A 54,054-nucleotide genomic window follows, 5' to 3' on the forward strand; every position below is an offset into this window, starting at 1 on the left:
ACCCTACCCTACCGCCTCGAGGACCAAGGGGCTGGGGCTTGCCGCCTCACCCAGGACGAAGGCCTCCCGCAGGTGCGCCAAGGCCTCCTCCACCCCCCGGCCTCGGTGGTGGAGGAGGGCCAGGGCCTCGCTCCGCTCCACCCGGTCCCCGGGCTTCTTGAGGAGGTAGACCCCCACCCCGTGGTCAATGGGCTCGCCCTTCTTGCGCCGCCCACCCCCTAAGGCCAGCACCGCCAGGCCCACCCGGTAGGCGTCCACCTCCCGCACCACCCCGGCCTCCTCGCTCCTTAGGGGAAGCTCCTCCCCCAGGGGAAGGAGGGAGAAGTCCTCCACCACCTTGGGGTCGCCTCCTTGGGCCTCGAGGAAGGCGCGGAACTTCTCCAAGGCGGCCCCGCTTTCCAAGGACTTCCGGGCAAGGCCTGGGTCTAAGCCCTCCAGAAGAAGCGCCTCCTCGGCAAGCCGCAAGGCTACCTCCACGAGGTCCTTCGGGCCTTCCCCCTTAAGGGCCAAGATGGCCTCCCGTACTTCTATGGCGTTCCCCACCGCCCGGCCCAAGGGGGCCTCCATGCTGGTGAGGAGGGCCTTCACCCGCCTTTTTGCCCCTTGGCCGATCTCCACCATGGTCCTCGCCAGGAGCCGGGCCTCCTCCAGGGTCTTCATGAAGGCCCCCTTGCCCACCTTCACGTCCAAGACGATGCTCCGCGCGCCGGCGGCGAGCTTTTTGCTCATGATGGAGCTGGCGATGAGGGGAATGCTCTCCACGGTGGCGGTGGCGTCCCTTAGAGCGTAAAGCTTCCCGTCCAGGGGGGCGAGGTCGGAGCTTTGCGCGGCGATGACCAGGCCAACCCTCCTGGCCCTTTCCAAAAACTCCGCCTCTGTCATCTCCCCCCGCCAGCCGGGCACGGACTCCAGTTTGTCAATGGTCCCCCCGGTGTGGGCCAGGCCCCGGCCGGACATCTTGGCGAAGGTGCACCCGCTGGCCGCCAGGATGGGCCCCACCACCAGGCTCACCTTGTCCCCCACCCCGCCCGAGGAGTGCTTGTCCACGGGGTGGGGCAGGCCCGAGAGGTCCAGGACCTTGCCCGAGTAGGCCATGGTTTCGGTGAGCCAAAGGGTCTCCTCCCGGTCCAGACCCCGGAGAAAAGCGGCCATGAGCCAGGCGGCCACCTGGTAGTCCGGGACCTCCTCCCTTAGGGAGCCGAGGAGGAAGGCCTTTAGGTCCTCTTTCCGGTGCTTGCCTCCTTCCCGCTTCTCGCGGATGAAGTGCACGGGGTTCATGGGCCCATGCTACGCCAAAGGCCCGGGCCTTTAGGCCTTGCCCACGGAGCCGAAGAGCTCCATGCGGCTTTTCACCACCTCCTTCACCGCCTCCCGGGCCGGGCCCAGGTACTTCCTGGGGTCAAACTCCTTGGGGCTTTTGCCCAGGCTTTCCCGGATGAGGGCGGTGAAGGCCAGGCGCAGGTCGGTGTCGGTGTTGATCTTGGCCACGCCCAGGGCGATGGCCTTCTTGATGTCCTCGGGGTGGATGCCCGCCGCCTCCCCGATCTCCCCCCCGGCGGCGCGGAAGCGCTCCACGAGCTCGGGCGGCACGGCGCTCGCCCCGTGGAGGACCAGGGGGGCGGGAACGAGCCCTGCGATGCGCTCCAGGCGGGGGTGGTCAATGAAGGGGCGGCCCTTCCCCTTGTAGGCCCCGTGGCTGGTGCCGATGGCCACCGCCAGGTAGTCGGCCCCGGTGCGCTCCATGAAGATCCGGGCCTCCTCGGGGTTGGTGAGGAGGGCGTCCTTCTCGTCCACCGCCACGTGCTCCTCAATCCCCGCCAGGCGGCCCAGTTCCGCCTCCACCGTGACCCCCACGGCGTGGGCCGCCTCCACCACCCGCTTGGTCTCCCGGACGTTGGTTTCAAAGTCCTCGTGGGACTTGTCAATCATGACGCTGGTGAAGCCTTCCCGGAGGGCCTTGAGGACGCTCTCGTAGCTGGAGCCGTGGTCCAGGTGGATGGCCACGGGCACCCGCGCCTCCTTGGCCAGGGCCACCGCCATCTGGGTGAGGGCCCGGCCCCCGTACTTCATGGCCCCCTCGGAAAGGGCCAGGATCACTGGGCTTTTGAGCTCCTCGGCGGCCTCGAGGATGGCCTGGGTGAACTCCATGTTATTGGTGTTGAAGGCCCCCACCCCGTAGCCCTCGGCCCGCGCCTTTTTGAGGATTTCCAGTCCCGTCACCAGCATAAACGCCTCCGCCCGGGATTATACCCCGGGCGTGGAAGCGTGGAAACCAAGTCTAGTAGGCCTGCCCCGTGGCCTTGGTGAGGAGGAGGCGGAACTCGTGGGGGCTGGTGGCGGCGGAAAGGGCGTCCTCCAGGGAGATGAGCCCCTGGGTGTAGAGCTCCACCAGGTGCTGGTCAAAGGTGCGCATGCCGTGGATGCCCCCCTCCATCATGGCCTCCTTGATCTGCGGGGTCTTGTCCTCGTCCTTGATGAGCTCCCGCACGTACGGGGTGGCGATGAGGACCTCCAGGGCCAACACCCGCCCCTGCCCGTCCGCCCGGGGCAGGAGGCGCTGGGAAAGGATGCCGAGGAGGGACTCCGCCAGGAGGATGCGCACCTGCTGGTGCTCGTGCAGGGGGAAGAACTCAATGATGCGGTTGATGGTGCGCCAGGCGTCTAAGGTGTGCAGGGTGGAAAGCACCAGGTGCCCGGTCTGGGCCGCCATGAGGGCGGCCTCCACCGTTTCCTTGTCCCGCATCTCCCCAATGAGGATCACGTCGGGGTCCTGGCGCATGGCGTACTTGACCCCGGAGTAGAAGCTATCGGTGTCCAGCCCCACCTCCCGCTGCACCACCAGGCTCTTTTTGTGCTTGTGCAAAAACTCTATGGGGTCCTCAATGGTGATGATGTTCTTGGCGTAGTGCAGGTTGATGTGGTCAATAAGGGCCGCCAGGGTGGTGCTTTTGCCGCTTCCCGTGGGCCCGGTGACCAGGATGAGGCCCCGTTCCTTGGCCGCCAAGCCCTCCAACACCTCCCGGGGCAGGCCCAAGGCCTCAAAGCTGGGGATGACCTCCGCCACCACCCGCATCACCAGGCCAAAGCTTCCCCGTTGCCGGAGGAGGTTGCAGCGGAAGCGGGCCACCCCGGGGATGGTGTAGGCGAAGTCCATCTCCTTGCGGTACTCCAGCTCCTCCTGCTGCTCGGGGGTGAGGAGGGCCCGCACGATGGCCTCGGTGTCCTTCGGGGTCAGGGGCCGGTTGCCAAAAGGCCTAAGCTTCCCGTCCACCCGCACCACCGGAGGGGCCCCCGCCTGCAGGTGGATATCCGAGGCCCGGGCCTGGACCATGGCCTTGAGCATCTCCAGGAGGCTTTGCTTTCCCTCTTGCAGGGCCTCGCTCATGGGTAGACCTCCAGGTTGTCAATGAGCCTGGCTTCGGGAAAGCGCCCGGCCACGATGCCCCTGGCCCCCTCCACCCAGTCGGAAAGGGGCAGGAGGGTTTCCGGGTGCACCAGGGCCAAGTAGTCCTTCCTAAACTCGGGGACCTCCGCCAACACCGCTTCCCCCGCCCTCAGGGCCTCCGCCACGCTGCCCCCTTTCCCCGCCACCTCCCGCATGGCCGCAAGGGCCCGGTAGAGCACGTTGGCCTTCTTCCGCGTTTCGGGGGAGAGGTACACGTTGCGGCTGGAAAGGGCTAAGCCGTCCTCCTCCCGCACCGTGGGCACCCCCACCACCTCCAGGGGAAAGCCCAGGTCCCGCACCATCTTGCGGATCAAGAGAAGCTGCTGGTAGTCCTTCTCGCCGAAGTAGGCCCGGCTAGGCCCCACCAGGAGGAAAAGCCGGGCCACCACCGTGGCCACCCCTTGGAAGTGGCCGGGGCGCACCGCTCCTTCCCAAAGGGCGGTGAGGGGGCCTTCCACCGACACCCGGGTAGCGAAGCCTGGGGGGTACATCTCCTCCACGCTGGGGGCGAAGAGGAGGTCCACCCCCGCTTCCTCCAGAAGCGCCCGGTCCCGCTCCAGGTCCCGGGGGTAGCGGTGGTAGTCCTCCCCCGGCCCGAACTGCAAGGGGTTGACGAAGATGGAGACCACCGTAAAGGGATTTTCCGCCCGGGCCCTTCGCACCAAGGCCAGATGGCCGGCGTGGAGGTAGCCCATGGTGGGCACGAAGCCCACCCCCTCCCGGGGCAAGGCCGCCCGGAGTTCCGCCACGGTGCGAACCACGTTCACGGGGCCCAGTATACTTTGCCCGTGGGCAGGAAAAAACGGGAAGAGAAGCTCAAGAAAAAGGTCCTGAAGGAGTGGGAGGCGCGCCGGCCCAAGACCTTCCGCGAAGCCCTAAAGTATTTCCCCGGGATCTTCCTCCGCACCACCCTGGTGATGCTGGGGGCGGTGGCCTTGATCCTCTTGGCCGCGGCCTTGGGGCTCAAGGTGGCGGAGAGCTTCTGGTTCCAGCTCCTGGTTTACCTGGGCTTCTACGTGGCCTTTCAGCGGTTCATCATGGGGCCCTTGGCCCCGCCCAGGATCAAGTAGCTAGAGCCGCTCAGCGTCGGCCCAGAAGCCCTCGAGGTCGTAGTACTCCCGGGCCTCGGGGGTCATGAGGTGGACCACCACCTCCCCGTAGTCCAGCACCACCCAGCGGGGGCTCTGCCCCTCCGTGGGCCGGGGGAACAGGCCCTCCTCCTCCAGCTTCTCCTGCACGTGCCGCCCCAAGGCCTCCAGGTGGGGGGCGCTGGTGGCGCTGGCCACCACAAAGTAGTCCAGGCTCTCAGAAACGGCCCTGAGGTCCAGGGCCACCACGTTCTCCGCCTTCTTTTCCCAAAGGAGATCCTTGATGCGTCCGACGAGCTCCACCGCCTCCTTGGTCTTCACCATCTAGCCTCATTGTAGCAGGTCCTTCCCCAGCTCCACCAGCACGCCCGCCAGGGGCCGATGGGGGGCGAGGAGGGGCAGGTGGAAGAGCTCGGCGTAGTAGAGCCCGGCCAGGGGGTCTTGGGTGTAAACGGCGCTTTTGGCCACCTCCGCCTCCTCCAACACCGGCCTCACCCCCTCCTTTTCCAAAAGGGCCTGCCCCCAGCGCAAAAGCGCCCCCTCCCCCCGCAGGACCACCGGGGCCTCTGGGGGTGCCGCGGGAGGGCTTGCGCCGAAGAAGGCGGCGAGGAAGCGGGCCCGGGCCTCCTCGTCCACGTAGAGGAAGGTGCCTGGGCCTTCCCGGGTGGGCAGGGTGGCCAGGGAAACCTTTAGCCCCCGAAGGGCGGGCAGGTAGCCCAGGACCTCCTCCAAGGAGAGGTCGGTGTCCAGCTCCGCCCAAGCCTCCCGCAAGGCCAGGACCAGGGCGGGCCAGGTGCGGGGGTCTTGCGCCTTGCGCAGGACCTGGACCACCACCTCCTTGATGCGGTCCAGCCGGGCGTAGTCCCCCAGGGCGTCGTGCCGGAAGCGCATGTACTTCACCGCCTCTTCCCCGTTTAGATGGAGGCGGCCTGCGGGGAAGTCTATGAAGAGCTTGGCCGCCCGGTCGGTGTAGCGCATGGGCCTTTCCAAATAGACCTCCACCCCCCCCACCGCGTCCACCACCCGGGCCACGCTCTCCAGGGTGAGGATAAGGTGCCTTTCCGCCACCATCCCCGTGGCCTCGGCCACCGCCCGCTTCAAGAGCTCCGCCCCGCCCCGGCCGTAGGCGGCGTTCACCTTGCCCCCCACCACGGGGCTATAGAGGTCGCGGGGGATGGCCACCCCCTTGGCCTCCTGCCCCTTTAGGCGCAGGTAGAAGATGGTGTCGGTGCGGGAGCCGGGGCCGCAAGGGGTGTGGTAACCGCAGTAGTCAATGTCCCGGGCCGCCACCACCACCCCCATCTCCGGCAAGGCCCCCGCCCGCACGGGGCGCACCGCCTCCTCCTTCCCCGGCCGCGGCAGGGAAAGCACCGCCCCTAGGGCAAAGAGGGAGAGGGCCAAGAGGAGGAAGGAAACCCTAGGGCGCATACTGGAGCCGCTCGTACACCGCTAGGGTCTTGGGGTGGACGGGGATGCCCTTGCTCTGGAGGTAGTTCACCTTGTTCACCACCGCCTTCCGGTAGGCCTCCAGAAGCTTCCCCGAAAGGGCGAGCTCCCGGATCTCCCCGTTCACCCCCCTCCCCGGCTCGGAAACGTCGGCCACGTAGAGGGCCATGCCCAGGGCGTTTTCAGGGAATACCCCGTACACGTGCCCTTCTATGGCCTCCAGGACCTCGAGGTCCTCCACCCCCCACGCCTCCGCAAGCCTCCGTGCCGCCCGGCCGTGGAGGGCCAAGGGGTGGGCCTTTTCCACCTCGTTCTCCGGGGGGGCCAGGCGCACAAGCTCCTCCAAGGGAAGGTCCCGGGCGGCGTCGTGGAGAAGCCCCGCCAGGTAGGCCCGCTCGGGGTCTAAGCCGTTTCGCTCGGCGATGGCCCGGGCGAGCTCCGCCACCCGCAGGATGTGCGCCCACCGCTCGGGACGCACCAAGGGCTTTACCTTCTCCACCAGCTCAGCGGTAAAGGGCGTGCTTTTCAAGGTACACCTCCACGGCCCGGGGCACCCAGTAGCGCACGGAAAGCCCCTGGCGGATGCGCCGCCGGATCTCGGTGCTGGAGATGCCCACCTCCGGCACCCAAAGGGGCACCACGGGCACGGGCATGGCCTCCAAAGGATACCCCGGGCGGGCCACGGCCACCAGGGTGGCGAGCTCGGGAAGGCGGTGCCCCTCCTTCCAGGTGAGGACGTCCCGGTAGGCGTCGGCCCCGGTGATGAAGAAGAGCTCGTCCTCAGGGAAGAGCCTCCGGGCCTCCTCCAGGGTGTCCACGGTGTAGCTCGGCCCCGGGCGGTCCAGTTCCAGCCTCGAGGCCAAAAACCGCCGGTCCCCCGCCGTGGCCAGGAGGACCATCTCGTAGCGGGCCTCCGGGGGGGCCACCGGGGTCTTGTGGGGAGGACGGGCGGCCACCACGAAGAGGACCTGGTCCAGGCCCAAGGCGCTCGCCGCCTCGCTGGCGGCGATGAGGTGCCCCAGGTGAATGGGGTCAAAGGAGCCGCCGAACAGGCCGATCCGCACCCTAGCCCTCCGGGATGTACTCAAACTCCATCCCCCCAAGGCGGACCACGTCCCCCGCCCGCACCCCCTTGGCCCGGAGGGCCGCCTCCACCCCGTGGCGCCTGAAGACTTCCTGCAGATACCCCGCCGCCTCGGCCAGATCGCCTTTAATCCGCTTCAGGTAGCGCTCCACCTCGGGGGCCCGCACCTCGTAGACCCCCTCGGCCACGGGCACCACCTCCACCCCCGCCCGCACCTCTTGGCGGAAGGCGGGCTTGGGAAGCTCGGGGGCCGGGGTGGCCTGAACCAGGCTCCAAAGGGCTTCCTTTAGGGCGTCCAACCCCTCCCCGGTTAGGGCGCTCACCGGCAGGACGGGAAGGCCCTCGGGAAGGAGCTCCGCCACCTTGGCCTCCACCTCCTTGGGGGTAAGGAGGTCCACCTTGTTCAAGGCGATGAGGGCCGGGCGGAGGAGGAGGGCGGGGTCGTAGGCGCCGACCTCCTGGCGCAAGGTGGCGAGGGTCCGCCTGGGCTCCTCCGTGGCGTCCAAAACGTAGAGGAGGACCCGGGTGCGGCCGATGTGGCGCAGGAACTCCAGGCCCAAGCCCCGGCCTTGGCTCGCCCCCTCAATGATCCCGGGGATGTCCGCCAGGGTGAAGCGGGCCTCCTCGGAAAGCTCCACCACCCCCAGGTTGGGGCTTAAGGTGGTGAAGGGATAGGGGGCGATCTTGGGGTGGGCGTGGGTGGTGACGGCCAGCAGGCTGGACTTTCCGGCGTTGGGATAGCCCACGAGGCCCACGTCGGCGATGAGCATGAGCTCAAGCCGGAGCCGGCGCTTTTCCCCCTCCTCCCCCGCCTCGGCGAAGCGGGGGGCCTGGCGGGTGGGGGTGACGAAGTGGACGTTCCCCCGCCCCCCTTCCCCGCCCCGGGCCACCAGGAGGACCTCCCCTTCCTGGGTTAGGTCGCCCAGAAGCTCCCCGGTGTCGGCGTCGTAGACCCGGGTCCCCCGGGGCACCTCAATGTAAAGGTCCCTGCCGGAGCGGCCGTGCTGGCCGCTTCCCTTGCCGTGCTCCCCGTCTTCGGCCTTGTAGGTGCGCTTGGGGAGCTCGGAAAGGGAGTCCACGCTCCCCCGGGCCCGCAGGTACACGCTCCCCCCCGCCCCCCGTCCCCGCCGTCCGGCCCCCCCTTGGGCACGAACTTTTCCCGGCGGAAGGAAACGGCGCCGTCGCCGCCCCTGCCGGCGGCGACGGTGATGAGGAGAACGTCTTGGAACACCTTACGCCAAGGGGCGCACGTGCACGAAACGGCCCAGACGCCCCTTGTCCTGGAACTCCACCACCCCGTCCACCAGGGCGAAGAGGGTGAAGTCCCGGCCCATGCCCACGTTCTTGCCGGGCTTGAACTTGGTGCCCCGCTGGCGGACCAGGATGTTGCCCGCCCGCACCACCTGGCCGCCGTAACGCTTCACGCCCAAGCGCTTGGCCTGGGAGTCGCGGCCGTTTTTGGTAGAACCTAGACCCTTTTTATGCGCCATGGCTCACCCCTGGATCTCCTTGATGAGGATCTCGGTGTAGGGCTGGCGGTGCCCCTTCTTGCGCCGGTACTGGACCTTGGCCTTGAACTTGGAGATGGTGATCTTCTTGCCCCGGCCGTGGGCCAGCACCTCGGCCACCACCTTGGCCCCCTCCACGAAGGGGGTTCCCACCCGCACCCCCTCGCCCCCCAAGAGCAGGACGGGGAGCTCCACGTGGCTGCCGGGCTCGGCGGCCAGCTTCTCCACCTTGAGCTTAAGCCCGGGCTCCACCCGGTACTGTTTTCCACCCGTCTTGACGATCGCGAACATGGCCTTCCCCTTCCCGAAGCCCCAAAGGGCCCACCGGTCTTCCACTATACCCAAGCCACGGGCTTCCCGCAAGCGGAAGCCCCCCTTGCGGGGGGCTTTCTGGTGGAGCCGAGGGGATTCGAACCCCTGACCTCCTCAATGCCATTGAGGCGCGCTCCCAACTGCGCCACGGCCCCAGGCAACGCCTATGGTACCGGGGGGAGGGGCCACTTGTCAACGGGGCCAGAGGCCGATCAAGAGGGCCAAGGCGGCGAAGACCACCCCCAGGACCACGGTGAGGCGGTAAAGGCCCCCGGTGACGCCGCGGGCGGAGAAGAGGTCGGTGGAAGCGCCCATGAGGTCCCCGGCCCCCTGCTTGGGCTCTGCACCAGGACCAGGTAGACCAAAAGCCCGGCCACGCCCAGGTAAAGGAGGATGACGAGGGTGTAAAGGAAGTCCATACCCCTACCACTTTAGCGCCCTTGGGCGGGGGTGTCCACCCTGGCATGCAGACTTGACCGCTATACCGCATAGAGCCCCAGGAAGCGCAGGGCGGAGAGGGGGTTGAAGGAGAAGGCCTCCAAGGCCGCCTTCTTCTCCCTGACCCCTTGGCGGTGAAGCATGGAGACCAGAAAGGCCCGGAGGGCCGCCAAGACCTGTGCCCCCACCCCCCGCACCTGGCAGGCATCCTCGTGGAGGAGAACGTCCCGTACCCAAAAGGACCGGTTCTCTACCTCCCACCGGTAAAGGAGAAGCTCCCCAAGCCGCCTCGCCTCCGCCACCTCCGGCCCCAAGCTGGTGAGGGCGTAGCTCACCGTCCGCCGCACCTCCCCCGTCCCCTTGTGCCTCACCTCCCGCTCCATCCGCACCACCTGCCTGGCCCCAGGGAAGGCCCGCACCTCTTCCGGCAGGTAGGGGGAAGCCCAAACCCGGTAGGTCCACACCTCCCCATCCCGCACCAGATTCCACACCGCCTCGGTCTCGCCAGGAAGCCGCCTCTCCTCCATGCCCTTGAACACCTCCAAGGCCCACTCCAAAAGTTCCCCCTGGTTAGCCTTCAGGACAAAGAGGTACGCCCCCCTTTTTGCACCACCTTCCCCGCTAACTCCGGGTACAGGTACCCCGCGTCCCCCACCACCACCTTCCCCTTGAGCCCCTCCGCCCCCAGGCGGTCCAGGAGCTCCAAAAGGGCTTGGTCCTCCCTCCCCTCCGCCCGGGCCTGGGCCAGGGTGGTATGGAGGTGCAGGGCCAGGACCTCCACCAGCTTCACCTGGGCGCTTTTCCCCTTGCCGCTTCCCCGCAGGTGCTTCCCGTCTACCACCAGGACTTCCCCAAGGTCGGCTTCGGGGAAGACCTGGAGGAGGGCCGCTTGGAGCTTTTCAGGATCCAGGCGGTGAAGGAGAAGGGTGATGGCGGTGTGGCCTGGGGCCTTGCGCAGGCCCAGGTGGGGCAAGAGGTGGGGGTTGGCGCGGGCGAAGCGTTCCACGCCCCTCAGGGAGTCCACGCGGGAAAGAAAAGCCACCAGGATGAGGGCCAGGAGGCCCCAAAGGGGGTACTGCCGGTTGCGGGCCCGGGGGTCGGGGATCTGGGACAGGGCTTCGCGCAGGGTCATGCCCCCTCTTTACTCCAGGAGCCGCATATAGGTCAAGTCTGCCTGGCATGATGGGGGCATGGACCTCGCCGACCTCTACGCCGCTTTCCGGCGCATCGCCCCCTACACCCACCGCACTCCCCTACTCACCTCTAGCCTCCTGGACGCCATTTTGGGCAAGCGCCTCCTCCTTAAGGCCGAGCACTTGCAAAAGACGGGGAGCTTCAAGGCGCGGGGAGCCCTTTCCAAGGCCCTCGCCCTGGAAAACCCCAAGGGCCTCCTGGCGGTTTCCAGCGGCAACCACGCCCAGGGCGTGGCCTACGCCGCCAGGGTGCTTGGGGTCAAGGCCCTCATCGTCATGCCCGAGGACGCAAGCCCCTTCAAGAAGGAGGCGGCCAAAGCCTACGGGGCCGAGATCGTGGACCGGGGCGTCACGGTGGAAAACCGGGAGGAGGTGGCCCAGGCCCTCCTCCAGGAAACGGGCTACGCCTTCCTCCATCCCTTTGACGACCCCTTGGTGGTGGCGGGGCAGGGGACGGTGGGCCTGGAGCTTTTGGCCCAGGCGGCAAAAAAAGGGCTTTTCCCGGAGGCGGTCCTGGCCCCCGTGGGTGGGGGTGGGCTCCTCGCCGGGGTGGCCACGGCGGTGAAGGCCCTTTCCCCCACCACCCGGGTCTTGGGCGTGGAGCCCCTGGGGGCGGACGACGCCCGGCAAAGCCTCCTCCGCGGGGAGAGGGTGCGCCTGGAAAAGGCCCCCAAGACCCGGGCGGACGGGGTGCGCACCCTAAGCCTGGGGCGGTTCACCTTCCCCATTCTGAAGGAAAAGGCGGACGGGGTCTTGGCCGTGAGCGAGGAGGCCATCCTCGAGGCCGAACGCCTCCTCTTCACCCGCGCCAAGCAGGTGGTGGAGCCCACGGGGGCCTTGCCCCTGGCGGCGGTGCTGGAGCACGGGGCGAGCCTGCCCAAGACCCTGGCCCTGGTGCTTTCCGGGGGAAACCGGGACTTCTCTCCCTAGAGGGAAGGGGTAAGCTTACGCCGTGATCGTCAAGGAAGCGCTCTTACCCATTGAGGAGGTGGCGGCCAAGCTGGGCCTGGGCCGCGAGCGGCTTTACCTCTACGGCCCCCACATGGCCAAGGTCCTGGGCGACCCCCCCAAGGCCAAGGGGCGCCTCATCCTGGTCACCGCCATCACCCCCACCCCGGCGGGGGAAGGCAAAACCACCACGGCCATCGGCCTGGTGGACGGCTTGTGGCGGCTGGGCAAGCGGGCGGCCTTGGCCCTGCGGGAGCCCTCCTTGGGCCCGGTCTTCGGGGTGAAGGGCGGGGCCACGGGGGGCGGGAAGGCCCGCATTGAGCCCCGGCACGAGATCAACCTCCACTTCACCGGGGATTTCCACGCCGTGACCTCGGCGGTAAACCTGCTCAACGCCCTCTTGGACAACCACCTGCACCAAGGGAACGAGCTGGGGATTGACCCGAGGCGCGTGGAGCTCAAGCGGGCCATTGACATGAACGACCGGGCCCTGCGCCACATCGTCTTGGGCCTGGGGGGAAAGGCCCACGGCGTGCCCCGGGAAGGGGGGTTTGAGCTCACCGTGGCCAGCGAGGTCATGGCCCTCATGAGCCTGGCCCGGGACTTCAAGGACCTGAAGCGGCGTCTGGGGGAGATCCGCCTGGGCTTCACCCTCGAGGGCAAGCCGGTCTACGCCAAGGACCTGGGGGCGGTGGGGGCCATGGCCGCCCTCCTGCGCCAGGCCTTCTGGCCCAACCTGGTGCAGACGGCGGAGGGGAACCCCGCCTTCGTCCACATGGGGCCCTTTGGCAACATCGCCCACGGCACCAACTCCGTGCGGGCAAGCCTCTTCGCCCTGGGCCTGGCGGACTACGTGGTCCAGGAGGCGGGCTTCGCCACGGATTTGGGCATGGAGAAGTTCATGAACGTGGTGGCCCGCACCACAGGGCTCGTCCCCGAGGCGGTGGTCCTGGTGGCCACCATCCGGGCCCTGCGCTACCACGGGGGGCAGGACGCCTACGAGATGCCCGACCTCAAAGCGGTGAAGGCGGGCCTGGCCAACCTGGAAAAGCACGTGGAAAACGTGCGGCTTTTCGGCTACACCCCGGTTTTGGCCCTGAACCGCTTCCCCACGGACCTCCCGGAGGAGATCGCCCTGGTGCGGGACTTCGCCCGGGAGCAGGGCCTGCCCTTCGCCTTGAGCGAGGTGTACGCCAAGGGGGGCGAAGGGGGCCTGGAGCTGGCGGAGAAGGTGCTGGAAGCCCTCTCCCTTCCCCACGCCTACCGCCCCCTCTACCCCTTGGAAGCCCCCTTGGAGGAAAAGGTGGCGGCCATCGCCCAAAAGGTCTACGGGGCCCAGGGGGTGGAGTGGAGCGAGGAGGCCAAGCGGGCCCTTAAGGCCGCCAAGAAGGAAGGGTGCGAGGCCTTGCCCGTGGTCATGGCCAAGGCCGCCACCTCCTTGTCCGATAACCCCAAGCTCCGGGGCAGGCCCACGGGCTTCACCGTGCGGGTCACGGACCTAAAGTGCCGCTTCGGGGCGGGCTTCGTGGTGGTCTACATGGGCGGGATTGAAACCCTCCCCGGCCTGCCCAAGGTGCCCCAAGCCCTGCGGATTGACGTGGACGAGGAGGGGAACATCCGGGGCATGGACTACTAGACCCCGTGCCGGTCGGGGCGGCTTTTCTCCACGGGGAGGCCCGTGGCCCCGTGGAAGGCCTCCACCTCCTCCAAGAAGCGGCGGAAGAGGTAGAGGGCGTCGTGGGGCCCGGGGGCGGCCTCGGGGTGGTACTGCACGGAGAAGACGGGGTAGCGGGCGTGGGCCATGCCCTCGAGGGTCCCATCGTTCAGGTTGATGTGGGTGGGGCGGAACTCCTTGAGGGAGTCTATGTCCACGGCGTAGCCGTGGTTTTGGCTGGTGATCTCCACCTTGCCCGTGAGGAGGTTCTTCACCGGGTGGTTGGCCCCCCGGTGGCCGAACTTCATCTTGTAGGTGCGCCCCCCCGCCGCCAAGGCCAGAAGCTGGTGCCCCAGGCAAATGCCAAAGGTGGGCAGAAGCCCCATAAGCTTCCAGATGGTCTCGTGGGCGTAGCGGGGCATGGAGGGGTCGCCGGGGCCATTGCTGATGAGGAGGCCATGGGGCTCCAGGGCCATGATCTGGCTCGCCGGGGTCTTGCCGGGGACCACGATCACCTCAAAGCCCAAGGCGGCCAGGTTCTCCACGATGGCGTGCTTGATGCCAAAGTCCATGACCACGATGCGCCGCCCCGACTTCAAGGTGGGCCAGGCGTAGGGCAGGGGGGTGGAGACCTCAGGGGTCATGTCCCGCCCGTCAATGTCCGTCCAGGCCTTGGCCTCCTGGCGAAGGGCTTCCAGCTCCTCCTCGGTGAAGGCGTGGTCGGGGGTGCCGTAGAGGCTTGCGTGGGCGATCACCCCCTTCAAGACCCCCCCTTCCCGGATCTTGCGCACCAGGGCCCGGGTGTCTATGCCCTCAATCCCCACCACCCCGTAGAACTCCATGAACTCCCCGATGGTCTGCTGGGCCCGGGGGTTGGAGGCCACCCGGCTGAACTCCTTGGCCGCGAAGCCCCGCACCCAGGGGCGGTTGGACTGCATGTCATAGACGTTGACCCCGTAGTTGCCCTGGTGGGGGTAGGTCATGACCACGATCTGCCCGTGGTAGCTGGGGTCGGTCATGATCTCCTGGTAGCCCGTCTGGGCGGTGTTAAAGACCACCTCCCCCACCGTCTTCCCCCGGGCGCCGAAGGCGTAGCCGCGGTAGACGGTGCCGTCTTCCAGGACCAAAACGGCGCGCTCCTTTACTCCCGCCATTCCCCCTCCATCCCAGCCATTCTAGCCCCCGAAGGCTCCGGGAGAAAGGTGCTTGATGACGGCGATCTCCCGGCAGTTCTCGTAAAAGGGGCAGGCGTTGCACTCGCTCCAGACCTTCGGGGGAAGCGCCTCCCGGCTCGTCACCTGGTAGCCCAGGTTGCGGAAGAAGTTCACCTGAAGCGTCCAGGCGAAGACCCGGGGAAGCCCCAGGTCGCGGGCCTCCCGCTCCGCCCCGAGGACGAGCCAGCGCCCAAGCCCCTGGCCTTGCCGGGCCGGGTGGACGGCGAGGCCCCGGATCTCCGCCAGGTCCCGCCAGAGGACGTGGAGGGCCACGGTGCCCACGATGTGGCCGTCCTCGTCCTCCAGGACCTGGAAGTCGCGGATGTTCTCGTAGAGATGGCTGTGGTTGCGCACCAGCATCAGGCCCTTCTCCGCCCAGTAGCGGATGAGCCAGTAGATGGCATCCACATCGCTCAGGCGCGCCTTTCTCAGCTCCACCCCCACCTGCGGGCGCACCTCGGGCAGGGCTGCCGTGGGAAGCTCCAGTTCAAGCAAGACCCACCTCCTTCTTGGCCTCCAGGATCCTTTCCCGCACCGCCTCCGGGGCCGTGCCTCCAAAGGAGCGGCGGCGGTGGATGGCGGTCTCCAGACGCAAAATGGGCAAAACGTCCTCGGCGAAGAGGGGGTGGTGGGCCTTGAGCTCCCCCAGGGTCAGGTCCTTCAGGCTCCGGCCCTCCTCCACAAGCCGCCGCACCAGCCGCCCCACCACGTGGTGGGCCTCCCGGAAGGGTAGGCCCTTTTCCGCCAGGTAGTCGGCGAGCTCCGTGGCCAGGGAAAACCCCTCCTCCGCCGCCCGCCACATCCGCTCCCGGCGCCACCTAAGCCCGGGCAGGAGGGCGGCGAGGAGCTTGAGGCTATCCCGGTAGGTGGCGAGGGCGTCCAATAAGGGCTCTTTGTCCTCCTGCAGGTCCTTGTTGTAGGCCAGGGGAAGCCCCTTCACCACGGCGGAAAGCCCCACCAAAGCCCCCAGGACCCTCCCCGCCTTGGCCCGGATGAGCTCCAGGATGTCCGGGTTCTTCTTCTGGGGCATGATGGAGGAGCCGGTGGCGAAGGCGTCGGGAACCTCCACGAAGCCGAACTCCTCCGCGCTGTAGAGGATGAGCTCCTCCGCCAGGCGGGAGAGGTGGAGCATGCCGATATTTAGGGCGGAGAGGACCTCCAAGACGAAGTCCCGGCTGCCCACGGCGTCCAGGGAGTTGCGCATGGGGCGGGCGAAGCCAAGCTCCTTGGCGGTGAAGTGGCGGTCTATGGGAAACCCCGTCCCCGCCAGGGCGGCGGCCCCCAAAGGGCTTTCGTTGAGGCGCTCCCGGGCGTCCTGAAGCCTGCCCGCATCCCGGGTGAGCATCTCGTAATAGGCCAAAAACCAGTGGGAAAGGAGGATGGGCTGGGCCCGCTGCAGGTGGGTGTAGCCGGGAAGGACGAAGAGGGGTTCCAGGTGCTTTTCCGCCTCCTGGACGAGGACCCGGCGCACCTGCAAAAGGAGGGCCAAAAGCTCGTCTATGGCCGCCCGCAGGAAAAGCCTAAGGTCCGTGGCCACCTGATCGTTGCGGCTGCGGGCGGTGTGGAGCTTGCCCCCCGGGGGGCCGATGAGCTCCATGAGGCGGGCCTCGAGGTTCATGTGGACGTCCTCGAGGTCCTCCCGCCAGGGGAAGGTGCCCGCCTCTATTTCCTCCTCTATTTGGTCAAGTCCCTTCAGGATGGCCTTTAGCTCCGCCTCCGAAAGGAGGCCCACGGCCTGGAGCATGCGGGCGTGGACCCGGTTCTGCCAAAGATCCTCCCGCCAAAGGGCCCGGTCAAAGGCCAAGGAGGCGTTGAACCGGGCGGCCAGGGCGTCGGGCCCCTCTTGGAAGCGCCCTCCCCAGGTCCTATGCCCCACGCCGCCCCTCCACCATGGCCCGCACCCGCAGGCGCAGGGCGTTGATCTTGATGAACCCCTCGGCGTCCTTCTGGTCGTAGCCGCCCAGCTCGTCAAAGGACACCAGGTCCTTCTGGTAGAGACTCTTTTCCGCCTTGCGCCCCACCACGTAGACGTTCCCCTTGTAGAGCTTGAGCCGGGCCACCCCGGTGACGCTCTTGGCCACGTGGTCAAAGTAGGCCTGGAGGGCCTCCCTTTCAGGGGCGTACCAGAAGCCGTAGTAGACGAGCTCGGCGTACTTGGGGGAAAGCTGGTCCCGCTGGTGCAGGACCTCCCGGTCCAGGGTGAGGCTCTCCACCGCCCGCCGGGCGTGGTAGAGGATGGTCCCCCCCGGGGTTTCGTAGACGCCCCGGGACTTCATACCCACAAAGCGGTTTTCCACTAGGTCCACCCGCCCCACCCCGTGCCGGCCGCCCATCTCGTTGAGCCTCTGGAGGAGGGCGGCGGGGGAAAGGCGCTCCCCGTTCACCGCCACCGGGTCGCCTTCAAAGAACTCCACCTCCACGTACTCGGGGGTGTCGGGGGCTTCCTCGGGGTCCACGGTCATGCGGAACATCCCCTTGGGGGGCTCGGCCCAGGGGTCCTCCAGGACCCCCCCCTTCGTAGGAAATATGCAGGAGGTTGGCGTCCATGGAGTAAGGCTTTTCCTGGGTCACGGGCACGGGGATGCCGTGGGCCTGGGCGTAGGCGATCATCTCCTGCCGCCCCTTGAAGCTCCACTCCCGCCCACGGGGCGATCACCTTGATCCCAGGCTTTAGGGCGTAGGCGGTGAGCTCAAAGCGCACCTGGTCGTTGCCCTTGCCCGTGGCCCCGTGGGAGACCGCCTCCGCCCCCTCTTCCTCGGCGATCTTCACCAGGTACTTGGCGATTAAAGGCCGGGCGATGGAGGTGCCCAAGAGGTAGTACCCCTCGTAAAGGGGAAGGGCGCGGAACATGGGGAAGACGAAGTCCCGCACGAACTCCTCTTTGAGGTCCAAGGCGATGGCCTTGGAGGCCCCCGTGGCCAGGGCCTTCCGCCTAGCCTCCTCCACCTCCTCCCCCTGGCCGATGTCCGCCGTGAAGGCGATGACCTCGGCGCCGTAGGTCTCCTTGAGCCACTTGAGGATGATGCTGGTGTCCAGCCCGCCGGAGTATGCCAAGACGATCTTCATGCCAACTCCCAGTCTACCCCCAGGTGGGGGTATGCATAAGTATACAAAACGCCGAGGTGCTCCCCGCACCTCGGCCCGAAAGCCCTCCCTGCCTACAGGTGAATCGGCTTCTCCCACGCCGCCAGGGCCGCCTCCTTGAGGATTTCCGAAAGGGAGGGGTGGGCGTGAGGAGCGCGGCCCAGGTCCTCGGCGCTCGCCTTGAAGAAAATGGCCAAGGCGGCCTCGGCCAGCACGTCCCCCACCCGGGCCCCGATGCCGTGGACCCCCAGGATGCGGTCCGTCTTGGCGTGGGCCAGAACCTTGACAAACCCTTCCGTTTCGCCCATGGCCCGGGCGCGGCCGCTGGCGGAGTAGGGGAACTTCCCCACCTTATAGGGAATGCCCCGTTCCCTTAGCTCCTCCTCCGTGTAGCCCACCCCCGCCACCTCGGGGTGGGTGTAGACCACGCTGGGGATGGCCTGGTAGTCCACGTGGCCAAACCCCGTGGCCATGTGCTCCACGGCGGCGATCCCCTCCTCGCTCGCCTTGTGGGCGAGCATGGGCCCCCTTATGACGTCCCCAATGGCGTAGATGTGGGGCACACGGGTCCTCAAGTGCTCGTCCACAGGTATCCTCCCCCGCTCGTCCGTGGAAAGCCCGGCGTTTTCCAGGGAAAGCCCCTCGGTGTAGGGCCTGCGGCCCACGGCCACGAGGACCCGGTCCGCCTCGAGGACCTCCCCCCCCTCAAGCTCCACCCGGGCCCCCTTGCTCTCGGGCACCACGGCGGTAACCCGCACCCCGGTGCGGATCTTCAGGCCCTCCTTTTTGAAGACCCGCTCCGCCGCCCGGGAAAGCTCGGCGTCCATGGTGGGGAGGATGCGGTCCATGTACTCCAAGACGGTGACCTCCGCCCCCAGGCGGTGCCAGACCACCCCGAGCTCCAGCCCGATCACCCCGCCCCCCACCACGACGAGGCGCCCCGGCACCTCGGGGAAGGAAAGGGCCTCGGTGGAGGTCACCACCCTTTCCCCGTCCACCTGGGCCCACGGGGGGATGAGGGGGGCGGAACCGGTGGCGATGAGGATGTAGCGGGCGGACAACTCCTCCCCCGTTTCCTCCACCAAGACCTTGCGGTCGGAGAGGAAGCGGGCCGTGCCCTGGTGGCGGGCGACGCCGTTTTTCTTGAAGAGGAACTCAATCCCTTGGGTGTTGGCCTGGACCACCTTGTCCTTGTGGGCGAGGAGGGCGGGAAGGTCCAGGGAAAGGCCCTCCACCTTGGCCCCCAGGAGGCCCTTCTTCACCTCGTAAATGCGCTCCGTGGTCTCCAAAAGGGCCTTGGAGGGGATGCACCCCACCCTGAGGCAGGTCCCTCCCAGGGCCTTCTCCTTCTCCACCACCCCCACCGTCAGGCCCAGCTGCGCCGCCCGGATGGCGGCCACGTACCCCCCGGGGCCCGCCCCGATGACCAAGAGATCGTACACGCTACACCTCCAAGAGGAGCCGCACCGGGTTTTCAATGAGCTCCTTCACCCGGCGGAGGAAGGTCACCGCCTCGCGCCCGTCCACGATGCGGTGGTCGTAGGAAAGGGCCAGGTACATCATGGGCCGAATGACCACCTGCCCCTCCCGGGCCACGGGCCTTTCCTGGATGGCGTGCATGCCCAGGATGCCCACCTGGGGCGGGTTCAGGAGGGGAGTGGAGTTCAAGGAGCCGTAGATGCCCCCGTTGGTGATGGTGAAGGTGCCCCCCATGAGCTCCTCGGGCTTGAGCTTCTTGGTGCGGGCGCGCTCGGCGAAGTCGGCGATCTGCCGCTCAATCTCGGCGCAGGAGAGGCGGTCGGCGTCCCGAAGCACCGGCACCACAAGCCCCTCGCCCCCGCCCACGGCGATGCCGATGTCGTAGTAGCGGTGGTAGACGATGGCGTTGTCCCGGATCTCGGCGTTGAGCTCGGGGATCTCCTTGAGGGCCTGGACCACGGCCTTGACGAAGAAGCTCATGAAGCCGAGCTTCACCCCGTGCTTCTTCTGGAAGGCCTCCCCAAGCTCCTTCCTTAGGGCGATGACCGCGGACATGTCCGCCTCGTTGAAGGTGGTGAGCATGGCCGTGGTCTGCCGCGCCAGAAGAAGCCGCTCGGCGATGCGGCGGCGCAAGGGGGTCATGGGCACCGCCTCGCTCACCCGCCAGGGCTTGTCGGCGGGCGCCTGAGCGGGCGGGGGCACCGGCCCGGAAGGCGGAGGAGGCGGCGCGGGCTCGGGGGGCCTGGGGGCTTCCCGCTCCTCCAGGTGGCGCATCACGTCCTCCTTAAGGACGCGCCCGCCCAGGCCCGTGCCCTGCACCGCTTCCGGGGAAACCCCCTTCTCCCGCATGAGGCGCTCGGCGGCGGGCATGGCCAAGGGCTCCGGCGTGGAAGCCTGGGGGGCTTCCTGGGGCGCTTGGGCCTGAGGCTTGGCCTCCGCCGCCCCCGCCTCGAGGAGGGCGATGGCCTCCCCCACCCGGGCGGTCTCCCCGGTGCGCTTGAGGACCTTCTTCAGGGTCCCGGGAAAGGGGGCGGGGAGCTCCAGGGTGGCCTTGTCGGTGATGAGTTCCACCAAAGGCTCGTCCTGGGCAAAGCTTTCCCCCTCTTGCTTCAGCCAAGCGCCGATCTCCACTTCCACGATGCTTTCGCCCACGGAGGGCACCTTGAGCTCTTCCACCTTTTACCTCCTCACTTGAAGGCCTCTTCCAAAAGGGCTTCCTGCTCCAGCCGGTGGACCTTGGACGAGCCCACGGCGGGGCTTGGGGACTCGGGCCGGGCCACCACGCTGAAGGGGTGGCCGAAGATCTCCCCGCAGAAGCGGGCGGAAAGGTACCACCAGGCCCCCTGGTTGACGGGTTCCTCCTGCACGTACACCACGGGGGTCTTCTTGGGGTAAGGAGCGAGGGCTTCCTTAAGCTCCTCCTCCGGGAAGGGGTAAAGAAGTTCCAGGCGAAGGATGGCCACGTCCTCCGCCCCCAGCTCCCGCCTCTTGGCCAAAAGCTCGTAGTAGACCTTGCCCGAGGTGAGGAGGACCTTCCTCGCCCCCTTCACCCGCTCGGGGATCACCTTCTGGAAGCGGCCTTGGGCGAGCTCCTCCAGGCTGGACACCACCTCGGGGTGGCGGAGGAGGCTTTTGGGGGTCATGACCACCAAGGGTTTGCGGATGGGGCGCTTCACCTGGCGGCGCAGGAGGTGGAAGAACTGGGCGGGGGTGGTGGGGTAGGCCACCTGGAGGTTGTCCTTGGCCCCAAGTTGCAAGAAGCGCTCCAGCCGGGCGGAGGAGTGCTCGGGGCCTTGGCCCTCCAGGCCGTGGGGCAGGAGGAGGACGAGGCCGGAAAGCCGCCCCCACTTGGCCTCGGCGCTGGCCAGGAACTGGTCAATGTAGACCTGGGCCACGTTGGCGAAGTCCCCGAACTGGGCCTCCCAGAGGATGAGCCCCTCGGGGTAGTCCAGGCTGTAGCCGTACTCAAAGCCCAAGACCCCGGCCTCGGAGAGGGGGGAGTTGTGGATCTCCACGGGGGCCTGACCCTCCGCCAGGTGCTCCAGGGGGATGTAGCGCTCCCCGGTGCGGTAGTCGTAAAGGGCGGCGTGGCGCTGGGTGAAGGTGCCCCTTAGGGCGTCTTGCCCCGTGAGGCGCACCCGGTGCCCTTCCGCCGCCAGGGTGGCGAAGGCCAGGGCCTCCGCCGCCGCCCAGTCCAGGGGCCGCTTTTCCTCCGCCATCTCCAGGCGGGCCTCGAGGAAGCGCTTAAGCTTGGGGTGCACCTGGAAGCCCTCGGGCAGGGTGGCGAGCCGCACCAGCAGGTTGCGCAAGGCCTCCTTGGCCACCCCGGTCTCCACCTCGGGCACCAGGTGGTCCGGCCCCCCCACGTATCCCTGCCAGAGGCCGGAAAGCCCATGGGGCACCACGGGGCCGGGCTCCGCCTTCACCCGGGCGAACTCGCTTTCCAGCCGCTCCAGGTAGGCCGCCTCCAGGGCCTTGAGCTCCTCCTTCCGCACCACCCCTTCCGCCTCGAGCCTTTCGGCGTAGACCTTCCACGGCTCGGGCCTTTGGGCGATGCGGGCGTACAGGGTGGGCTGGGTGAAGGTGGGCTCGTCCGTCTCGTTGTGCCCCCGGCGGCGGTAGCCCACCAGGTCAATGACCACGTCCTTGCCGAAGCGGCTCCGGTACTCCAGGGCCAGGCGCAGGACGAACCAGAGCTCGTCCACCGCCTCGGCGTTCACGTGGAAGACGGGGGCCCCCACCATCTTGGCGATGTCCGTGGGGTAGCGGCAGGAGGTGTACTCGGAGGGAAGGGTGGTGAAGCCCAGTTGGTTGTTGGCCACCACGTGCAGGGTCCCCCCCACCCGGTAGCCGGGAAGCTGGGAAAGGTTTAGGGTTTCCTGCACGATCCCCTCGCCGATGAAGGCGGAGTCCCCGTGGACCAGGATGGCCAGGCCCCGCCGCCGCTCCCGGTCCCCGAAGCGGTCCTGCTTGGCGCGAAGCCGCCCCAGGGTCACGGGGTTCACGAACTCCAGGTGGCTTGGGTTGAAGTTCAAGGAAACGTGGACCTTGCCGTAAGGGGTTTCCTGGTCGCTGGAGAAGCCCAGGTGGTACTTCACGTCCCCGCTGTAGCCCTCGGGGAAGATCTCCTCAAACTCGCGGAAGATGCGCTCAAAGGGCTTCCCCGCCACGTGGGCCAGGACGTTGAGCCGGCCCCGGTGGGCCATGCCCAAGACCACCTCCTTGACCCCGTGCCGGGCCGCCTCCACCACCGCCTCCTTGAGGAGGGGGATGAGGCTTTCCAAGCCCTCGGCGCTGAAGGTCTTGGCCCCCAGGTACTTCCGCTGCAAGAAGGCCTCAAAGAGGCTCGCCTGCATCAAGGCCCCCAGCATGCGGCGGCGCACCTCGGGGGAGGGGCTTTCCCAAGGAGCCTCAATGCGGGCGAGGAGCCACTCCCTTTCCTCGGGCTCCACGTGGGCCACCTCAAAGCCCACGGGACCCAGGTAAGTGGCCTCTAGCCGCTCCAGGAGGGCCCCCAAGGTGGGGGCGCCAAAAAGGGGGGGAAGGGGCCGGGAAAGGTCTTTTTGGGACAGGCCCTGGGCCTCCAGGGCGAGGGCCTTGGGCCTGGGCCTTTCCCCGCCCAAGGGGTCTATCCGGGCCGCCAGGTGCCCGAGCTCCCGGTAGGCCTGGACCAGGCGCTCCACCTTAAGGAGGAAGCCTAGGTCCACCGCCTCCGCCACGGGGACGTTGGGGGCAGGCGTTCTCGTCGCCCGTCCTCGAGGGTCAGGCGGTGAAGTAGCGCCGCCACTCCTCCGGCAGGGAAAAAGGGTCCTCCAGGTACGCCCGGTAGAGGGCCTCCAGATAGCCTTGGCTTTCCAGCGTGAGCTCCATCCTGCCTCCTCAAGGGGCGGTATACCCCCTTCATCTACGCTACACCAAAAGCCGGTGTAGGTGCGCCATCCCTTACAATGGGACCATGGTCCTGAAGGAGCAAAGCGACGGCGTTCTCCTCCTCACCCTGAACCGGCCCGAGAAACTCAACGCCCTCACCGGCGCCCTCCTGGAGGAGCTTCACCGAACCCTAGCCGAGGCGAACCGGGACCCCGGGGTGCGGGCCGTCCTCCTCACGGGGGCGGGGCGGGCCTTCTCCGCCGGGCAGGACCTCACGGAGTTCGGCGAGGAAAAGCCCGACTACGAGGCCCACCTCCGCCGCTACAACCGCGTGGTGGAGGCCTTGAGCGGCCTGGAAAAGCCCCTGGTGGTGGCGGTGAACGGGCCGGCGGCGGGGGCGGGGATGAGCCTCGCCCTTTGGGGGGACTTACGCCTGGCCGCCGCCGGGGCCACCTTCACCACCGCCTTCGTCCGGATCGGGCTGGTGCCGGACTCGGGGATGAGCTTCCTCCTACCCCGGCTCGTGGGGCTCGCCAAGGCCCAGGAGCTCCTCTTCCTCTCCCCGCGCCTTTCCGCCGAGGACGCCTTGGCCCTGGGCCTCGTCCACCGGGTGGTGCCGGCGGAAAGGCTCATGGAGGAGGCCCTGGCCCTGGCCCGGGAACTGGCCCAAGGCCCCACCCGGGCCTACGTCCTCACGCGGAAGCTCCTCCTGGAAACCTATCGGCTTTCCTTGGAGGAGGCCTTGGGCCTCGAGGCCATACTGCAAGGGGAGGCGGGCCGCACCCTGGACCACGAGGAAGGGGTGAGGGCCTTTAGGGAAAAGCGCCCACCCCGCTTCCAAGGCCGATGATCCGCTACCTCCAGGGGAAGGTCCTCAAGAAGGAGGAGGGGGGCTTCCTCCTCCTGGTGGGCGGGGTTGGGTTTTTCGTCCAAGCCCCAGGCCCCTTCCTGGCAAGCCTGCGGGAGGGCCAGGAGGTGGCGGTCCACACCCACCTCCAGCTCAAGGAGGAGGGCCTCGCCCTCTTCGGCTTCCCCGAGGAGGAAAGCCTCGCCCTCTTTGAACTCCTCCTCTCCGTGAGCGGGGTGGGGCCCAAGGTGGCCCTCTCCCTCCTCTCCGCCCTTACCCCCAAGCTCCTGGCCCGGGCCCTAATGGAAGGGGACCTAAGGCTCCTCACCGCGGCAAGCGGCGTGGGGCGGCGGCTTGCCGAGCGCCTGGCCCTGGAGCTCAAGGGCAAGGTCCCCCCAAGCCTCCTCACCGGGGAAAAGGTGGAAAGCGAGGCGGCGGAGGAAGCGGTGTTGGCCCTGGCCGCCTTGGGCTTCAAGGAGGGGCAGGCGCGGAGCGTGGTCCTGGACCTCCTGGCCCAAAACCCCAAGGCCAAGGCGCAAGAGCTCATCAAGGAGGCCCTAAAGCGCCTGCGCTAAGCCTCGGCCAGGGGCAAGACCAGCCGGGCCACCAGGCCAGAGGGGGCGTTGGGAAGAAGTTCCAACCTCCCCCCGTGGGCCTCCGCCACCTTCTTGGCCACGGACAGGCCAAGCCCCTCCCCGGGAGCCCTCGAGGCCCTAAAGAAGGGGCGGCCCGCCTCCTTCAAGGCTTCTTCCGGCATCCCCGGGCCCTGGTCCAGGACCGATAAGGTGGCCTCCTTCCCCGCCACCTCCAAGACCACCCGCACCCCCTTCCCTTCCCCGTGGAGGAGGGCGTTTTGCAGGAGGTTCCTCAGGGCCTGGGTCAGGAGGAGGGGATCGCCCTGGAAGGGAAGGGTCTGAGGCCCCTGGTAGGGCACGCCGAAGGCCGCCGCCTCCCTTTGGGCCAGTGCGGCCAGGTCCAGGTCCGCCCGCTCCACCCTTCCCTCCCGGGCCAGGAGCAAAAGGGCCTCCACCAGCCGCTTCATGCGGAGAAGCTCCTCCTTGGCGGCGGAAAGGGCCTCCTCCTGGGAGAGGTAGCCCCGCTCCGCCGCCTCCACCTGGGCGAGGGCGGCGGCCACCGGGGTCCTCAGCTCGTGGGCGGCGTCCCGGGTGAAGCGCCGCTCCCTTTCCCAAAAGGCCTCCAAGCGCTCCAGCATGTGGTTGAAGGCCCCGGCCAAGGCCCTAAGCTCCCCCCCGCCCTCCGGAGGCACGCGCAGGGACAGGTCCTGGGAGTCCGCCACCCTTCGCGCCACCTCCGTGAGGCGGGAAAGGGGCCTGAGGGCGGCCCCCGCCAGGCGCCCGGCAAGGAGGGCGAAGAGGAGGGTCAGCACCCCCCCCACCCCGAAAAGGGTCAGGCGGAAGCGGCTTAGGGCGAAGGCGGCCCCGGGGTCGTACCGGGCCACGCTCAAGGTTCCCCCCGGCACCTCCAGGACCAAAACCCGCCACCCCTCCCGCCAGTAGGCCCCCGGGGGTAGATCAGCGAGCTCGGGGAAGTTGGCGCTCTGCTGCCTCGCCTCCCCCTGCACCAAGCGGAAGGCGAACTCGCCCCTAGGGGGCCTCCGCCCCTCGGCCAGGGCCTGAACGTAAAAGAGAAGGGAGCGGTCCAGGTCCGCCTCCACCAGGCGCTTAAGGGCCACGTAGCTCAAGGCCCCCTGGAAGAGGAGGGCAAGCCCGATGGCCAGGGCAAAAAAAGGGCCAGGCGGGTCCTAAGGCTCATCCCCAAGCCGGTACCCCCCGGGCACGGTGCGCACCACCTGGGGGTGGAGCTTCTGCCTGAGGTAGTGCACGTACACCTTCACCGCCCCCACCCTCTCCCCGTCCCCGAAGACCTTCTCCGCCACCTCCTCGGGGGAGAAAACCCGCTCCGGGTGGAGGACGAAAAGCTCCAAAAGGGCAAACTCCCTTAAGGAGAGGTCCACCCGCTTTCCCCCCACATAGACCGCCCGCGCCGCCAGGTCCACCTCCAAAGCCCCAAGGCGCACCCGGCTTTCCTTGACCGCGGAGGCCCGGCGCAAGAGGGCCCGCACCCGGGCCAGGAGCTCCTCCAGGTGGAAGGGCTTCACCAGATAGTCGTCCCCGCCCAGGTCCAGGCCCAAAACGCGGTCCTCCAAGGCGTCCCGGGCGGTGAGGAAGAGGATGGGCCCCTGGTAGCCCGCCTCCCGCACCTCCTGGGCGAAGCGGAAGCCCCCGTCCGGGTCCTCGGGCAGGCGCACGTCCAGGATCATGAGGTCGGGCTCCCCTTCCAAAAAGGCCTCCCGGGCCGCCTCGAGGCCCTGGGCCCAGCGCACCCCGTACCCCTGGGCCGCCAGCGCCCCCGCCACCGCCCGGCCCAGGCGGGGCTCGTCCTCCAAGAGGAACACCTGCACGCTTCCAGTATGCGCCGGGCGGGTTAGCCGGGGGTTATGGCCCGCTAACGCCCGCCTAACCGCCCTACCCTACCCTTTAGGGCATGGGCCGGCACGGGGCCAGGTGGGAAGGCGTCCTGGGAAGCTTCCTGGAGGTGGAGGTGGAAGCGCCCTGGGGCCGGGGGCCAAAGGTCCTCGCGGCCGCTTTAGAAGAGGTGCGCCGCCTGGAGGGCGTCTTCAGTCGCCACCGGGAAAGCGAGCTCACCCACCTGGTGCGCCAAGGCGGGGGAAGGCCGGGCCCGGAGCTTATGGAGGTCCTCCGCCTGGCCCTAAGCCTCCAGGAGGCCACGGGCGGGGCCTTCCACCCCGCCCCCCGCCATGGGGGTGAGGCCTTGCGCTTCCAGGGGGAAGAGGTGGCCATCCTCGCCCCCCTGGACCTGGACGGCCTGGCCAAAGGGCTACATCGCCGACAAGGCGGTGGCGGCCGCCCTAAGGGCGGGGGCCCGGGCCGCCTTGGTGAACCTGGGCGGGACCTGGCCCGGCAGGGCCCAGGGGAGGCGGAGTCCTGGTGGAAGACCCCCTGGGTCCCGATAACGCCCCCCCCGCCTTCCGCCTCCGCCTCGGCCAAGGGGGGGTGGCCACCAGCGGGGTGCGCCACAAGGGGGCCCACCTCCTGGACCCCCGCACCCTAAGGCCCGCTCCCGGGCTCCAGGCCACGGTCCTGGCCCCTTCCGCCTGCCTGGCGGATGGCCTCACCAAGGCCCTTTTCGTCTTGGGACGGGAGGCTTTTCCAGTCCTCGCCCGCTTCCGGGCCCAAGGGGTGCTCTTCACCCCCCAAGGCCCCGTGGCCGGCCCATAGGAGGGGAGAATGCTCAAGCGCTACTACAGCCGGAGGAGCTTTTTCAGGCGGGTTTTGGGCGGGGTTTTGGCCTTAGGGATGGCCCGGGCCCAGGGGAAGCCCTGGCCCCAAGGGATGGAACTCCAGGTGAGCTTCGCCTATGAGGGCGGGGGCTTCCGCTACCGCGCCCCCTACGTGGCGGTGTACGTGGAGGACGAGCGGGGCAACCTGGTGCGCACCCTGGGCCTTTTCCTCATGCCGGGGAAAGGGGAAAGGTGGTGGAACGAGCTGAGGCGCTACTTCGCCCTGGGGGACCTGGCCCGCATGCGGGCCCTCTCCGGCCCCACCCGGCCCCCGGGGCGCTACACCCTGGCCTGGGACGGCAAGGACGAAGGGGGGCGCACCGTGGCCCAAGGGAACTACCACGTGTGCGTGGAGTACGCCCGGGAGCACGGGCCCTACGAGCTCTTCCGCGAGAAGGTGGAAATCGGGGAAAAGCCCTTCCAAAAGACCTACGCCCTGAAGGGGGAACTCCAGGAGGTGCGCCTTGACTACGGCCGGAAGGCCTAGGGGCGGGACGAGCTCCTTGCGGGCCAAGCTTTACGCCTGGGCCCGGACCCTGCACCTTTACCTCTCCCTGGTGGCCTTTCTCTCCATCCTCTTCTTCGCCGTGACAGGCCTCACCCTGAACCACCCCGAGTGGTTCGGGGAAGGGAAGGTGGGGAAGCTCTCCGGCACCCTCCCCCATGCGCCCTACCTAGAGGGGGAAAGCGTGGACTGGCTCGCCTTGGCGGAGGACCTGAGGGCCTTGGGGCTCAGGGGACGGGTGGCAGACCGGGGGCAAAGCGGCGACCAAGCCTGGCTTTCCTTCCGCGCCCCCGGCTACGGGGCCGACGCCCAGGTGGACCTCAAGACGGGGGCCTACACCCTAACCCTCACGGAGGCGGGCCTGGTGGCGGTTCTGAACGACCTGCACAAGGGTCGGGACACCCCTTCGGGGTGGCGGTGGGTCCTGGACCTCTCCGCCCTCTTCCTGGCTCTGGTGAGCCTCACGGGGCTTCTCCTGAGCCTCCTCTTCCGCAAGACGCGGAAGGCGGCCCTCCTCACCCTCCTTTCGGGCCTCCTCCTCTTCGGGGGCCTGGCCCTTTGGGCCGCCTTATAGCTCGTCCAAGACCTCCCTGGGCGCGCGCTGCACGCCCAGGTACCCCCCTTCCTTCAGGATGAGGGGGAAAAGGGCCTCCAAAGGCCCCTCCAGGGCCAAAAGGGTCTCCCCGCGCAAGGCCCTTAGCCCCTCGGGGATGGGGGCCTCGAGGCCATAGGGGAAAAGGGCCAAGGCCCCTTCCCCCGGCGTCCCCTCCCCTCGGTCCAGGTGGAGGGCCACGGGCTCCAAAAAGCCCAGGAAGCGGGTGCGGTTCGCCTCGCGGCGGAAGGCCTGGAGGGCCTTTGGGCTTTCCGCCCCCTGCCAAAGAAGGAGGTCCGCCTCCCCGGAAAACCCCACCAGGCTGTACACGGCCAAGAACCCCTCCCGCCCCTGCCAGCGGGCGAGGAACTGGGCGAAATCCTCCTTCAGGTGCTCCTGCTGCTCCGCCTCGAGGCGGCGGAACTCGGGGAGGAGGCGGAAGAGGGCGAAGCTAAAAATCATCTAGCCCACCCCCAGGAAGCGGGCCAAACCCTCCTCGGAAAGGTACTTCCCCACGTAGAAGGGCCCAAACTCGCCAAAGCGGGCGGAGACCTCGTCAAAGCGCATCTCGTAGACGATCTTCTTGAACTGGATGGGGTCCTCGCTGAAGAGGTCCACCCCCCACTCCCAGTCGTCCAGGCCCTGGGCCCCGCTGATGACCTGCATCACCTTCCCCTGGTACTTCCTCCCCGTCTCCCCGTGGGCCTTCATGAGGAGGGCCCTCTCCTTTGCGGGGAGCAGGTACCAGTTGTCCGGCCCCTGGCGGCGCTTGTTCATGGGGTAGAAGCAGACGTAGCCCCCCTTGGGCACCCGGGGGGTGAGGCGGGGCTTCACGTAGGGGGCCTCGGGGTCCAGGGGGCCCGCCTGGCTTCCCAGCTCCACCACGGAGTAAAAGCCGTAGGCGGGCCGGAGGTGGCGGGCGAAGCGGCTCTTGTTGAGCCGCTCCTCCACGGCCAAAAGGGCGTCCAGGCCTTCCCTGAGGTTGAGGAAAAGGAGGTCGGCCTTCTGGGTCACCACCTGGTAGACGCCAAAGGAGCCCTCTCCCTTGGCCTCCGCCTCCTGCCACTCGGCCAGGATGGCCCGTAGCTCCTCCCAGGCGGCGCGCCGCTCCTCCTCGGGGGCAGCGAGCCAGGCCCCAAAGTCCAGGCGGCGGAAATCGTGGAGGACGTGCCAGCCCTCGAGGGTAAAGGTGGGCTCGGGTGCGTGGCCTTCCATGCTCCTCACTATACCCTTGGGGTATGGTCCTCTACATGAGCCTGGTTCAGACCGCCTTGGTCTTGCTGGTGGTGGTGGTTTTAGGCCGCCTGGGGGGAAGGTTTTTCGCCGCCTTGGCCCAGGCGGTGCCCGGGGAGCGGGACGACGCTTTTTTCCGCCTCTTGGGCTTCCTCTGGTGGGGGTTTTTGGCCGTGGCGGGGGCTTCTTACCTGGTCCACGCCCTGGGGCTCCCCCACGAGCCCTTCCGCACCTGGGGGGAAAGCCTGGTGCGCTGGGCCGGGGCCAAGGGGGTGGCGGCCCTAGGTGCCCTGGCCCTGACCTATTTGGGCTATCGCCTCACCCCTTTCCTCCTCGGCCGGCTCCCCGTGCCGGAAACGGGGGAGCACACCCGGGAGGCGGTCCGGCGGAAAACCCTCAGGGCCGTGGCCGAATCCGCCTTGCGGGTGGGCATCCTGGTCTTGGGAGGGCTCTTCTTTCTCTCCAACCTGGGCCTCAACGTCACCGCCCTCCTGGCGGGGGCCGGGGTGGCGGGGCTTGCGGTGAGCTTCGCGGCGCAGAACCTGATCCGCGACTTCATCAACGGCTTCTTCATCCTCCTGGAGGACCAGTACGGGGTGGGGGATATCGTCCAGATCGGGAATGTTGGCGGGCAGGTGGAGCGCTTCACCCTACGGATCACCGTCTTGAGGGACCTCGAGGGCCGGGTCCACTTCTTCCCCAACTCCGAGGTGCGCCAGGTCACCGTCCTCACCCAGGAGTGGAGCCGGGCGGTGGTGGACGTGGGCGTGGCCTACAAGGAGGACATTGACCGGGTCCTGGAGGTCTTCCGGGACGAGGTGGCGCGCTTCCACCAGGACCCCGAGTGGCGGGAGCGCTTCACCGAGCCCCCCGAGGTCCTGGGAGTCCAGGCCCTGGGGGACTCCTCCGTGGTGATTCGGGTTCTCTTCAACACCAAGCCCGCCCAGCAGTGGGCGGTGGCCCGGGAGTTCCGCCGCCGGATCAAAAAGCGCCTGGACCAGGAGGGCATAGAGATCCCCTTCCCCCACCAGAAGCTCTACTTCGGGGAGCCCTTGCGGCTGGAAAGGGTGTAGGCTAAAGGGGATGCCGGAAGTGTACCAGGAGATCCTAAAGGCGCTCCAACCCCACTTGGGCCCCAGGGCCGAGGTGGTGCTGGACGAAGGCCTTAAGCGCCTGGGCAAGCGCCCGAACGAGCTCACCCCCAAGGACGGGGAGTTCCTCCTAAAGGGCTTGGTCTTCCGCGAGCTGCAAGCTCGGCTGCCCGCGGAACAAGCCCGGCGGGTGGTGGAGGAAACTTTAGAACGCATACAGGACGCTCCTTTAGCCCTGGAGGACCTGGAGCGGGGCCTCAAGCGCTTCGGCCTCTACGTGGACTGGCCGGAGGTGGCCCGGCTCCGGGCCCTGACCAACCGCCTGCGCCAGGGCAAAGAACCCGCCCTCCTCGCCGAGGCCAAGGCCCTTCTGGAGGCCTTGGAGGAGAAGGCGGAGGAGGCCCTTTTGCGCCAGGCTAAGGACCTGGCCCACCTGGAGGAAAGCTTAGAGCGGGTGCGCCACCTGGGCGGCCCCAAGGTGCGACGCCTGGAAGGCCTCCTGGATACCATCCGTCAGGCCCACGGGGAAGGGCTTTTGGCCCAAGCGGAGGTGGAGCGGGCGAGGGCGCTGGCCCTGGAGCTCCGCAAGTTCCTGGAGTCCAGCGCCGTGCGGGCCCCCACCTTGCCCGAGATGGTCTTTGAAACCCAAGAAAGCCCCCCCGAAACGCCCAGGCACCCCACGGACGTCTTCCTCACGGTGGAAGAGGCGGCCGAGCTGGAAGGGGAACTGGTCATTGACCTGGGCCCCCTCTCCGAGGAGGCAAGCCAGCGCATCCAGGCCCTGGAGGTGGAGGAAGAGCGGCGCCGGCTGGAAGCCCTCCTCGCCCGCCACGCCCACCTTCTAGAAAGGGCCACGGTGAGCCCCCTCCTGGCCGAGGTCCAAGCCCTCTTGGAAGCGGGGACGCCCGCCGGGGAAAGGCTCAAAGCCCTGGAAGAAGCCTTGGCCGAGGCGGAGAAAAACTTCCGGGCGGAAAAGCGGGCCCGCCTCATCCAGCTGGAGGAGGCCCTCCGGGCTCTTCCCCTTCCCGAGGAGGCCAAGGCGCCTTTGGAAAGCGCCTTGCGCTTGGCGGAGGAAACCCTCGAGGAGGGAGGCTATCCGGACCTCTCCCCCTTGGAAGAAAGCCTAAGGCGCCTAGAGGAAGAGGCCAAGCGGAAGAAGGAGGAAGAAGTCCGCCTGGAAGAGGAGCGGAAAGGGCTCCTGGCGGAGCTTTCCACCAAAGGCGAGGCCTTCGCCCCCTTGGCCGAGGCGCTTAAAGCCCTTCCCAAGGAGCGCTTAGCGGAGGCCCTCCCCGAGCTTCGCGCCCGCTACGCCGAGCTCCTTAAGGCCAAGGGGGAAGAGGAAGCCCTCAAGGCCAAGCTGGAGGAGGCCAGACGGGCGCTCCTCGCCCTCAAGCCGGAGGCGGAGGCCCTGGGCCTCGGGGAGGAGGTGCAAAGGGTAGAAGAGGCCCTAGCCCAGGGGGAGCTTCCCGACCTCGAGGCCCTCCGCCAAAAGATGGCCCAGGCCCGTGGCGAGGCCCGGGAACGGGCCTTGCAAGAGCTCGCTCGCCTCCAGGTGCTGGCGGAACGCTTCGTGGGCTTCGGCGGCGAGGCGGTCCTAAAGGCCATAGAGGAGGAAAAGCGCAAACCCCTCCCCGACCCCACCCCCACCGCCCGGGCCCTGCAGGCCCTGAAGCGCAAGCTGGAGGCCAAGCGGGAGGAGCTCACCACCCGCCTCACCGCCTTCTTCCAGGCGGAGGCGCGCTTAAGCGGCTTTGAAAGCGAAACCCGGCGCCGCCTAAAACCCCTCCTGGCCTTCCTGCAAAGCGCCAAAGAACGGCTTCCCCTCCTGGGCCCCAAAGGGCTTTTGCAAGTGGAAAAGACCCTGGGTGAGGCGGAAGGCCTCCTAAGGGAGCTGGAGCGGGAAAAGGAGGCGGCCCAGGCGGTGCTCAAGGAGATCGGGCAGGAAAACCTCGAGGCCCTCCTCGGGGCCTTGGTGCCCGGGGAAGACCCCCTGACCCGGCTCCGGCTACCTGGGGTAGAGGCCTTGGGCTTCCTGGAAGACCCCTTGCCCCTTCCCAAAGAAGCCCTCCTGAACCTAAAGGAAGCCCTAGACCGCCTGGACCAAAGCCTGGGGCAAAGGCGGGGGCCCGTGGCGGTGCTCTTTGGGGAAAAGGCCCTGGTGCTGGCCCCCAAGGAGGGGCGGAGCCTGGTGGCCCTCCTGGAGCGGCCAAGCCTTTCCGCCTTCCTCCTGGAGCTATCCGCCTAGGGGGGTGCTAGACTAAAAATAGTGGTCCGCGCGCCCGCCCTTTGGGAAAAGCTGGAGCCCCACCTAGAATACCTCTCCCCGGAGGAACGGGAGAAGGTGAGGGAGGCTTACCTTTTCGCCGAGGAGGCCCACCGGGGGCAGGTGCGCAAGAGCGGGGAGCCCTACATCACCCACCCGGTGGCGGTGGCGGAGATCCTCGCCTCCTTGCGCATGGACGCCGACACCGTGGCGGCGGGGCTCCTGCACGACACCCTGGAGGACTGCGGCGTGGCCGCGGAGGAGCTGGAAAGGCGCTTCGGCCCGGCGGTGCGCCGCATCGTGGAGGGGGAGACCAAGGTCAGCAAGCTCTACAAGCTGGCCAACCTCGAGGGGGAGGAGAAGCGGGCCGAGGACCTCCGCCAGATGTTCATCGCCATGGCGGAGGACGTGCGCATCATCATCGTGAAGCTGGCGGACCGCCTGCACAACCTGCGCACCCTGGAGTTCATGCCCCCCGAGAAGCAAAAGCGCATCGCCCAGGAAACCCTGGAGATCTACGCCCCCCTGGCCCACCGCCTGGGGATGGGGCAGCTGAAGTGGGAGCTGGAGGACCTCTCCTTCCGCTACCTCCACCCCGAGGCCTACCAGGCCCTCCTCTCCCGCATCCAGGAAACCCAAGAGGCCCGGGAGCGCCTGGTGAAAAAGGCCATGGCCGCCCTGGAGGAGGCCCTAAAGCGGGACGAGCTCCTCCAGGCCCAGCTCCAGGGCTTTGAGGTCACGGGCCGGCCCAAGCACCTCTACTCCATCTGGAAGAAGATGGAGCGGGAGAAAAAGGCCCTGGAGCAGATCTACGACCTCCTGGCGGTGCGGGTCATCCTGGACCCCAAGCCAAGCCCCACGGAGGAGGGCCGGGCCCTAAGGGAAAAGCAGGTTTGCTACCACGTCCTGGGCCTGGTCCACGCCCTTTGGCAGCCCATTCCCGGCCGGGTCAAGGACTACATCGCCGTGCCCAAGCCGAACGGCTACCAAAGCCTCCACACCACGGTCATCGCCCTGGAAGGCCTCCCCCTGGAGGTGCAGATCCGCACCCGGGAGATGCACCGCATCGCCGAGTACGGCATCGCCGCCCACTGGCTTTACAAGGAGGGCCTCACCGACCCCGAGGAGATCAAGCGCCGGGTTTCCTGGCTCAAGAGCATCCAGGAGTGGCAGCAGGAGTTTTCCAGCTCCCGGGAGTTCGTGGAGGCGGTGACCCGGGACCTTTTGGGGGGGCGGGTCTTCGTCTTCACCCCCAAGGGGCGGATCATCAACCTGCCCAAGGGGGCCACCCCGGTGGACTTCGCCTACCACATCCACACCGAGGTGGGGCACCACATGGTGGGGGCCAAGGTGAACGGGCGCATCGTCCCCCTCTCCTACGAGCTGCAAAACGGGGACATGGTGGAAATCCTCACCGCCAAAAACGCCCACCCCTCCAAGGGCTGGCTGGAGTTCGCCAAAACCCGGAGCGCCAAGAGCAAGATCCGGCAGTACTTCCGCGCCCAGGAGCGCCAGGAAACCCTGGAAACGGGCCAAGGCCTCTTGGAGCGCTACCTGAAGCGCAAAGGGCTTCCCAAACCCACGGACAGCCAGCTGGAGGAGGCGGCCAAGCGCCTGGGCCTTCCCCCTTCCCCCGAGGAGCTCTACCTGGCCCTGGCCCTAAACCGCCTCACCCCCAAGCAGGTGGCGGAAAAACTCTACCCAAAGGCCCTCCTCAAGCCGGAAAAGCCCAAGCCCGCGCCCAAGAACGAGTGGGGCATACGCCTGGAGCAAGACCTCCACGCCCCCATCCGCCTCGCCTCCTGCTGCGAGCCCATGAAGGGAGACGCCATCCTGGGCTTCGTCACCCGGGGCCGGGGGGTCACGGTCCACCGGGCGGACTGCCCCAACCTGCGGCGCATCCTCCAGGGGCCGGAGGCGGACCGGGTGATTGGGGCCTACTGGGAGGGGGTGGGGGGAAAGGTGGCCACCCTCGAGGTCCTGGCCCAGGACCGGGCAGGCCTCCTCCGGGACGTGATGCAGGTGGTGACGGAGGCGGGAAAAAGCGCCCTGGGCTCGGAAACCCGCATCCTGGGCCCCATGGCCCGCATACGGCTTCGCCTCACCGTGCAGGACGGGGAGCGGGAAGCCCTCCTGGAAGCCATCCGGGGGGTGAAGAGCGTGCAGGAGGTGCGCTGGGTCTAAAGGGGCCGCACCCACACCTCCCGGGTCCTCGGCCCGTCAAACTCCGCCAGGAAGACCTGCTGCCAGCGGCCCAGCTTAAGCCTACCCCCCTCGGCGAAGAGGAGCAGGTGGACCCCGGTGAGGAGGGTTTTCAGGTGGGCGTGGGTGTTGCCCTCCGCGTGGCGGTCCTTGGGGTGGAAGCGGGGGGCGAGCTCCTCCAGGCGGGCCAGGAGGTCGTGGGCCACGTCGGGGTCGGCCCCCTCCTGGAGCAAGAGGCCGCAGGTGGTGTGGGGCACGAAGAGGTAGACGAGGCCCGTATGCCCCTCTAAGGCCCCCTCCACGAGCCCCGTGATGTTCACCAGGCCCTCTTGGGGCGTGCGCACGGTAAGCCTTCGCATAGGGCCAGGATACCTAGCCCAGGCGGGTCACCCGCAGGAAAAAGCTCTTTTGCAGAGTGAAGGAGCGGTCTAGCCCGCCAAACTCCGCCTCGGCCCAGGCCCTGAGCCTTGGCATCACCTTGGCGTGCACCGCCTCGGGCACGGCCTGGGTGAAGGAGTAGAGGCGCTCATCCAGGGCCTCCAAAGCCTCCCGCACCGTGCGCTCCTCCCGCCAGACCACCACCTGGCGGGCCTTGGGCCTAAGGCCAAGCCGCTTCAGGGCTTCCTCCACCTCGGCGAGGCGCCTTTGGTGCAGGCCCCTTTCCACCCGCACGCCGTCCTCCGCCACCAAGGCCCGCCAGCGCTCCTGCAGGGCCCACTCCTCCGCCGCTTCCACCTGGTCCCACCCCTCCAGGAGGGCCCCCCCAGGCTTGAGCACCCTTAGGGCCTCGGCCAAGGCCTTGGGCCAGTCGGGAAGGAGGTGCCAGAGGTGGACCACGATGACCCCGTGGACGCTCTCCCCCGGCAGGGGGATGGCCCGGGCGTCCGCCTCCAAAAGCCGCACCTTGCGCATCACCCCCGCCGCCTTCTGGCGGAAGACCTCCAGCATGGCGGGGTTCACGTCCAAGGCGATGTAGGGAAAGCCGCGGGCGATGAGGGGCAGGGCGATGCGCCCCGTGCCCACCCCGAGCTCCAAAAGGACGGGCTCCTCCCCCCGGCCGGAGACCGCGTTGGCCATGGCGGTGGCGATGCGGCCCGCCACCTCGGGCGGGTAGGCCCGGAGGCGATCGTAGGCGTAGGCCACCCGGGTGAGGGCGCTGGACATGTCCAACTCCATTGTACGAGGTATACTTCGGCCCATGAAGGGGCTCATCCTGGCCGCCGGGCGGGGCACGCGGCTCCGCCCCCTCACCCACACCCGTCCCAAGCCGGTGATCCGGGTGGCGGGCCGGCCCATCATCCACTACGCCGTGGAAAACCTGCGGGAAGCGGGGGTGGACGAAATTGGGGTGGTGGTCTCCCCGGAAACGGAAAAGGACATCCGCGAGGCCCTATCGGGATACCCCGTGCGCTACGTCCTCCAGGAGGAGCCCCAGGGCCTGGCCCACGCCGTGGCGGTGGCCCGGGGCTTCCTGGGGGATAGCCCCTTTGTCCTCTACCTGGGGGATAACCTCTTCCAAAAGGGGATCCGATGCTTCCTTCAGGCCTTCCAGGAGGGGGTGAGCGCGGTGATCGCCCTGGTGCGGGTGGAAGACCCCAGGCAGTTCGGGGTGGCGGTGCTGGAAGGAGACCGGGTGGTGCGCCTTTTGGAAAAGCCCAAAGACCCCCCCTCGGACCTGGCGGTGGCTGGGGTGTACGTCTTCACCCCCGAGGTCTTGGAGGTCATCCAGGACCTCAAGCCCTCGGCCCGGGGGGAGTACGAGATCACCGACGCCATCCAGGGCCTCATTGACCGGGGCCGGCGGGTGGTGGGGGTGGAGGTCACGGGCTGGTGGAAGGACACGGGCCGCCCCAAGGACCTCCTGGACGCCAACCGCCTCCTCCTGGAGGAGCTTTCCCCCAGGGTGGAGGGCGAGGTGGAGGGTAGCGAGCTCACGGGCCGGGTGGTGGTGGAGAAGGGGGCGAGGGTGGTCCGGAGCACCGTCATCGGCCCCGCCTTTATCGGGGAAGGGGCGGTGGTGGAGGAGGCCTACGTGGGGCCCTTCACCTCCTTGGGGCCGGGGGCACGGGTGGTGCGCTCGGAGGTGGAGTACTCCATCCTCGAGGACCACGCCGCCCTAGAGGACGTGGCCCTGCGCCTCCAGGAGAGCATCCTGGGCGTGGGGGCCAGGGTGCAAAGCCGTAACGGCCTTCCCCGGGCCCACCGCCTCATCCTTGGGGACCTCTCCCAGGTGGAACTGGCCTAGATGCCGGCGCTCCTTTCCCTTCTCACGGAGGAGTTCCAAAGCGGCGAGGCCCTGGCCCGGCGCCTGGGGGTGAGCCGGGCCGCCATCTCCAAGGAGGCGCACCGGCTTTTGGAAGAGGGTTTCCCCCTGGAGGTGGGCCGGCAGGGCTACCGCATCCTCCCCGGCACCCCTCTCCCCCACCTCTTCCACCCCCCGGGGCGGCTCGGGAGGCCCTACCGCTACCTGGGCCGGGTGGGGAGCACCCAGGACGCCCTCCGGGCCTGGGCCGAGGCGGGGGCCCTCGAGGGGGCCTTGGTCCTGGCGGAAGTCCAGGAAAGGGGCCGGGGCAGGCGGGGAAGGACGTGGGAAAGCCGCCCCGGGGTAAGCCTCACCTTTTCCCTCCTCCTAAGGCCCCGCCTCCCCCTCCCCGCCCTAGGGCTTCTCCCGCTCCTCGCGGGCCTCGCCCTCTATGAGGCGGTGGGGGTGGGGGGGCTCAAGTGGCCCAACGACCTCCTGAGCCCCGACGGCCGCAAGCTGGCCGGGGTGCTCCTCGAGGCCAAGGCGGAGGGAGAGGAGGTGGCCCACGCCCTCTTGGGGGTGGGGGTGAACGTGGCCTGGGCCCCGGAAGGGGCGGCCTTTTTGCAGGAGTTCACCCCCCTTTCCCGGCGGGAGGTCCTGGAAAGGTTCCTGGCCCGCCTCGAGGCCCTCCTCCCCCTTTTGGAAGACCCGGAAGCCTTCCTCCCCCGCTACGCCCAGGCCTCCTACACCCTGGGGCGCCGGGTGCGGGTGGAAACCTCCAAGGGCCCCGTGGAGGGGGTGGCGGAGGCCGTCCTCCCCGACGGGAGCCTCATGGTGGGGGGGGTGCGGGTGGGGGCGGGGGAGGTGGTCCTCCTGGACCTTGAGTGAGCCACGCTTAGATTTTCCTCACATCTTGTGCTAGGATTAGGGCAGGTATGTTCGCCCGCATCTTCACCAAGGAAGAGGCGGACGCCCTCCTGCCCGAGATCCGCCGGGTTTTGGCCCAGATGCGCAAGGCCCGGACCGAACTCCAGGAGGTTCAGAGCCAACTCCCCGAGGCCCGGGGGCTAAAGCGGCGGGCCCTGGAGGAGGAAGCCCGCTTCCTCCTGGGCTCCCTGGAAGCGGACGCCCGCCACCTGGCCTCCTTAGGCGTCCTCCTCAAGGACCTGGACCGGGGCCTGGTGGACTTCCCCGCCCGGGTAGGGGGCGAGGTGGTCTTCCTCTGCTGGCAGGAGGGGGAGCCGGAGGTGGCCCACTACCACCCCCTTTCCGGGGGCTTCGCCGAGCGGCGGCCCCTGGGGGAGGCCCCTAGCCTCCTTCCCCCCGAGGCCCGCCCCGGCGAAAGGCGTCCAGGCGCCTGAGGTCCTCCCGCACCAGGTCCTCCCGCCCCGCCAAGGACTCCAGGTGGTGGCGGAGTTCGTGGAGGAGGGTTTCCCACACCTCCCCTTCCCAGTCAAACCCCGGCCCCGCCACCGCCCGAAAAGAGCCGTAATAGAGGGCGATGTGCCGCCCGAGGCCCTCAAAGCCGCCCAAGGCGCTAGGAGGCCCGGGGTCCAGGTATTCCCCAAGCCGCCACACCCCGGGAAGCCCGGGCTCGGGCTTGGCCTCAGGGAAAACGTGCACCCCCTGGAGGCCCCGCTTGAACTCAGGCGGGATCTCCTCCCAAAGCCCCTCCACAAGCCGCACGAAGGCCTCGTAGGTCATGGCCGGTGGTAGGGGTGGCCCGCCCTTAGGGTGAGGACCCGGTAGAGCTGCTCCATCAGGACCAAAAGGGCTAGCTCGTGCTGCAGGGTGAGGGGGGAAAGGGAGAGGAGGAAGTCCGCCGCCTCCCGCACCGCCTCCTTGTGCCCCTCGGCCCCGCCCACCAGGAAGGCCACCTTTTCCCCTTCCCACCCCTGGAGGAGCCTAAGGAAGCCCTCGGTGGAAAGGAGCTTTCCCCTTTCGTCCAGGACCACCTTGCGGTGGCCCTCCGCCCTGGGAAGGAGGTCCTCGTCCTTGACGAAGAGGACCTCGAGGGGAGCGTACCGCCCAATCCGCCGGGCGTACTCCTCCACCCCAAGCCGGGCGTAGGCCAGCTTGGGCTTTCCCACCGCCACCACCCGCAGGCGCACACCCCCATCCTAACGGGGTATACTCGGGGCGAAGGGAAAGTGGGGCCAAGCCCACCCCCGAAAAGGAGGCCCAAGCCCTTACCCAGGGCGGGCTTCCCGGCGCCACAAGCGCCACGCAAGGAGGGTGCTATGGTAAAGGAAACCCGCAGGTTCCAGCCCTTCACCCCCGAGCCCATAAGGCTCCTCGGGGAGAAGGGGGAGTGGCTAGGGGAGTTTCCCCTGGACTTGGGGGAGGAAAAGCTACGCCGCCTCTACCGGGACATGCTGGCGGCCCGGATGCTGGACGAGCGCTACACCATCCTCATCCGCACCGGCAAGACCAGCTTCATCGCCCCCGCCGCCGGCCATGAGGCGGCCCAGGTGGCCATCGCCCACGCCATCCGCCCCGGCTTTGACTGGGTCTTCCCCTACTACCGCGACCACGGCCTGGCCCTGGCCCTGGGCGTCCCCATAAAGGAGCTCTTCGGCCAGATGCTGGCCACCCGGGCCGACCCCAACAAGGGCCGCCAGATGCCAGAGCACCCCGGTTCCAAGCCCCTCAACTACTTCACCGTGGCGAGCCCCATCGCCTCCCACGTGCCTCCCGCCGTGGGGGCCGCCCTCAGCATGAAGCTTTTGGGCACGGGGCAGGTGGCGGTCTGCACCTTCGGCGACGGGGCCACCAGCGAGGGGGACTGGTACGCCGGCATCAACCTCGCCGCCGTGCAGGGAGCGCCCGCCGTCTTCATCGCCGAGAACAACTTCTACGCCATCAGCGTGGACTACGCCCGCCAGACCCATAGCCCCACCCTGGCGGAGAAGGCCCACGCCTTCGGCATCCTGGGCTACCTGGTGGACGGGATGGACGTCCTGGCCAGCTACTACGTGGTGAAGGAGGCGGTGGAGCGGGCCCGCCTGGGGGGAGGCCCAAGCCTTGTGGAGCTTCGGGTCTACCGCTACGGCCCCCACTCCTCCGCCGACGACGACAGCCGCTACCGCCCCCGGGAGGAGGTGGAGGCTTGGCGGAAGCGGGACCCCATCCTCCGGTTCCAGCGCTTCCTCGAGGCCCAAGGCCTCTGGACCCTGGAATGGGAGGAGGACCTGAAGGCGGAGATCCGCGCCGAACTGGAACGGGGGCTTAAGGAGGCGGAAGAAGCGGGCCCCGTGCCCCCGGAGTGGATGTTTGACGACGTCTTCGCGGAAAAGCCCTGGCACCTAAAGCGCCAGGAGGCCCTCCTCAAGGAAGAGCTTTAGGAGGCGGCATGGCCCTCATGACCATGGTGCAGGCCCTCAACCGGGCCCTGGACGAGGAGATGGCCAAGGATCCCCGGGTGGTGGTCCTGGGGGAGGACGTGGGCAAAAGGGGCGGGGTCTTTTTGGTGACGGAGGGGCTTTTGCAGAAGTACGGCCCCGACCGGGTCATGGACACCCCCCTCTCCGAGGCGGCCATCGTGGGGGCGGCCTTGGGCATGGCCGCCCACGGCCTGAGGCCCGTGGCGGAGATCCAGTTCGCCGACTACATCTTCCCCGGCTTTGACCAGCTGGTGAGCCAGGTGGCCAAGCTCCGCTACCGCTCCGGGGGACAGTTCACCGCTCCCCTGGTCATCCGCATGCCCTCGGGGGGCGGGGTGAAGGGCGGGCACCACCACTCGCAAAGCCCCGAGGCCCACTTCGTCCACACCGCCGGGCTCAAGGTGGTGGCGGTCTCCACCCCCTACGACGCCAAGGGCCTCTTGAAGGCCGCCATCCGCGACGAGGACCCCGTGGTCTTCCTGGAGCCCAAGCGCCTCTACCGCTCGGTGAAGGAGGAGGTGCCGGAGGAAGACTATGTCCTGCCCCTGGGCAAAGCGGCCCTGCGGCGGGAGGGCAAGGACCTCACCTTAATCGGCTACGGCACGGTGATGCCCGAGGTGCTCCAGGCCGCCGAGGAGCTTGCCAAGGCCGGGGTTTCCGCCGAGGTGCTGGACCTACGGAGCCTCATGCCCTGGGACTACGAGGCGGTGATGAGCTCCGTGGCCAAGACGGGGCGGGTGGTCCTGGTCTCCGACGCCCCCAGGCACGCCAGCTTCGTGAGCGAGGTGGCGGCCACCATCGCCGAGGACATCCTGGACATGCTCCTCGCTCCCCCCATCCGGGTCACGGGGTTTGACACCCCTTACCCCTACGCCCAGGACAAGCTTTACCTGCCCAGCGTCACCCGCATCCTCAACGCCGCCAAGCGGGCGCTAGACTACTGAAGGAGACCTATGCCCAAAGAGATCCTCATGCCCGAGCTCGCCGAAAGCGTGGTGGAAGGCGAGATCCTCAAGTGGTTGGTGGAGGAAGGGGACTACCTCAAAAAGGACCAGCCCTTCGTGGAGGTGATGACGGACAAGGTCACGGTGGAACTTCCCTCCCCCTACGAGGGAGTCCTCATCAAAAAGCTGGCCAAGGAGGGGGAGGTGGTGAAGGTCCACGCCCCCATCGCCCTCGTCGCCGAACCCCACGAGGCGGCGGCCCCGGTGCAGGCGGTGGAGGAGCGCTCCATCGTGGAGCCGGGGCTTCCGACCCCAGAGGAGAGGGAAGACCTCTCCCTCTTCAAGCCCGACCCCACGCAGGTGGCGGTGAAAAACCCCTTCCTGAGCCAGGCCAAGCCCCAGGAGGAGGCCAGGCCCCAAGGCCGGATCCTGGCCGTGCCCGCCGCCAGGAAACTGGCGCGGGAGCTGGGCATCCCCATTGAGGAGGTGCCGGGCTCGGGGCCCTTGGGGCGGGTGCGGGTGGAGGACGTGCGGGCCTACGCGGCCAAGAAGGCGGCCCCCACTCCCCAGGAAGCCCCCTCCCCCACCCCCTTCCCCCACCCCCCCGCTACGCCCCGCCCAAGGGCTACGAGCACCTGGAGGAGCGCGCGCCCTTAAGGGGCGTGCGCCGGGCCATCGCCCAGGGGCTTTGGCAAAGCCACCTCTACACCGTGCGCACCCTCAACGTGGACGAGGCGGACCTCACGGAGCTGGTGGCCTTAAGGGAGCGCCTCAAGCCCGAGGCGGAGGCCCAAGGGGTCAAGCTCACCTACCTGCCCTTCATCGTCAAGGCGGTGGTGCGGGCCCTGAAGAAGTACCCCATGCTCAACACCAGCCTGGACGAGGAAAGGCAGGAAATCGTCTACAAGCGCTACTACCACATCGGCCTGGCGGTGGCCACGGAGCGGGGCCTGGTGGTGCCCGTGGTGCGGGACGCCGACCGCAAGAGCGTCCTGGAACTGGCCCAGGCCATCGCTGAGCTCTCCGCCAAGGCCCGGGAAGGGCGCCTAAGCCCCGAGGAGGTGTCGGGCTCCAGCTTCACCATCACCAACATCGGCTCCGTGGGGGCCACCTTGAGCTTCCCCATCATCAACCTGCCGGACGCCGCCATCCTGGGCGTCCACTCCATCCGCAAGCGGCCTTGGGTTATGCCGGATGGCTCCATCCAGGCGCGGGACATCATGTTCCTCTCCCTCTCCTTTGACCACCGCCTGGTGGACGGGGCCGAGGCGGCCCTCTTCACCCGGGAAGTGATCCGGCTTTTGGAAAACCCCGACCTCCTCCTTCTGGAAATGTAGGATAGCGCCATGGATGCTTACGACCTCATCGTCATCGGCACGGGACCAGGGGGTTACCACGCCGCCATCAGGGGAGCGCAGCTCGGCCTGAAGGTCCTGGCGGTGGAGGCCGCCGAGGTGGGGGGGGTGTGCCTGAATGTGGGCTGCATTCCCACCAAGGCCCTCCTCCACGCCGCGGAAACCCTGCACCACCTCAAGGTGGGGGAGGGCTTCGGCCTAAAGGCGGCCCCGGAGCTAGACCTTAAAAAGCTCGGCTCCTGGCGGGAAAGCGTGGTGAAGAAGCTCACCGGGGGGGTGGCCACCCTCCTCAAGGGGAACAAGGTGGAGCTTGTGCGGGGCTTCGCCCGCTTTGCCGGGCCCAAGGAAATAGAGGTGAACGGGGAACGCTACGGGGCCAAAAGCGTCATCCTGGCCACGGGGAGCGAGCCCGCAAGCCTCCCGGGTTTTCCCTTTGGCGAGGACGTCTGGGACTCCACCCGGGCCCTGCGGGTGGAGGAGGGGATCCCTGGGCGCCTCCTCGTGATCGGGGGCGGGGCGGTGGGGCTGGAGCTCGGCCAGGTCTACCACCGCCTAGGGGCCCAGGTGACCCTCATTGAATACATGCCAGAGATCCTCCCCGCGGGCGACCCGGAAACCGCGGCCCTCCTCCGCCGGGCCCTGGAGAAGGAGGGCATCCGGGTGCGCACGGGCACCAAGGCCGTGGGCTACGAGAAGAAGAAGGACGGCCTCCACGTGCGCCTCGAGGCCGCCCAGGGAGGCGGGGGGGAAGAGATCGTGGTGGACAAGATCCTGGTGGCGGTGGGCCGCAAGCCCCGCACCGAGGGCCTGAACCTGGAAAAAGCGGGCGTGGCCCTGGACGCCAAGGGCTTCGTCCAGGTGAACGCCAGGATGGAAACCACCGCCCCCGGGGTCTACGCCATCGGGGACGTGGCCCGGCCCCCCCTCCTCGCCCACAAGGCCATGAAGGAGGGGCTGGTGGCCGCGGAGAACGCCGCCGGCAAGGACGCCGCCTTTGATTACCAAATCCCCAGCGTGGTCTACACCTCCCCCGAGTGGGCGGGGGTGGGCCTCACGGAGGAGGAGGCCAAGCGGGCGGGCTACCGGGTGAGGGTGGGCAAGTTCCCCTTTTCCGCCAGCGGCCGGGCCCTCACCCTGGGGGCCACGGAGGGGCTCATCAAGGTGGTGGGGGACGAGGAAACGGACCTCCTCCTTGGCGTCTTCATCGTGGGCCCCCAGGCGGGGGAGCTCATCGCCGAGGCCACCTTGGCCCTGGAGATGGCGGCCACGGTCTCCGACCTGGCCCTCACCGTCCACGCCCACCCCACGCTTTCCGAAGGGCTCATGGAGGCGGCGGAGGCCTTCCACAAAGAGGCCATCCACATCCTGAACCGCTAGCCTTAGCGGATCTCCACCCCGGCCCAACGCTCCAGGAGCCTTAAGGCCTCCACATGGTCCGCCTCGGGGGAAAGCTCCCGCTTGGCCATCTCGTAGACCTCCCGGGTGAGGCGGAGAAGGGGGCTTGGGTCCCTGGCCCCCTCCAGCACCCCCATGGCGATGCCCAGGTCCTTCACCAAAAGCCCCAGGGCGAAGGTCTTGGGGAAGGCCCGGGTGAGGACCCTCTCCGGGATGAGGTTCTCCGTGGCGTTGGAGCGGCCGCTGGAGGCGTTGATCACCTCTAACGCCTTTTCCGCGGAAACCCCCTGCCGCACCAGGGCCACGAGCCCCTCCCCCGCCGCCCAGAGGTTCACCGCCAAAAGGGCGTTGTTGATGGCCTTCACCGCGTGCCCCGCCCCCACGGGGCCCACGTGGACCACCTTGCCGGCGTAGGCCAAAAAGGGCTTCACCCGCTCCACGCTCCTTGGGGCCTCCCATCATCACCGTGAGGGTACCCGCTCCGCCCCCGCCGTGCCCCCGGAGACGGGGGCGTCCAGGTAAGTGACCCCCCTTTCCCCAAGCCGCTCCGCCAGGCGTCGGCTCCCTTCGGGCTCGCCGCTGGTGGCGTCCACCCAGTAGGCGCCGGGCCTGAGGTGGGGCAGGAGGGCCTCCGCCACCTCCGCCACCTCCTTGGTGGTGGGCAGGCAGGTGAAGATCACCTTCGCCTCCGCCACCCGCTCCAAGGGCACGGCCTCGGAGCCGAACTCCTCCTGGTGCCGCAGGGCCTTGGCGAAGGTCCGGTTCCAGACCAGGGTGGGAAAGCGCTTGGCCAGATGCCCCGCCATGGGGTAGCCCATGGCCCCAAGCCCGAGGAAGGCCACCTTCTCCATGCCCCTTTTTTACCAGAGCCTGAGGAGCTTGGCGAGGCCTCGGAGGAGGAGGAGGAAGATGAGGCTAAAGGCCATGGCCACCCCCAGGAAGACGAAAAACCCCAGCCCGAAGCTCCCCCCAAGGACCATCTGCCGAAGCCATAGCCCGCTGGGGAAGGCGAGGAGCCAGGTGAGGAGGAGGTTGCGCCAGCTGGGCCTCCGGTAGGTGCCGAGGAAGGGGGAAAGGAGCATCCAGACGAAAAGCACCGGGAGGACGTTGCGGGCAAGGCCCGCCAGGGTCACCGCCTGGCCGTGGGAAAGAAGCCCCAAGGCGGCGAAGAGGAGGAGGGCCAGAAGGTCCAGGAGGAAGAGGTAGGGGGAAGGCTTTTCCACGGCGGGATTTTACCGGGAGGTGGCCTCGAGGAAGACCCGGTCCGCCCGGTAGGAGCTTCGCACCAAGGGCCCGGAAAAGACCTCCTTGAAGCCGAGCCCGTACCCCCAGGCCTCGTACTTCTTGAAGTCCTCGGGGGGCACGTAACGCTCCACGGGCAGGTGGGCCGGGGTGGGCCGCAGGTACTGGCCCAAGGTGAGGATGTCCACCCCCGCCGCCCGGAGGTCCCGCATGGCCTCCAAGATCTCCTCCTCCGTCTCCCCTAAGCCCAGCATCAGGCTGGACTTGGTGAGGACCTGGGGCCTGTACCGCTTGGCGTGGGCCAGGACCTTTAGGGTCTGATCGTACCCCGCCCGGGGGTCCCGCACCTTGGGGGTGAGGCGGCGCACCGTTTCCAGGTTCTGGGCGTAGACCTCAGGGCCCGCATCCAAAACCGTTTCCACCGCCTTCAGGTCCCCTTGGAAGTCGGGGGTGAGGGCCTCCACCAGGACCCCAGGCGCCCTCTCCTTGATGGCCCGGATGGTGGCGGCGAAGTGGGCGGCCCCCCCATCGGGCAGGTCGTCCCGGTCCACGCTGGTGAGGACCACATAGCGGATGCCGAGCCGGGCGATGGCCTCCGCCACCCGCCTGGGCTCCTCGAGGTCCACCAGGCCCCTGGGGTTCCCCGTGTGCACGGCGCAGAACTTGCAGGCCCGGGTGCAGATATCCCCCAGGATCATCACCGTGAGGGTGCCGTGGGTCCAGCACTCCCCCACGTTGGGGCATAGGGCCTCCTGGCACACGGTGTGAAGCCTCAGCTCCTCCACCGTGCGCTTCAGGGCTTGGTACTTGGCCCCCGTGGGCAAGGTGGCGCGAAGCCAAGCGGGCTTGTTCCGGTCCACGGGCTCGGGCCGGGCCTGGGCCAGGCCCCGCTTCACCACCTTGAGCTCCACCACCTCCCCCGAGGGGGCCAAAAGCTCCACCACCTCAAACTTGGGCTTCATGGCTCGCGTTCCTCTCCCACCTGGGCACCAGGCCGAACACCTCGGCGAAGGCCTCCACCACCTTGGCCTTGGCCTCCTCCATGGGCACCTTCCGCCGCAAAAGCCTTTCCAAGGAGGTGACCCCCTTACCCTTTAGGCCGCAGGGGACGATGACGCTGAAGTCGTTGAGGTCGGTGGAGACGTTCAGGGCGAAGCCGTGGAAGCTCACCCCCTCCTTCACCGCCACCCCGATGGCGCAAAGCTTATCCTCCCCCACCCAGACCCCGGCGTACCCGGGGGTGGGGTAGGCCGCGATGCCGTAGGCCCGGGCCACCCGGACGATAGCCTCCTCAATCTGCCGCAGGAAGCGGCGCACCTCCCGCCCCACGGGGAAGATGGGGTAGCCCACCAGCTGCCCTGGGCCGTGGTAGGTCACGTCCCCGCCCCGCTCCACCCAGTAGAGCTCAAAGCCGCTTTCCCGGTACCAACCCTCGGGAAAGAGGAGGTTCTCCCCCGTGGCCTTGCGGCCTAAGGTGATGACCCGGGGGTGCTCCAGGAGGAGGAGGGTGGGGGGACGCTTCCCCGCCACCACCTCCCGGTGCACCGCCTTCTGGTAGGCCCAGGCCTCCCCGTAAGGCACCAGGCCGAGGTCTTCCACCCGGAACTCCACGTCCCTAAGGATACCCCCGAAGCCCCCAAGGGCCCAAGGCCCAGGGCACACTACGAGAGGAAGCGGGCGATGAGGCGGTCCCGCCAGGGGGCGGGAAGGAGCCTCAAAAGAAGGGTTTCCCGGATGCGGGCCGGGTGGGCCACCAGGTAGCGGGCCTTGGGGTTCGGGCTCTCCAGGGCCTTCAGCACCGCCTCCGCCACCCTCTCGGGGGGAAGGCCCCTTTGGGCGTTCCTTTCCGCTAGCCGCCGGGCCACCTCCAGATAGCGGCCATAAACCCCTTCGGTGCCCGGGGGAGGGGGTTCCAGGTAGGCCTCGGCCCGCTTTAGGGAGCGCTCCCAGATGGGGGTGGCCACGGAGCCGGGCTCAATGAGGGAAACCCGGACGCCAAAAGGGGAAAGCTCCACCCTGAGGGCGTCCGCCAGGGCCTCGAGGGCGAACTTGCTGGCGGCGTAGGGCCCCATGAGGGGCAGGGCCACCAGGCCCGAGACCGAGCCCATGAGGACCACCCGCCCCCGGCTTTGGCGCAAGGAGGGCAAAAAGGCCTTCACCGTGGCGAAGGCCCCGAGGACGTTCACCTCCAGAGCCTCGCGAAAAGCAGCCACGGGCACAAGCTCCAAGGGCCCAGCCACCGCCACGCCGGCGTTGGCCAAGAGGCCATAGAGCCCCTCCTGCAAGGCCTCCCGGGCCCTCGCCAGGTCCTCCTCCCGGGTCACGTCCAGGAGAAGGGGGGTGATCCCCTCCGCCCTTAGGGCCTCCGCCTCCTCCTCCCGCCGCACCCCGCCGTAGACGCGATAGCCCCTTTGGCAAAGAAGCCTCGCCGTGGCCCGGCCGATGCCGCTTCCGCCCGGTGCAACTTGACCGCTATACCGCATAGAGCCCCAGGAAGCGCAGGGCGGAGAGGGGGTTGAAGGAGAAGGCCTCCAAGGCCGCCTTCTTCTCCCTGACCCCTTGGCGGTGAAGCATGGAGACCAGAAAGGCCCGGAGGGCCGCCAAGACCTGTGCCCCCACCCCCCGCACCTGGCAGGCATCCTCGTGGAGGAGAACGTCCCGTACCCAAAAGGACCGGTTCTCTACCTCCCACCGGTAAAGGAGAAGCTCCCCAAGCCGCCTCGCCTCCGCCACCTCCGGCCCCAAGCTGGTGAGGGCGTAGCTCACCGTCCGCCGCACCTCCCCCGTCCCCTTGTGCCTCACCTCCCGCTCCATCCGCACCACCTGCCTGGCCCCAGGGAAGGCCCGCACCTCTTCCGGCAGGTAGGGGGAAGCCCAAACCCGGTAGGTCCACACCTCCCCATCCCGCACCAGATTCCACACCGCCTCGGTCTCGCCAGGAAGCCGCCTCTCCTCCATGCCCTTGAACACCTCCAAGGCCCACTCCAAAAGTTCCCCCTGGTTAGCCTTCAGGACAAAGAGGTACGCCCCCCTTTTTGCACCACCTTCCCCGCTAACTCCGGGTACAGGTACCCCGCGTCCCCCACCACCACCTTCCCCTTGAGCCCCTCCGCCCCCAGGCGGTCCAGGAGCTCCAAAAGGGCTTGGTCCTCCCTCCCCTCCGCCCGGGCTGGGCCAGGGTGGTATGGAGGTGCAGGGCCAGGACCTCCACCAGCTTCACCTGGGCGCTTTTCCCCTTGCCGCTTCCCCGCAGGTGCTTCCCGTCTACCACCAGGACTTCCCCAAGGTCGGCTTCGGGGAAGACCTGGAGGAGGGCCGCTTGGAGCTTTTCAGGATCCAGGCGGTGAAGGAGAAGGGTGATGGCGGTGTGGCCTGGGGCCTTGCGCAGGCCCAGGTGGGGCAAGAGGTGGGGGTTGGCGCGGGCGAAGCGTTCCACGCCCCTCAGGGAGTCCACGCGGGAAAGAAAAGCCACCAGGATGAGGGCCAGGAGGCCCCAAAGGGGGTACTGCCGGTTGCGGGCCCGGGGGTCGGGGATCTGGGACAGGGCTTCGCGCAGGGTCATGCCCCCTCTTTACTCCAGGAGCCGCATATAGGTCAAGTCTGCGCCCCGGTGATGAGCACTTGCCTTCCATTGGACGGAGTATAATCCGGGCAAACCCATGTGGGGAAGAAGCGTGCAACAGGCCATCTACCTGCGGGGCTTCCTGGGGGAAAGGCCGCCTTTGCCCCTGCACCCCGAGGCCCTGGAGGAGGCGGCGAAAAAGCGCATGTCCCCCGAGGCCTTCGCCTACGTGGCGGGCGGGGCGGGCGCGGAGGCCACCATGGTGCAAAACCGAAAGGCCTTCACCGAGATCGCCCTCTGGCCCAGGATGCTCCGGGGGGTCCCGCCCCCGGACCTCAAAACCATCCTTTGGCACAAGACCTGGTCCGCCCCCCTCTTCCTCGCCCCCATCGGCGTTTTGGAACTCGCCCACCCCCAGGCGGAGCTGGCGGCGGCACGGGCCGCGGCCCGGAGGGGAATCCCCCTCATGGTCTCCAACCAGGCCTCCCACCCTTGGAGCGGGTGGTGGAAGCCGCCAAAGGGGTGAACCCCGAGGCCCTGGTCTTCTTCCAGCTCTACCACTCCACCGACCCCCGGGTGGTGGAAAGCTTCCTCCGGCGGGCGGAGCAAGCAGGGTGCGCCGGGGTGGTCCTCACCGTGGACACGGTGCAGCTCGGCTGGCGCCCTAGGGACCTCGCCCTAGGCCACCTCCCCTTCCTCAAGGGGCAGGGCCTGGCCATCTACCTCACCGACCCCGCCTTCCTAAGGGCCTTGGAAGAACCCCTGGAGGGGCCTGCCCTGCGCCCCAGGCCCACCTTGGCCCTCCTCAAGAACCTCCTCGCCCTCCGGCGGACGGGGAGGCGCTTCGGCCTAAGCCTCACCCAGATGCAAAAGGCGGTGCGCCGCTTCGTGGCCACCTACTCCTTCCCCGAGCTCTCCTGGGAGGAGGTGCGCCGGGTGCGGGAGGCCACTTCCCTTCCCCTCCTCCTCAAGGGCCTCCTCCACCCCGAGGACGTGGCCAAGGCGGTGGCCCTCGGGGTGGACGGGGTCTACGTCTCAAACCACGGAGGGCGGCAGGTGGACGGGAGCATAGCCGCCCTAAAGGCCCTTCCCCTGGCGGTGGAAGCGGCCGAGGGCAAGGTCCCCGTTCTGATGGATAGCGGCGTCCGCACCGGGGCGGACGCGGTCAAAGCCCTGGCCCTGGGGGCCAAGGCGGTGGGGCTGGGGCGGCCCTACGTCTACGCCCTGGCCCTGAAGGGGGAGGAAGGGGTGGGGGCCCTCTTGGACCACTTCCTGGCGGAGGTGGAGCTCACCTTGGCCCTCATGGGGGTGGCCCGCCTCGAGGAGCTCGGCCCAGCCTGGCTACAAAGCTAAAGGGCGGGGCTTCCCCCGCCCTGCGGCCTGCCGGGCTTCGCCCCTACTGGGCCACCACGCTCACCTTGAGCTGGATGGGCACCTCGGGGTGGGGCTTGTAGGTGAGGACATACTCCCCGAGTTCCTTGATGGGCCGCTCCAGGGCGAGGCGCTTGGGGTCAATGGTGATGCCGTGCTGGCGGGCCAGGGCCTCGGCGATGTCCTTGGCGGTCACGGAGCCGTAGATCTTGTTCTCCCCCGCCCGCACCGGGATGGTGAGGGTGAGGTTTTCCAGGATCTCCTTAAGCCGCTCCGCTTCCGCCTTGCGCTCCGCCAGGCGCTTGGCCTGGGCGCGGATCTTGGCCTCCAGGGCCTTCAGGTTGCTCTCCGTGGCCAAGACCGCCAGGCCCCGGGGAAGGAGGTAGTTCTTGGCGTAGCCGGGCTTGACGTTCACCACCTGGCCCACGTCGCCCAGGTTCTCCAGGGGTTCCAGCAGGATGACCTTCATCTCCACCCCCTACTTGCGCACCAGCTTCTCCGTGAAGGGAAGAAGCCCCAGGATCCTGGCCCGCTTGATGGTCTTGGCCAGGATCCGCTGCTCCTTGGCGGAAAGCCCCGTGCGGCGGCGGGGAAGGATCTTCCCCGTCTCCGACAGGAACCGCTTCAGAACCTCCACGTTCCGGTAGTCCTTCAGGTCAAACTCTCCCAGGGTGGCCTTCACCTTGGCCTTCCGGGAGGGGCGCCGCTGCGCCTCCTTCTTGGTGGGTTTAGCGTTCTTCGTGCTCAAAACGGCAGATCCTCCTCCGGCGGGAAGTCCTCGAGTCCCTCGTCAATGTCCACCCCACCCGTCTGGACCGGTTGGGGCCTGCTTCCGCCGGTCTGGGCAGGCCCACGGGTGGGTCGCTCCAAGCGGAGGGCTTCCACGCGGGTCTGGAAGCGCCTTTCCCCGCTGGAGCTCGTCCAGGAGTCGTTCACCAAACGGCCGATCACCAAAAGCCCGTCGCCCTTCCTGAGCTCCCCGGCCCACTCGGCCAGTTCGCGCCAGGCCTGAACCTCTATGAAATGGGTTTTTTCCTCCTCGGCCCCCGGCCCCCGGCGGCGCTCGTTCACCGCCAGGCCCAGCCGGGCCACCGCCGTCCCCTGGGGGGTGTAGCGGAGCTCGGCGTCGCGGGTGAGGTTGCCCATGAGGACCACCTGGTTCAGGGCGTGGCGGAGCCTGGGCTGGTTGCGGGCGTCCTCCTGGGTTTCCCGCCCGCGGGCGTCCAAGGGGTCAATGAAGTCGGCCCGCACCTGGAGCTCGCTCCGCTTCTCCCCGTCCCGCTCCCACTGGCGGTATTCCAGCCTTCCCTCCACGAAGAGGAGCTGGCCCTTCTCCAAAACATCCCCCCACATCTCCGCCTGGCGGCCCAGAAGCCGCACCCGGTGGTACCAGGGGAGTTCCCGCTCCTGGCCGGACTCGTCCCAAAGGGTGTCCTGCCCGGCCAGGTTGAGCTCCAGGATGGCGAGCCCCCCCGGGGTGTAGCGCATGTCGGGCCGGGAGGTGAGGGAGCCGATGAGGTATACGCGGTTCAGGCCTCTTGCCATGTCAAAAGTTTACGCCTTGCTAAGGAGGGGCTCCTGGGCCTTAACCACCATGACCCGGCGCACGTTGTCGCGGATGCGGAGTTCCCGGGCTAGGTCGTTCACCCGGTCCTCGGGCATCTCCACCTGGTAGAAGAGGAAATACCCTTGGGGGTCCTTGGCGATGGGGTAGGCCAGGCGCCGCACCCCCCATTCCTCCACCTTCAGCACCTGCGCCCCAAAGGCCTCGAGGGCCCTCCCGATGATCTCCTTCTCCAGGGCGAGCTGGCTTTGGTCCAGGCTGGGGTTAAGGATGATGTTCACCTCGTACCTGCGCATCTTCACCTCCTTTCCGGGCCCGGCAGGCCGCACGAGGGAAGATTATACCCCCTCCTCTCCCCAAATAAAAGACCCAGGGGGCCCGAAGGCCCCCACCTGGCTCCGCGGGCAGGACTCGAACCTGCGACCAACCGGTTAACAGCCGGCCGCTCTACCAGCTGAGCTACCGCGGACCGGCCGCAAGGAGCACTATACCAGGCTCCCCCCTAAGCGTCAAGGGCGCCGCCTACGCCGCTTTTTCCCCGGCACCGGCTCAGGGGTCCTGAGGCCCTGGAGGCGGGCCTCGAGGGCCCGAAGCTCATCCCTAAGCCGGGCCGCCCGCTCAAAGTCCAGGCTCTCCGCCGCCTGCCACATGGCGAGCTCCAGCTCGGCGATGCGCTCCTTAAGGTCCTCCGCCGGAAGCCCTTCCTCCAGGGGGGCCTCCTCGTACCCCTCGGGGCGGATCACCGCCCGCACCTCCTTCCGCACCGTTTGGGGCACGATGCCGTGCTCCCGGTTGTAGGCCTCCTGGATGGCCCGCCTGCGGTTGGTCTCGGCGATGGCCCTTTCCATGGCCTCGGACACCTGGTCGGCGTAGAGCCAGACCTCCCCTCGGGCGTTCCGCGCCGCCCGGCCGATGGTCTGGATGAGGCTTCGCTCGCTCCTTAGGAAGCCCGTCTTGTCGGCGTCCAGGATGGCCACCAAGGAGACCTCGGGGATATCCAGCCCCTCCCTCAGAAGGTTGATCCCCACCAGGCAGTCGTAGTGGCCTAGCCGGAGGTCGCGGACCAGGGCCTGGCGCTCAAAGGCGTCCAGCTCGTGGTGGAGGTAGCGGGCGCGGATGCCGTGCTCCACCAGAAAGCTCGTGAGCTCCTCCGCCATGCGCACCGTGAGCACCGTGACCAGGGTGCGCTCGCCCCTTTGCGCCCGTTCCCGGATGCCCTCCATGAGGTCCAGGATCTGGTTCTCCGTGGGCTTCACCACCACCAAGGGGTCCAGGAGCCCCGTGGGACGGATGATCTGCTCCACCACGCGGCCCGAATGTTCTAGCTCAAAGGGCCCCGGGGTGGCGGAGACGAAAACCACCTGGGAAACCCGTTCCAAGAACTCCTCAAAGCGCAAGGGGCGGTTGTCCAGGGCGCTGGGCAGGCGGAAGCCGTAGTCCACCAGGGTTTTCTTGCGGGCGTAGTCCCCCCGGTACATGCCCTGGAGCTGGGGCACGGTGACGTGGGACTCGTCCAGGAAGACCAGAAAGTCCTCGGGGAAGTAGTCCAAAAGGGTGTAAGGGGGCTCCCCCGGGGCCTTGCCCGTGAAGTAGCGGGCGTAGTTCTCCACCCCCGGGCAGGTGCCCATGACCCGGAGCATCTCCAGGTCGTAAAGGGTGCGCTCCTTGAGGCGCTGGGCGTAGAGGGGCTCTCCCCGCTCCTCAAAGTAGCGGACCCTTTCCCAGAGCTCCTTTTCTATTTCCTTCAGGATCTCCTCGAGGCCCTCCGGGGAGAGGTAGTGGGTGGCGGGGAAAAGCACGAAGCCGGGAAGATCCCGAAGCCTTTCCCCGGTGACGGGGTGGACCTGGCTGATGCGCTCCACCTCGTCGCCCCATAGCTCCACCCGGATGGGCTCGGTGTCATAGGCGGGGAAGATCTCCAGGATCTCCCCCTTGGCCCGAAAGCGCCCGGGGGCAAGGTCTATATCGTTCCGCTGGTAGCCCAGCTCTAAGAGGCGCTCCAAGAGCGCCTCCCGCGGGTAGACCGCCCCCCGCTCCACCACCAGGTTCCGCGCCCGGTACTCCCTGGGATCCCCCAGGCCGTAAATGGCGGAAACCGAGGCCACCACGATCACGTCCCGCCGGGTGAGGAGGCTTCGGGTGGTGGAGTGCCTTAAGCGCTCAATCTCGGGGTTGAT

At 68.2% G+C, this 54,054-nt stretch carries 55 protein-coding genes, 2 tRNA genes and 7 pseudogenes (1 of these 64 only partly in view); 20 read left to right on the forward strand and 44 right to left on the reverse strand.

All coding sequences use genetic code 11. The features are described from left to right. Nucleotides 1-3 precede the first annotated feature (3 nt). The 4 genes from QT17_RS09330 to panC are packed head-to-tail and all read right to left on the reverse strand — an operon-like array spanning nt 4 to nt 4,212. Nucleotides 4-1,278, reverse strand: a complete 1,275-nt coding sequence (locus QT17_RS09330) for a thymidine phosphorylase (RefSeq protein WP_039459413.1) — start codon at nt 1,276-1,278, stop codon at nt 4-6. A gap of 30 nt (nt 1,279-1,308) precedes the next feature. Then, on the reverse strand, nt 1,309-2,226 hold the full coding sequence (fba, locus tag QT17_RS09335) for a class II fructose-1,6-bisphosphate aldolase (RefSeq protein ID WP_039459416.1): 918 nt from the start codon (nt 2,224-2,226) through the stop codon (nt 1,309-1,311). Nucleotides 2,227-2,278: 52 nt separating this feature from the next. Continuing rightward, the gene (locus QT17_RS09340) at nt 2,279-3,385 is read right to left on the reverse strand and encodes a type IV pilus twitching motility protein PilT (RefSeq protein WP_039459419.1); all 1,107 of its coding nucleotides are present in this window, start codon (nt 3,383-3,385) and stop codon (nt 2,279-2,281) included. Then, on the reverse strand, nt 3,382-4,212 hold the full coding sequence (gene panC, locus QT17_RS09345; RefSeq protein WP_039459423.1) for a pantoate--beta-alanine ligase: 831 nt from the start codon (nt 4,210-4,212) through the stop codon (nt 3,382-3,384). The genes QT17_RS09340 and panC overlap by 4 nt, the downstream gene beginning before the upstream one ends. A gap of 21 nt (nt 4,213-4,233) precedes the next feature. On the opposite strand from panC, the gene QT17_RS09350 reads away from it, so the two are divergent. Next, the gene (locus QT17_RS09350; RefSeq protein ID WP_039459425.1) at nt 4,234-4,515 is read left to right on the forward strand and encodes a hypothetical protein; all 282 of its coding nucleotides are present in this window, start codon (nt 4,234-4,236) and stop codon (nt 4,513-4,515) included. Here QT17_RS09350 and rsfS read toward each other — a convergent pair whose 3' ends face one another. From rsfS to QT17_RS14760, 11 genes and pseudogenes are all read right to left on the reverse strand, one after another. Next, complete coding sequence (rsfS, locus tag QT17_RS09355) at nt 4,516-4,857, reverse strand: ribosome silencing factor (protein ID WP_039459428.1); 342 nt, start codon at nt 4,855-4,857, stop codon at nt 4,516-4,518. It lies immediately after the preceding gene. Nucleotides 4,858-4,863: 6 nt separating this feature from the next. Further along, nucleotides 4,864-5,961, reverse strand: a complete 1,098-nt coding sequence (locus QT17_RS09360) for an LCP family protein (protein ID WP_039459431.1) — start codon at nt 5,959-5,961, stop codon at nt 4,864-4,866. Beyond that, complete coding sequence (yqeK, locus tag QT17_RS09365) at nt 5,951-6,508, reverse strand: bis(5'-nucleosyl)-tetraphosphatase (symmetrical) YqeK (protein WP_039459433.1); 558 nt, start codon at nt 6,506-6,508, stop codon at nt 5,951-5,953. The genes QT17_RS09360 and yqeK overlap by 11 nt, the downstream gene beginning before the upstream one ends. Further along, nucleotides 6,483-7,043, reverse strand: a complete 561-nt coding sequence (nadD, locus tag QT17_RS09370; RefSeq protein ID WP_039459435.1) for a nicotinate-nucleotide adenylyltransferase — start codon at nt 7,041-7,043, stop codon at nt 6,483-6,485. The genes yqeK and nadD overlap by 26 nt, the downstream gene beginning before the upstream one ends. Nucleotide 7,044: 1 nt before the next feature. Further along, nucleotides 7,045-8,187: pseudogene (gene obgE, locus QT17_RS09375) on the reverse strand (GTPase ObgE); the annotation flags it as partial. Between the two features lie 108 nt (nt 8,188-8,295). Further along, on the reverse strand, nt 8,296-8,553 hold the full coding sequence (gene rpmA, locus QT17_RS09380; protein WP_039459437.1) for a 50S ribosomal protein L27: 258 nt from the start codon (nt 8,551-8,553) through the stop codon (nt 8,296-8,298). A gap of 3 nt (nt 8,554-8,556) precedes the next feature. Further along, entirely contained in the window at nt 8,557-8,862 is a 306-nt protein-coding gene (gene rplU / locus QT17_RS09385) for a 50S ribosomal protein L21 (protein WP_039459700.1), read from the reverse strand. Nucleotides 8,863-8,962: 100 nt separating this feature from the next. Then, a tRNA-Ala gene (locus QT17_RS09390) sits at nt 8,963-9,038 on the reverse strand. A 37-nt stretch (nt 9,039-9,075) separates the two neighbouring features. Continuing rightward, a pseudogene (gene secG, locus QT17_RS09395) lies at nt 9,076-9,302 on the reverse strand (preprotein translocase subunit SecG). A gap of 60 nt (nt 9,303-9,362) precedes the next feature. Then, the gene (locus QT17_RS14480) at nt 9,363-9,878 is read right to left on the reverse strand and encodes a hypothetical protein (protein ID WP_015716433.1); all 516 of its coding nucleotides are present in this window, start codon (nt 9,876-9,878) and stop codon (nt 9,363-9,365) included. Between the two features lie 20 nt (nt 9,879-9,898). Then, entirely contained in the window at nt 9,899-10,453 is a 555-nt protein-coding gene (locus QT17_RS14760) for a transposase family protein (protein ID WP_014629763.1), read from the reverse strand. Between the two features lie 58 nt (nt 10,454-10,511). On the opposite strand from QT17_RS14760, the gene QT17_RS09410 reads away from it, so the two are divergent. Further along, nucleotides 10,512-11,444 (forward strand): threonine/serine dehydratase, encoded by a 933-nt coding sequence (locus QT17_RS09410; protein WP_039459439.1) that lies wholly within the window; start codon nt 10,512-10,514, stop codon nt 11,442-11,444. Between the two features lie 22 nt (nt 11,445-11,466). Further along, a complete protein-coding gene (locus QT17_RS09415; protein ID WP_039459442.1) occupies nt 11,467-13,098 on the forward strand; it encodes a formate--tetrahydrofolate ligase in 1,632 nt (543 codons plus the stop codon). Here the strand turns inward: QT17_RS09415 and carA are convergent. The 8 genes and pseudogenes from carA to QT17_RS15035 all read right to left on the reverse strand — a co-directional run bounded on the left by carA (nt 13,095) and on the right by QT17_RS15035 (nt 22,764). After that, nucleotides 13,095-14,270, reverse strand: coding sequence for a glutamine-hydrolyzing carbamoyl-phosphate synthase small subunit (carA, locus tag QT17_RS09420; protein WP_039459444.1), 1,176 nt, complete (start codon nt 14,268-14,270; stop codon nt 13,095-13,097). The two genes, QT17_RS09415 and carA, sit on opposite strands and share 4 nt — an antisense overlap. 21 nt (nt 14,271-14,291) lie before the next feature. Next, nucleotides 14,292-14,825, reverse strand: a complete 534-nt coding sequence (locus tag QT17_RS09425) for an N-acetyltransferase (protein ID WP_039459448.1) — start codon at nt 14,823-14,825, stop codon at nt 14,292-14,294. Next, on the reverse strand, nt 14,818-16,206 hold the full coding sequence (gene argH, locus QT17_RS09430; protein ID WP_039459452.1) for an argininosuccinate lyase: 1,389 nt from the start codon (nt 16,204-16,206) through the stop codon (nt 14,818-14,820). The genes QT17_RS09425 and argH overlap by 8 nt, the downstream gene beginning before the upstream one ends. Beyond that, a pseudogene (locus QT17_RS09435) lies at nt 16,196-17,397 on the reverse strand (argininosuccinate synthase). The gene argH and the pseudogene QT17_RS09435 overlap by 11 nt, the downstream one beginning before the upstream one ends. 92 nt (nt 17,398-17,489) lie before the next feature. Continuing rightward, nucleotides 17,490-18,857 carry a dihydrolipoyl dehydrogenase gene (lpdA, locus tag QT17_RS09440; RefSeq protein WP_039459457.1) on the reverse strand — a complete coding sequence of 456 codons (1,368 nt, stop codon included), beginning with the start codon at nt 18,855-18,857 and terminating at the stop codon, nt 17,490-17,492. A gap of 1 nt (nt 18,858) precedes the next feature. Next, nucleotides 18,859-20,070, reverse strand: coding sequence for a 2-oxoglutarate dehydrogenase complex dihydrolipoyllysine-residue succinyltransferase (gene odhB / locus QT17_RS09445; RefSeq protein WP_039459459.1), 1,212 nt, complete (start codon nt 20,068-20,070; stop codon nt 18,859-18,861). Nucleotides 20,071-20,081: 11 nt separating this feature from the next. Beyond that, nucleotides 20,082-22,613: a 2-oxoglutarate dehydrogenase E1 component gene (locus QT17_RS09450; protein WP_369792385.1), complete on the reverse strand. Its 2,532-nt coding sequence runs from the start codon at nt 22,611-22,613 to the stop codon at nt 20,082-20,084. 43 nt (nt 22,614-22,656) lie between these two features. After that, nucleotides 22,657-22,764, reverse strand: coding sequence for a hypothetical protein (locus QT17_RS15035; protein ID WP_369792386.1), 108 nt, complete (start codon nt 22,762-22,764; stop codon nt 22,657-22,659). An 85-nt stretch (nt 22,765-22,849) separates the two neighbouring features. On the opposite strand from QT17_RS15035, the gene QT17_RS09455 reads away from it, so the two are divergent. Beyond that, the gene (locus tag QT17_RS09455) at nt 22,850-23,614 is read left to right on the forward strand and encodes an enoyl-CoA hydratase (RefSeq protein ID WP_039459460.1); all 765 of its coding nucleotides are present in this window, start codon (nt 22,850-22,852) and stop codon (nt 23,612-23,614) included. After that, nucleotides 23,611-24,186 (forward strand): Holliday junction branch migration protein RuvA, encoded by a 576-nt coding sequence (ruvA, locus tag QT17_RS09460; protein WP_039459462.1) that lies wholly within the window; start codon nt 23,611-23,613, stop codon nt 24,184-24,186. The genes QT17_RS09455 and ruvA overlap by 4 nt, the downstream gene beginning before the upstream one ends. Here ruvA and QT17_RS09465 read toward each other — a convergent pair. Further along, a pseudogene (locus QT17_RS09465) lies at nt 24,183-25,384 on the reverse strand (ATP-binding protein). The gene ruvA and the pseudogene QT17_RS09465 overlap by 4 nt on opposite strands. Then, on the reverse strand, nt 25,374-26,033 hold the full coding sequence (locus QT17_RS09470; RefSeq protein ID WP_039459465.1) for a response regulator transcription factor: 660 nt from the start codon (nt 26,031-26,033) through the stop codon (nt 25,374-25,376). The pseudogene QT17_RS09465 and the gene QT17_RS09470 overlap by 11 nt, the downstream one beginning before the upstream one ends. An 83-nt stretch (nt 26,034-26,116) precedes the next feature. Between QT17_RS09470 and QT17_RS09475 the strand changes: the two genes are divergently transcribed. From QT17_RS09475 to QT17_RS09485, 4 genes are read left to right on the forward strand one after another with little or no spacing between them, the layout of a single operon-like run. Beyond that, entirely contained in the window at nt 26,117-26,704 is a 588-nt protein-coding gene (locus QT17_RS09475) for an FAD:protein FMN transferase (protein ID WP_235283876.1), read from the forward strand. Then, nucleotides 26,593-26,871 (forward strand): FAD:protein FMN transferase, encoded by a 279-nt coding sequence (locus tag QT17_RS14490; protein ID WP_235283906.1) that lies wholly within the window; start codon nt 26,593-26,595, stop codon nt 26,869-26,871. The genes QT17_RS09475 and QT17_RS14490 overlap by 112 nt, the downstream gene beginning before the upstream one ends. Nucleotides 26,872-26,880: 9 nt before the next feature. Continuing rightward, nucleotides 26,881-27,420 carry a DUF2271 domain-containing protein gene (locus tag QT17_RS09480; protein WP_039459468.1) on the forward strand — a complete coding sequence of 180 codons (540 nt, stop codon included), beginning with the start codon at nt 26,881-26,883 and terminating at the stop codon, nt 27,418-27,420. Continuing rightward, on the forward strand, nt 27,398-28,012 hold the full coding sequence (locus QT17_RS09485) for a PepSY-associated TM helix domain-containing protein (RefSeq protein WP_039459470.1): 615 nt from the start codon (nt 27,398-27,400) through the stop codon (nt 28,010-28,012). The genes QT17_RS09480 and QT17_RS09485 overlap by 23 nt, the downstream gene beginning before the upstream one ends. Here the strand turns inward: QT17_RS09485 and QT17_RS09490 are convergent. Continuing rightward, nucleotides 28,007-28,492, reverse strand: coding sequence for a chlorite dismutase family protein (locus tag QT17_RS09490; protein ID WP_039459472.1), 486 nt, complete (start codon nt 28,490-28,492; stop codon nt 28,007-28,009). The genes QT17_RS09485 and QT17_RS09490 overlap by 6 nt on opposite strands. Beyond that, nucleotides 28,493-29,245 (reverse strand): hydrogen peroxide-dependent heme synthase, encoded by a 753-nt coding sequence (gene hemQ / locus QT17_RS09495; protein WP_039459476.1) that lies wholly within the window; start codon nt 29,243-29,245, stop codon nt 28,493-28,495. Nucleotides 29,246-29,280: 35 nt separating this feature from the next. Here hemQ and QT17_RS09500 point away from each other — a divergent pair, with 35 nt between their 5' ends. The 3 genes from QT17_RS09500 to QT17_RS09510 are packed head-to-tail and all read left to right on the forward strand — an operon-like array spanning nt 29,281 to nt 34,801. Then, nucleotides 29,281-30,336: a mechanosensitive ion channel family protein gene (locus tag QT17_RS09500; RefSeq protein ID WP_039459702.1), complete on the forward strand. Its 1,056-nt coding sequence runs from the start codon at nt 29,281-29,283 to the stop codon at nt 30,334-30,336. A 10-nt stretch (nt 30,337-30,346) separates the two neighbouring features. Next, entirely contained in the window at nt 30,347-32,599 is a 2,253-nt protein-coding gene (locus QT17_RS09505; protein WP_039459478.1) for a hypothetical protein, read from the forward strand. 21 nt (nt 32,600-32,620) lie between these two features. Then, entirely contained in the window at nt 32,621-34,801 is a 2,181-nt protein-coding gene (locus QT17_RS09510) for a bifunctional (p)ppGpp synthetase/guanosine-3',5'-bis(diphosphate) 3'-pyrophosphohydrolase (RefSeq protein ID WP_052155196.1), read from the forward strand. On the opposite strand, the gene QT17_RS09515 is transcribed toward QT17_RS09510, so the two are convergent. Next, nucleotides 34,798-35,178, reverse strand: a complete 381-nt coding sequence (locus tag QT17_RS09515; protein WP_039459484.1) for a secondary thiamine-phosphate synthase enzyme YjbQ — start codon at nt 35,176-35,178, stop codon at nt 34,798-34,800. The genes QT17_RS09510 and QT17_RS09515 overlap by 4 nt on opposite strands. Before the next feature lie 13 nt (nt 35,179-35,191). Beyond that, the gene (locus QT17_RS09520) at nt 35,192-35,983 is read right to left on the reverse strand and encodes a class I SAM-dependent methyltransferase (RefSeq protein WP_039459487.1); all 792 of its coding nucleotides are present in this window, start codon (nt 35,981-35,983) and stop codon (nt 35,192-35,194) included. A 34-nt stretch (nt 35,984-36,017) separates the two neighbouring features. Here QT17_RS09520 and QT17_RS09525 point away from each other — a divergent pair, with 34 nt between their 5' ends. Genes QT17_RS09525 through QT17_RS09535 form a run of 3 tightly spaced genes read left to right on the forward strand, consistent with a single transcriptional unit; the run spans nt 36,018 to nt 38,422 of the window. Continuing rightward, on the forward strand, nt 36,018-37,064 hold the full coding sequence (locus QT17_RS09525) for a glucose-1-phosphate thymidylyltransferase (protein ID WP_039459488.1): 1,047 nt from the start codon (nt 36,018-36,020) through the stop codon (nt 37,062-37,064). Continuing rightward, nucleotides 37,065-37,949 (forward strand): biotin--[acetyl-CoA-carboxylase] ligase, encoded by an 885-nt coding sequence (locus tag QT17_RS09530; RefSeq protein WP_039459490.1) that lies wholly within the window; start codon nt 37,065-37,067, stop codon nt 37,947-37,949. It abuts the gene before it with no gap. 47 nt (nt 37,950-37,996) lie between these two features. Then, nucleotides 37,997-38,422: a DUF2203 domain-containing protein gene (locus tag QT17_RS09535; RefSeq protein WP_039459492.1), complete on the forward strand. Its 426-nt coding sequence runs from the start codon at nt 37,997-37,999 to the stop codon at nt 38,420-38,422. On the opposite strand, the gene QT17_RS09540 is transcribed toward QT17_RS09535, so the two are convergent. Together QT17_RS09540 and QT17_RS09545 are read right to left on the reverse strand one after the other, a co-directional pair. Then, entirely contained in the window at nt 38,370-38,765 is a 396-nt protein-coding gene (locus QT17_RS09540; protein WP_039459494.1) for a metallopeptidase family protein, read from the reverse strand. The two genes, QT17_RS09535 and QT17_RS09540, sit on opposite strands and share 53 nt — an antisense overlap. Further along, complete coding sequence (locus tag QT17_RS09545; RefSeq protein WP_039459495.1) at nt 38,762-39,172, reverse strand: 23S rRNA (pseudouridine(1915)-N(3))-methyltransferase RlmH; 411 nt, start codon at nt 39,170-39,172, stop codon at nt 38,762-38,764. The genes QT17_RS09540 and QT17_RS09545 overlap by 4 nt, the downstream gene beginning before the upstream one ends. A 129-nt stretch (nt 39,173-39,301) precedes the next feature. Between QT17_RS09545 and QT17_RS09550 the strand changes: the two genes are divergently transcribed. The 4 genes and pseudogenes from QT17_RS09550 to lpdA (QT17_RS09565) all read left to right on the forward strand — a co-directional run bounded on the left by QT17_RS09550 (nt 39,302) and on the right by lpdA (QT17_RS09565) (nt 44,120). Further along, the gene (locus QT17_RS09550; RefSeq protein ID WP_039459497.1) at nt 39,302-40,405 is read left to right on the forward strand and encodes a thiamine pyrophosphate-dependent dehydrogenase E1 component subunit alpha; all 1,104 of its coding nucleotides are present in this window, start codon (nt 39,302-39,304) and stop codon (nt 40,403-40,405) included. Between the two features lie 8 nt (nt 40,406-40,413). Then, nucleotides 40,414-41,388 carry an alpha-ketoacid dehydrogenase subunit beta gene (locus tag QT17_RS09555; protein WP_039459499.1) on the forward strand — a complete coding sequence of 325 codons (975 nt, stop codon included), beginning with the start codon at nt 40,414-40,416 and terminating at the stop codon, nt 41,386-41,388. Between the two features lie 9 nt (nt 41,389-41,397). After that, nucleotides 41,398-42,725: pseudogene (locus QT17_RS09560) on the forward strand (dihydrolipoamide acetyltransferase family protein). Between the two features lie 9 nt (nt 42,726-42,734). Beyond that, nucleotides 42,735-44,120 (forward strand): dihydrolipoyl dehydrogenase, encoded by a 1,386-nt coding sequence (gene lpdA, locus QT17_RS09565; protein ID WP_039459501.1) that lies wholly within the window; start codon nt 42,735-42,737, stop codon nt 44,118-44,120. A 2-nt stretch (nt 44,121-44,122) separates the two neighbouring features. Here the strand turns inward: lpdA (QT17_RS09565) and QT17_RS09570 are convergent. The 7 genes and pseudogenes from QT17_RS09570 to QT17_RS14500 form a co-directional block, all read right to left on the reverse strand. Continuing rightward, a pseudogene (locus QT17_RS09570) lies at nt 44,123-44,989 on the reverse strand (NAD(P)-dependent oxidoreductase). A gap of 9 nt (nt 44,990-44,998) precedes the next feature. Beyond that, a complete protein-coding gene (locus QT17_RS09575; protein WP_039459504.1) occupies nt 44,999-45,361 on the reverse strand; it encodes a DUF3054 domain-containing protein in 363 nt (120 codons plus the stop codon). A gap of 9 nt (nt 45,362-45,370) precedes the next feature. Further along, nucleotides 45,371-46,342, reverse strand: coding sequence for a lipoyl synthase (lipA, locus tag QT17_RS09580; RefSeq protein ID WP_039459506.1), 972 nt, complete (start codon nt 46,340-46,342; stop codon nt 45,371-45,373). Next, nucleotides 46,326-46,991, reverse strand: a complete 666-nt coding sequence (lipB, locus tag QT17_RS09585) for a lipoyl(octanoyl) transferase LipB (protein ID WP_152607372.1) — start codon at nt 46,989-46,991, stop codon at nt 46,326-46,328. The genes lipA and lipB overlap by 17 nt, the downstream gene beginning before the upstream one ends. A 50-nt stretch (nt 46,992-47,041) precedes the next feature. Then, the gene (locus QT17_RS09590; protein WP_039459507.1) at nt 47,042-47,863 is read right to left on the reverse strand and encodes an SDR family NAD(P)-dependent oxidoreductase; all 822 of its coding nucleotides are present in this window, start codon (nt 47,861-47,863) and stop codon (nt 47,042-47,044) included. Continuing rightward, nucleotides 47,853-48,368, reverse strand: coding sequence for a hypothetical protein (locus tag QT17_RS14495; protein ID WP_015716433.1), 516 nt, complete (start codon nt 48,366-48,368; stop codon nt 47,853-47,855). Before QT17_RS14495 ends, QT17_RS09590 begins: the two co-directional genes overlap by 11 nt. 64 nt (nt 48,369-48,432) lie before the next feature. Further along, nucleotides 48,433-48,942, reverse strand: a complete 510-nt coding sequence (locus QT17_RS14500) for a transposase family protein (protein ID WP_235283877.1) — start codon at nt 48,940-48,942, stop codon at nt 48,433-48,435. 205 nt (nt 48,943-49,147) lie between these two features. Here QT17_RS14500 and QT17_RS09605 point away from each other — a divergent pair. Further along, nucleotides 49,148-50,295 (forward strand): annotated as a pseudogene (locus tag QT17_RS09605) (alpha-hydroxy-acid oxidizing protein). Nucleotides 50,296-50,338: 43 nt separating this feature from the next. Here the strand turns inward: QT17_RS09605 and rplI are convergent. The 6 genes from rplI to uvrB all read right to left on the reverse strand — a co-directional run. Next, nucleotides 50,339-50,782 carry a 50S ribosomal protein L9 gene (gene rplI, locus QT17_RS09610; RefSeq protein WP_039459510.1) on the reverse strand — a complete coding sequence of 148 codons (444 nt, stop codon included), beginning with the start codon at nt 50,780-50,782 and terminating at the stop codon, nt 50,339-50,341. A 9-nt stretch (nt 50,783-50,791) separates the two neighbouring features. Next, a complete protein-coding gene (gene rpsR / locus QT17_RS09615) occupies nt 50,792-51,061 on the reverse strand; it encodes a 30S ribosomal protein S18 (RefSeq protein ID WP_039459511.1) in 270 nt (89 codons plus the stop codon). Further along, nucleotides 51,058-51,858 carry a single-stranded DNA-binding protein gene (locus QT17_RS09620; RefSeq protein ID WP_039459514.1) on the reverse strand — a complete coding sequence of 267 codons (801 nt, stop codon included), beginning with the start codon at nt 51,856-51,858 and terminating at the stop codon, nt 51,058-51,060. Before QT17_RS09620 ends, rpsR begins: the two co-directional genes overlap by 4 nt. A gap of 9 nt (nt 51,859-51,867) precedes the next feature. Beyond that, complete coding sequence (rpsF, locus tag QT17_RS09625; RefSeq protein ID WP_039459705.1) at nt 51,868-52,173, reverse strand: 30S ribosomal protein S6; 306 nt, start codon at nt 52,171-52,173, stop codon at nt 51,868-51,870. Between the two features lie 97 nt (nt 52,174-52,270). After that, nucleotides 52,271-52,346 (reverse strand) — tRNA-Asn (locus QT17_RS09630). 40 nt (nt 52,347-52,386) lie between these two features. Continuing rightward, on the reverse strand, nt 52,387-54,054 hold the 3' portion of the coding sequence (gene uvrB / locus QT17_RS09635; protein WP_039459517.1) for an excinuclease ABC subunit UvrB. It continues 333 nt past the right edge of the window; only the last 1,668 of its 2,001 coding nucleotides appear in the window; its start codon lies off the right edge, out of view; the stop codon is at nt 52,387-52,389.

Origin of the sequence: Thermus sp. 2.9 (assembly GCF_000794385.1) — a bacterium.
In the GTDB taxonomy this organism is placed as follows: Bacteria; Deinococcota; Deinococci; order Deinococcales; family Thermaceae; genus Thermus; species Thermus thalpophilus.

Coding starts and splice junctions, on each gene's coding strand:
- QT17_RS09330 (WP_039459413.1), bottom strand. CDS start 1,278: ATGAACCCCGTGCACTTCATCCGCGAGAAGCGGGAAGGAGGCAAGCAC.
- fba (WP_039459416.1), bottom strand. CDS start 2,226: ATGCTGGTGACGGGACTGGAAATCCTCAAAAAGGCGCGGGCCGAGGGC.
- QT17_RS09340 (WP_039459419.1), bottom strand. CDS start 3,385: ATGAGCGAGGCCCTGCAAGAGGGAAAGCAAAGCCTCCTGGAGATGCTC.
- rsfS (WP_039459428.1), bottom strand. CDS start 4,857: ATGGTGAAGACCAAGGAGGCGGTGGAGCTCGTCGGACGCATCAAGGAT.
- QT17_RS09360 (WP_039459431.1), bottom strand. CDS start 5,961: ATGCGCCCTAGGGTTTCCTTCCTCCTCTTGGCCCTCTCCCTCTTTGCC.
- rpmA (WP_039459437.1), bottom strand. CDS start 8,553: ATGGCGCATAAAAAGGGTCTAGGTTCTACCAAAAACGGCCGCGACTCC.
- rplU (WP_039459700.1), bottom strand. CDS start 8,862: ATGTTCGCGATCGTCAAGACGGGTGGAAAACAGTACCGGGTGGAGCCC.
- QT17_RS14760 (WP_014629763.1), bottom strand. CDS start 10,453: ATGACCCTGCGCGAAGCCCTGTCCCAGATCCCCGACCCCCGGGCCCGC.
- QT17_RS09410 (WP_039459439.1), top strand. CDS start 10,512: ATGGACCTCGCCGACCTCTACGCCGCTTTCCGGCGCATCGCCCCCTAC.
- carA (WP_039459444.1), bottom strand. CDS start 14,270: ATGGCGGGAGTAAAGGAGCGCGCCGTTTTGGTCCTGGAAGACGGCACC.
- QT17_RS15035 (WP_369792386.1), bottom strand. CDS start 22,764: ATGGAGCTCACGCTGGAAAGCCAAGGCTATCTGGAGGCCCTCTACCGG.
- QT17_RS09455 (WP_039459460.1), top strand. CDS start 22,850: ATGGTCCTGAAGGAGCAAAGCGACGGCGTTCTCCTCCTCACCCTGAAC.
- ruvA (WP_039459462.1), top strand. CDS start 23,611: ATGATCCGCTACCTCCAGGGGAAGGTCCTCAAGAAGGAGGAGGGGGGC.
- QT17_RS09475 (WP_235283876.1), top strand. CDS start 26,117: ATGGGCCGGCACGGGGCCAGGTGGGAAGGCGTCCTGGGAAGCTTCCTG.
- QT17_RS09480 (WP_039459468.1), top strand. CDS start 26,881: ATGCTCAAGCGCTACTACAGCCGGAGGAGCTTTTTCAGGCGGGTTTTG.
- QT17_RS09490 (WP_039459472.1), bottom strand. CDS start 28,492: ATGATTTTTAGCTTCGCCCTCTTCCGCCTCCTCCCCGAGTTCCGCCGC.
- hemQ (WP_039459476.1), bottom strand. CDS start 29,245: ATGGAAGGCCACGCACCCGAGCCCACCTTTACCCTCGAGGGCTGGCAC.
- QT17_RS09500 (WP_039459702.1), top strand. CDS start 29,281: ATGAGCCTGGTTCAGACCGCCTTGGTCTTGCTGGTGGTGGTGGTTTTA.
- QT17_RS09505 (WP_039459478.1), top strand. CDS start 30,347: ATGCCGGAAGTGTACCAGGAGATCCTAAAGGCGCTCCAACCCCACTTG.
- QT17_RS09515 (WP_039459484.1), bottom strand. CDS start 35,178: ATGCGAAGGCTTACCGTGCGCACGCCCCAAGAGGGCCTGGTGAACATC.
- QT17_RS09520 (WP_039459487.1), bottom strand. CDS start 35,983: ATGTCCAGCGCCCTCACCCGGGTGGCCTACGCCTACGATCGCCTCCGG.
- QT17_RS09525 (WP_039459488.1), top strand. CDS start 36,018: ATGAAGGGGCTCATCCTGGCCGCCGGGCGGGGCACGCGGCTCCGCCCC.
- QT17_RS09530 (WP_039459490.1), top strand. CDS start 37,065: ATGCCGGCGCTCCTTTCCCTTCTCACGGAGGAGTTCCAAAGCGGCGAG.
- QT17_RS09535 (WP_039459492.1), top strand. CDS start 37,997: ATGTTCGCCCGCATCTTCACCAAGGAAGAGGCGGACGCCCTCCTGCCC.
- QT17_RS09540 (WP_039459494.1), bottom strand. CDS start 38,765: ATGACCTACGAGGCCTTCGTGCGGCTTGTGGAGGGGCTTTGGGAGGAG.
- QT17_RS09550 (WP_039459497.1), top strand. CDS start 39,302: ATGGTAAAGGAAACCCGCAGGTTCCAGCCCTTCACCCCCGAGCCCATA.
- QT17_RS09555 (WP_039459499.1), top strand. CDS start 40,414: ATGGCCCTCATGACCATGGTGCAGGCCCTCAACCGGGCCCTGGACGAG.
- lpdA (WP_039459501.1), top strand. CDS start 42,735: ATGGATGCTTACGACCTCATCGTCATCGGCACGGGACCAGGGGGTTAC.
- lipA (WP_039459506.1), bottom strand. CDS start 46,342: ATGAAGCCCAAGTTTGAGGTGGTGGAGCTTTTGGCCCCCTCGGGGGAG.
- QT17_RS09590 (WP_039459507.1), bottom strand. CDS start 47,863: ATGCGGTATAGCGGTCAAGTTGCACCGGGCGGAAGCGGCATCGGCCGG.
- QT17_RS14500 (WP_235283877.1), bottom strand. CDS start 48,942: ATGACCCTGCGCGAAGCCCTGTCCCAGATCCCCGACCCCCGGGCCCGC.
- rplI (WP_039459510.1), bottom strand. CDS start 50,782: ATGAAGGTCATCCTGCTGGAACCCCTGGAGAACCTGGGCGACGTGGGC.
- QT17_RS09620 (WP_039459514.1), bottom strand. CDS start 51,858: ATGGCAAGAGGCCTGAACCGCGTATACCTCATCGGCTCCCTCACCTCC.
- rpsF (WP_039459705.1), bottom strand. CDS start 52,173: ATGCGCAGGTACGAGGTGAACATCATCCTTAACCCCAGCCTGGACCAA.